Here is a 53,844-nt window from a genome sequence, read left to right on the forward strand (position 1 = left end):
CACCACGTCACCGACTGGACCCAGTGCCGGCGCACCGACATCACCAACCTCACCTTCGCCTGCGGACCCCACCACCGTCTCCTGCGACCCGACGGCTGGACCACCCGCAAAAACACCAAAAGCCAAACCGAATGGATCCCCCCACCCCACCAAGACCGCGGCCAACCCCGAACCAACACCTTCCACCACCCCGAACAACTCCTGCGCGACGGCGACGCCGATGACGACGACGCGGCCTAGGCGTTAGCGTGACTCGCGTGGAAGATCCGCGCACGTTGCTCTTGATGCGTCACGCGAAGTCTGACTACCCGCCCGGGGTCGCCGACCACGACCGGCCGCTGGCGCCCCGCGGTGTCAAGCAAGCGGGACTCGCCGGCGATTGGCTGCGCGCCAACGCTCCAGCCATCGACGCCGTGCTGTGCTCCACCGCGACGCGTGCGCGCCAGACGTTGGCCAACACCCGCATTGACGGCCCGGTGCGGTACCGCGAGCGGCTGTACGGCGCCACGCCCGGCACCATGATCGAAGAGATCAACGCGGTCGGCGACGACGTTCAGACGCTGCTGGTGGTCGGTCACGAGCCGACGATGTCCGGCCTGGCTCTCGGCCTGGCCGGCACTGGCACCGACGCCGCTGCCGCCGAACGGATCTCGGCCAAGTTCCCGACGTCGGCGATCGCGGTGCTGACGGTGCCGTTCACATGGAAAGACCTCGAGCTCGGCCGGGCCGCGCTGATCGCCTTCGAAATCCCGCGCTAGTCCGATTGCCCGGCTCCTCCTCGCCCCGCTTCGCGGGCCGCATCGTCGCCGCGCTGACCTAGGAGTTGGTGGCCAGGGTCAGCTCCATCAGCTTGAGCGCCTGCCCGCAGGCGTCGATGCCGGGCGCCTGGGGGTTGACCCACCACCCGACCACGCCCGCGGCGTCGCTGGCGACTCCGCATGCGCCGTTCGGGTCGTCCGGGCGCATCACGATCGAATCGATCCCGGCGATGTTGCGGGACTCGACCTTGTACTTCAGGAAGTCGGCGACCTTGCGTTCGTTGCTGAGGCTGCCCTGCTCGAACCAGAACCGCGTGATGTCGATCAGCCCGGCAGGGTTGGCCGCCTGCCACCGGCAGATCGCGCCGACGAACGTGCTCTGAATGTCGAGCGGGTCGGCACCCACCGTCTTGGCGAGGATGTCGCTGGTGAGCACCTCACACTCCTTGAGCAGGTTCGGATACTGCTGCTGGGAGTTGTTGTTGCGGGGGACGCCGCCCGACCCGGCCTTCACGGCGTTGCCGGCGATGGACCGCGAACATCCGGTCAACACCAGCGCGGTGATCAAGATCGCTACAACTGCGCGGACGCTTCTTCTGGTCATTTCGAGTTCGCAATCGACTGACGTGCCAGTTCCTTGGCTATGTCGCATGGCGGCGGGAAGGGCTTTTGGCTGAAGCTGATCGACCATTCGAAGAAGTCGTCCTGGAATTGGATGCCCACCTCGCAGAGCGAGTCACCGAGGTTGGGCTCGTTGCCGATGGCGATGAATCCGCCGTGTCCGTCGATGTTGATGTCGTCGACGCTGGCGCGCGACAACTCCTCGGTCTTGCGTTCACGCCCGATCGGGCTGCCGCGATACCAGGAAAAGGAAAAGTGCGGACCGAGGATGCCGCCGCCCGCCAGCCACTGGCAGCCGACGGAGTTCCGGGCGGTGTTGATCAGGCCGGTCACCTTGGTCAGTTCCGCCACGGTCTGGTCGCTGATGCCCCCGCACTGGGGGAACATCGGCCCGTGATGGCCCTCCGAGTTCGCGGGCGCCGACGAGGACGTCGCACCCGGTTTGTTGCCGCCGGAGGCGGAGCACGCGGCAACCGCGGGCACCAGGATCATCAAGGCTGACGCCGCTACGGCGAGCGCCCTCGCGTTACGCCGCACCGCTACCCTGCTCTTGCTCAGCCTGCTCCCGGTCCACACGATGCACTGTAGCGGCAGCTCACCGGGTCAACCACCGACGCGCCTGAGCAGGCGTTTCAGTTACGCCGCCAGACGCGCCGTGTGCGACAGTTACGAAATGCTCCTGGCACTGCTGCGCCAGTACATCCGGCCGTACCGGCGGCTGGTCGCGGTGCTGATGGTGCTCCAGGCAACCAGCACCCTGGCGTCGCTGTACCTGCCGACGGTCAACGCCGCGATCATCGACGAGGGCGTCGCCAAGGGCGACACGTCCACGATCGTCAGGCTCGGCATGGTGATGCTCTCGGTCACCGGACTGCAGGTGTTGTGCGCGGTCGGGGCGATCTACTTCGGGTCGCGAACCGGGATGGGCTTCGGTCGCGACCTGCGCGCGGCGATGTTCGAACACATCACGACCTTCTCCGAGCATGAGACCGCCCGCTTCGGCGCGCCCACGCTGTTGACGCGCAGCACCAACGACGTCCGCCAGATTCAATACCTGGTTCAGATATCGAGCACCGTGCTGGTCACCGCGCCCATCATGTGCGTGGGCGGAATCCTGATGGCGATCCACCAGGAGGCCGCGCTGACCTGGCTCCTGCTGGTCAGCGTTCCCATCATGGCGCTGACCAACTACTGGGTGATGTCGCACATGCTGCCCCTGTTCCGCAGGATGCAGGGCCTGATCGACGGCATCAACCGGGTGATGCGCGACCAACTCTCCGGCGTCCGCGTCGTCCGTGCGTTCGCCCGCGAACGCTATGAGCGCGACCGATTCGCCCGCGCCAACGCCGCGCTGTCGCACACCGCGCTCACCGCCGGCAACTGGCAGGCGGTGATGCTGCCGGTGACCACGCTGACCGTCAACGTGTCCAGCGTCGCGCTGATCTGGTTCGGCGGGCTGCGCATCGATCGCGGCCAGATGCAGGTCGGCTCGCTGACCGCCTTCCTGGCCTACTTCACCCAGATCCTCATGGCGGTGCTGATGGCCACCATGACGTTGGTGGTGCTGCCGCGAGCATCCGTGTGCGCCGAACGGATCACCGAGGTGCTCTCCACCCGGGCCGCGGTGACCGATCCGCAGCGGCCGGCGTTCCCGCCCGGCGGGATCACCGGGGTGGTGCGCCTCGACGGCGCCACCTTCAGCTATCCGGGTGCTGACCGCCCGGTGCTGCAAGACGTTTCGTTGACCGCACGTCCCGGCACCACCACGGCCATCGTCGGCAGCACCGGGTCGGGCAAGTCGACGCTGGTGTCGCTGATCTGCCGGCTCTACGACGTGACCGGCGGCGCCGTGCTGGTCGACGATATCGACGTCCGCGACTACCACACCGAGCGGCTGTGGTCCGCGATCGGGCTGGTTCCCCAACGCGGCTACCTGTTCTCCGGTACCGTGGCCGACAATCTCCGCATCGGCGCGGCCCCGAACCAGGTGGTGACCGACGACGAGATGTGGGAAGCGTTGCGGGTGGCCGACGCCGACGGATTCGTGCGCGCACACGACGACGGGCTCCGGATGCGGGTGGCCCAGGGCGGTATCAACTTCTCCGGCGGTCAGCGGCAACGACTGGCGATCGCCCGGGCGGTCATCCGCCGCCCCGCCATCTACCTTTTCGACGACTCGTTCGGCGCGCTCGACGTGCACACCGACGCGCGGGTCCGCGCGTCGCTGCAACAGGTAGCGGCCGCGGCGACCGTCATCGTTGTCACCCAACGGGTTTCGACCGCCGCCCAGGCCGATCAGGTGATCGTCGTCGACAACGGACGACTGGTGGGCACCGGCACCCACGAATCGTTGCTCACCGACTGCCCCACCTACGCGGAATTCGCCGACTCGCAGTCGGTGAGCGCCGTGGGATCGGGCCACGCGGGGGGCTTGCCATGACCGCGGCGGTGACTCGCGGTGTGGCGCCGGCCCCCGCGGGCCGGTCTCGCGACTTCTGGGGGTCGGCCACCCGGCTGGTGAAAAGGCTTACACCGCAACGCCGGCTGAGCGTCGCCGTGATCGGCCTGGGGGTCACCGGGACGGTGATCGGGGTCATCGTCCCGCGCATCCTCGGCCACGCCACGGATCTGTTGTTCAACGGCGTCATAGGGCGACAGCTGCCCGCGGGCATCACCAAGGCGCAGGCCGTCGCCGCGGCCCGCGCGCGGGGCGAGGGCACCTTCGCCGACCTGCTGTCGGGGATGAGCGTGGTGCCGGGCAAGGGCGTGGACTTCGGCGCGGTGGCGCGAACACTGGCGCTGGCGCTGGGCCTGTATCTGGTTTCGGCGCTGCTGATTTGGGCGCAGGCGCGGCTGCTCAACGTCACCGTGCAGCGCACCATGGTCGCGCTGCGTTCGGACGTCGAGGACAAGATCCACCGGCTGCCGCTGTCCTACTTCGACGGCCGGCAACGCGGTGAGCTGCTGAGCCGGGTGACCAACGACATCGACAACGTGCAGTCGTCGCTGTCGATGACCATCAGCCAGCTGGTGACGTCGATCCTGACGGTGGTCGCCGTGCTGGCGATGATGGTGTCCATCTCGCCGCTGTTGGCCCTGATCACCGTCGCCACGGTGCCGCTGACCCTGCTGGCGACACGCGCGATCGCGCGGCGCGCCCAGCGCCTGTTCGTGGCGCAGTGGACGAGCATCGGTCGCCTCAACGCCCATATCGAGGAGACGTACAGCGGCTTCACGGTGGTCAAGACGTTCGGCCACCAGGCCGCGGCACGCGCGCAGTTTCGTGACTGCAACGACGACGTGTACCGGGCCAGTTTCGGCGCCCAGTTCTTCTCGGGCCTTGTGGCGCCGGCGACGGGGTTCATCGGCAACCTCGGCTACGTGGCCGTCGCCGTGGTGGGCGGCCTGCAGGTCGCCACCGGCCACATCACCCTCGGCGGGATCCAGGCTTTCATCCAATACGTGCGGCAGTTCAACAGCCCGCTCGGCCAGGTGGCCGGTATGTACAACACCCTGCAGTCCGGGGTGGCCAGCGCCGAGCGGGTATTCGATCTGCTCGACGAACCCGAGGAATCACCCGACGCCGCGGCCGCCGTGCCGCGGCCGCACGCGGCCCTCACCGGCCGAGTCGAGTTCCAGCACGTCAGCTTCGGCTACCGCCCGAACACCCCAGTGATCCACGACCTGTCGATGGTGGCCGAACCCGGAACCACGGTGGCGATCGTCGGGCCCACCGGCGCCGGCAAGACCACACTGGTGAACCTGCTGATGCGGTTCTACGACGTCGATTCCGGCCGGATCCTGGTCGACGGCGTCGACATCACGACCGTGAGCAGGCAGTCGCTGCGGTCGCGGATCGGCATGGTCCTGCAAGACACCTGGCTCTTCGACGGGACGATCGCGGAGAACATCGCCTACGGGCGGCCCGGCGCCAGTGCGGACGAGGTGGTGCAAGCCGCGAAGGCGGCCTACGTCGACCGGTTTGTGCACACCCTGCCGGACGGCTACCAGACACGGGTCAGCGGTGGCGGTGGCAACATCAGCGCCGGCGAGAAGCAGCTCATCACCATCGCGCGCGCCTTCCTGGCCCGGCCCCGGCTGTTGATCCTCGACGAGGCGACCAGTTCGGTCGACACCCGCACCGAGGCGCTCATCGCCCGCGCCATGTCGGAGCTGCGCCGAGACCGCACGAGTTTCATCATCGCCCACCGTCTTTCGACGATTCGGGACGCGGACCGCATCGTCGTGGTCGAGGACGGCCGGGTCGCCGAGCAAGGCAGCCATGCCGAGTTGCTGGGCCGCCGGGGCGCCTACTACGCCATGACACGGGCATAGCACCTTGCGGCTGGCACCACGACACCACCCCGGCGGTGACCGCCGGCATGATCGCGTGCGGCACCTACACGAACCACCCGAACGTGATCTGGACCAACGAGGCCAAACTCATGCTCTGCGACGTCTACGGGGATCCGCCCGCGCCCGAGGACCTGCACACCTGGTGGACCAACTACGGCGGGTGAGATATGGTCAAAACCCAACCGGGACAACTCGTTACGATTCAGCGGGTAAGGGCACCGGCCTGGGGCTAAAGGTTCGGCCCCTCGGCGCGTAAGTCGTCGACCGCCGACATGGCGCTACGCAGCTTGGCCAGCCATTCCTCGGCATGTTCACCCACCAGCTTGACCGACCACGCCAGCGCGTCGGCGCGAGACCGGGCGACACCGGCATCCACCAGCGTATCGAGCACCTGCCGTTCGGGTTGCTTCAGCCGCGTCATCACCGGTACCGCGATGTGAGTGAACAGGATTCGTTCCGTGCCGGATTTGGAACCGACCTCGACGCCCCAGGACACCTTGCGCCCGTAGCGATCCTGCGCCTCGTCGGCGATGTGCATTCGCTCCGAACGGGATTCCTCACGGAACCGGGAGGCGCGCCCTTCCGCGCGCGCCTCGGTCTCCTGCTCCGGGCCCTGGGGCTCGGGCAGCCGTCCGATGACGGTGATCTCCTCGCGGTCGACGATGACCGTCGGGTCCCCGTCGAACCAGCTTTCGGGCAGGCGCCCGGCGAACCATTCCGCGGCGTCGCTGGCGTCGGGCTGCTGAGCTTGCTGCCAGCCACCGGGGCGGCCGTAGCGCCGGCCGTGCGTGTGATGCGATTTCATCATTACATGATTACACCGTTACATATGTTAGGGAACAGCGTTCACCGGCGGCGAACGCCGCGAGGCGACGGCAGGCGCGCGGTGGGCGACGAAGCCGCCGACCTCCGTCCGCGAAAGCTGTGTTTAAGTGCGCAAGACCCGTTGATATGGGCTGTTCGGCGTTGTATTTTTGGTAGCGAAGCAGGCCCGGAAACGACCAATTCAAAGCGCCGGAAGTCAGGGTAGAAGACCGGCCGCGTAGGACCCGCGCATGACGGAGCCCACGCCCCCAGAGTCGTCCGGGCCTGCCCATGTCGGCCGACTTTGCGACTCAGTTTCCGCCGTCGCCCCGGCGAATACGGAAGAGCTTGACCTCGTTCTTGATGCCCTTGAGGCGGCGCGCACCTGCGAACGATCCGTTGAACTCGCCGGTGTCCCCCACCGTCTCCCAGACCGAATCCGCCGCGAGCACGGTGCCCGGACGCGCCACGCCGGTGACCCGGCTGGCGACGTTGACCGGACTGCCGAACCAGTCGCCCGCCCGGCTCACGGCCATGCCGGAGGCCACGCCCGCCCGTAGCCGCGGGAAGTCGTTGTCGGTGTCCACCGCGTCCACCAGCTTCACCACCACGTCGAGCATGGGCAGCGGGTCGGGGCAGACGAACATCACCGCGTCGCCGATCGTCTTGATGAATCGCACCGGCGGGACGGTGATGTCTCGGGCCAGGACCGCCAGTCGATTGGCCAGATGTCCCAGTTCCTCCGGCGACACCGCTTCACCGATCCGGGTGAAGCCGACGAGGTCGGCGAAGGCGACGGTGATCTGGCGCGCGCCCGGCAGCGGCTTGCCGGCGGCGCGTTCGGCCGCGTTGACCGCTTCGGTCTCCATCATGTGGCGCAGCTGCATGAACAGCATGTGCTGGATCATCGGACCGAGCTCGGGCGCGATTTCGCCTACCAAAGCCTTTGACGCCTTGGCTATTTCCAGCTCGGTGGCCCCGGGCCGCATGATCGCCGAAAGCGCCGTATAGCGCATGACCTCAGCGGCGCGCGACAGACCTTCGGCGAGTACCCGGACCACCAGCACCACTTGCTCGGGATCCAGGCCGAGCTCGACGAAACGCTGGGCGTAGGCGGCCGCTTCGCCGTCGGCGCGCATGTGCACGACCGCGTCGGGATCCTCCACCCGGGCAAGGCCGATCGCGCGCTGCACCCGTTGCAACAGCTCCAGGTCGATGCCGTGCGTCTCGCTGATCTCGCGGGCGGACACGTAGGTGCCGTCGTCACCGATCAGGTGGCGGGTGGCCAGCAACAGTGGCGGGTTCGTTGCCCTGATCTCGTCGGCGGTGATGCCCTGCTCAAGCAGCCACTCGACCAGCTCCGCCCGTTCAGCGCGTGCGCTGCCCTCGAGTCCGCCGAGCAGGTCCCCGTCCACGTCGCCAACGTACAGGCCCGCGTCGATCGCGAGCGCGGCGAAGCCGGGCGAAGCGGGTCGACGCAAATCGGCCCCGTCGATCGCGAGCGCGGCGAAGCCGGGCGAAGCGGGTCGACGCCGGCGAACCGAGATGCGCGCCATGATGTGCAGTGATGAGCGCACCGCTGCTGCGGGGATTCCCGCCGGTCGTCGACGAGCACGCCCGGGTGCTGATCCTGGGTTCCTTCCCGAGCCCCCAGTCGCTGGGGGCGGGCCAGTACTACGGCAATCCGCGAAACGCGTTCTGGGCGATCACCGCCGAGCTGTTCGGGTTCGATGCGGCGGCGCCGTACGAAAAGCGGCTGGCCGCCCTGCAATCGGCCGGCGTGGCCCTCTGGGACGTGGTGGGCGCGTGCCGCCGGGCCGGCAGCGCGGATTCGGCGATCGAACCCAAGAGCGTGGTGGTCAACGACTTCGGCGAACTGTTCGCGCGGTACCCCGCCATCACGCGCGTCTACTTCAACGGCGCCAAGGCCGCCGAGTTGTACCGCAGGCTGGCCGAGGCCGACAAGCGGATTCACTACCGGCGGCTACCGTCGACGAGCCCGGCCCACGCCGTCCGGCCGGGCGTCAAGCTGGCCGCCTGGCGCGAAATCCTTCCTTCATGACACCGGCGGTCGCCGGTGCGCCCACGGCCGCGCCGACTCGATCTGGGCGGCCAGCGACAACAACGTCGCCTCCGCGAACGGCCGGCCCACCAGCTGGACGCCGATCGGCAGGCCGTCGCCGTCGAAGTCCCATGGCACGGCCGCGGCGGGCTGACCGGTCAGGTTCCACACCTGCTGGTAGGGCACGCGCTGCGCCACCGCCAGCAGCGTCCACACCGCGCCGCGGCGTTGGTAAGCGCCGATGCGGGACGGGCCCGTGGCATTGCCCGGCGTGACGACGACGTCGACGTCGTCGAAGATCGACTGAATCCGGGCGCTCACCGCCGCCTCGGCCTCGCGGAGGGCGACCATCCGGCGATCGGAGAACAGCGAGCCGGCGCGCGCCAGGTTGCGGGTGCGCGCTTCGAGACGTTCGGGATGCCCCAGCGCGTCGGCGTCGTCGCTGATGCCCCGCAGATAGCGGGGAAGGTAATTGGTCATGATGGCCGACGGTGGATAGTCGGGGTCGGCGCGGATCACGTCATGGCCCAGGTCGCGCAGCAACGCGCCGGCCTGCTCGACCGCCGTGAGCTCCTGCTTGCCGATCCTGACGGGCAGCGGCGTGGGGACCTTCGTGCTCAAGGCGATGCGCAGCCGGCCGGGGTCACGCGTCGCCGCGGCCGCGAACTCGCCGCTCGGGCCGGACACTTCGGAAACCGTCGCCGTCGCGTCGAGGAATAGCGCGGCGTCCAGCACCGACCGGGCCAGCGGGCCGTTGGCGCTGAGCCCGTGCCACGCGTCGTCGTGCGGCTCCAACGACACCCGATCCCGTTGCGGTTTGACACCGAACAGGCCGCACCAGATCGCCGGGATGCGGATCGAGCCGCCACCGTCCGAGCCCAGCGCCAGCGGAGCCAGGCCGGCGGCCACCGCGGCCGCGCTGCCGCCACTGCTGCCGCCCGGCGTGCGGGTGAGGTTCCACGGATTGCGGGTCGCCCCGAAGGCCAGCGACTCGGTGTAGGGAAACATCATCAGCTCGGGCACATTGGTTTTGCCGAGGATGACGGCGCCGGCGGCGCGGAGCCGGCGGACCACCTCGGCGTCGGAGGTCGCCGCCGGCCGGTGTCCGCCGCTGCCGTACGTCGTCACCTCGCCTGCGACGTCGACGTCGTCCTTGATCGCGATCGGCACCCCGAGCAGCGGCAGCCGCTCGCCGGCGTCGAGGCGGTCCTGCGCGACGGCGGCCTCATCACGCGCGCTGTCGGACAACACCACGCGATAGCAGCGCAATTGGCTGTCCAGCCGCGCGATCCGATCCAGGTAGATCTCGAGCAGCCCGGGCGCGGTCAGCTCACCGTCGGCCAGCATCCGGGCCTGAGTGGCCGCGCCGGCATAAGCCACATCGCGAGCGTCCACTGCGGCAGCGTATCCCCCGGCCAGTACCGTGGGCGACATGTCCTGCGTGTTCTGTGCGATCATCGCCGGCGAGGCCCCGGCCATCCGGATCTGTGAAGACGACGACTATCTGGCCATCCTCGACATCCGCCCGTTCGCCCGAGGGCACACCCTCGTCATCCCCAAACGCCACACCGTGGACCTCACCGACACCCCGCCCGAGACGCTGGCCGGGATGATCACCATCGGCCAGCGGATCGCCCGTGCCGCCCGCACAACGGAATTGGCCGACGCGACCAACATCGCCATCAACGACGGCAGCGCCGCCTTCCAGACGGTGTTCCACATTCATTTGCACGTGCTGCCCCGACGCAACGGCGACAAGCTGTCGGTCGCCAAGGGGATGCTGCTGAGGCGCGACCCCGACCGGGACGCCACCGCGCACATCCTGCGTTCGGCGCTGGCCCGCATCGACGCCAGCCAGTAATACTGGGCTGATGGCATTTCCGTCCTGGGTCGAACAGCGTCTACTGCCCCCGATGTTGCGCCTGCACGACAGCGTGTATCGCAAGACGAACGGCTGGATCGGTCACCGCTTCCTGCTGATACCCAGCCTGCTACTGCACACCGTGGGCGCCAAGACCGGCCAACCGCGAACCGCGGCGCTCACCTATGCGCGCGACGGCGATGACTATTTGGTCGTCGCTTCCAAGGGCGGCGACCCGCGCGCGCCCGGCTGGTACCACAACCTGCGGAAGAATCCGGACGTGGAAATCAACGTCGGCCCGAAACGTTTTGCGGTCACCGCTCGCCCGGTGCTGCGCGACGACGCCGATTACCCGCGGCTGTGGCAGATCGTCAACAAGAACAACGGCGACCGCTACACCGCCTACCAGCAGAAGACGTCGCGGCCGATTCCCGTCGTCGTGCTCACACGGCGCTGACCCCGAGCCTGGCGCGGGGGTTTATTCTCCACTAGCGTGCGGTGATCTCCTCGATTGGTCATCGCACGGCGCGGATCGGCTGGAGCGGTATGCAACCCTGGGCGGGCAATCCCTGGCGGCGATTCAGGCTGCCCCCGCGAGTCGGTTGGCTCGTCGTCGGCGTGTATGGTCTGGCGGCCACGCTGGTGGTCGCATCCTCGATCGGGGGCTGGCGGGGCGTCTACGCGACCCGGCCGGTCGATGAAATCGCGCTGGCGGTCTGCCTGCTGTGCGGGGCGGGATTCGCCGGCTACGCGGCCCGGTCCGCGGCCGGCCGGCACAGGTACGGATGGCTGGCGATGGTGACGGCCCAGCTGGGCTGGGCGGCGGGCGAGGTCATCTGGGCCGTGTACGACGTGCGTCCGGAACTGGCCCACGCCACCCATCCCGCCGCCGCCGAGATCGTCCTGTTGCTCTGGCCGTTCGGCACCTTCACGTCGCTGGTCCTGTTGTCGCGCTTTTCCCGCCACAGTCCGCGGCGGCTGGTGCTGGACGGCCTCATCGTGGCGACGTCGCTGTTCGTGGTGTCGTGGGTCTTCGTCGTCGACCAGCAGCTGCGCCAGAACAGCGGCTCGCGGGTGACGACCCTCGCCGAGGTCTTCAACGACATCGTCCTGCTGACCACCGCGATCCTGATGTTGTCGCGGGTTCGTCGCGGCGACCCGCCGAGCCGCAATCTGCTGGCCGGCGGCGTGCTGATGATCAGCGTCGCCGACATCGCGATGGTGTTCAAGAGCGGGATCGGCAGCTACCAGGTCAGCGATCTCGTGGACCTGGGCAGAGTGGGTGGGCTGGGCATGATCGCGCTGGCCGCGCTGTCGAGCGTCCACGAGGTCCCGTCGCCGCCCTCGCGCGCCGACGAGATACGGTCGCGTACCCGGCTGTGGCTTCCGTACCTGCCGTTGCTGGTGGCCGCCGCGGTGGGGATGGGCCACGTGGCGGGCTTGATGGCGCACGGCCCGTTGCTGGCCGCGCTGGGCGTTCTCGTCGCCGCGGTGCTCGTGCGTCAGTTCGTCATGTTGACGGAGAACCAGAGCCTGCTGTCCGAGGTGGCGCGGGAGGCGTTTCGCGACAGCCTGACGGGACTGGCCAACCGGGCGTATTTCCTTGACCGGCTGGAACAGGCCGTCGCCCGGCAGGATTGCGGCATCGCGCCCATCGGGGTGTTGTGCCTCGACCTCGACAACTTCAAGTCGGTCAACGACGCCCTGGGCCACCCGGCCGGTGACGAACTGCTGGTCCGGGTCGCCGGGCGACTCACCGCCACCCTGGGTGACAAGTGCGTCATTGCTCGCCTCGGTGGCGACGAATTCGCCGTCCTCCTCGAGGGTCCCATCGAAGAATCACACGGGGCGGCCCATCGGGTCCTCGACGCGTTCAACACCCCGATCGTGGTCGACGGGGTTCCCATAGCGGTCCGGCCGAGTGTCGGTTTCACCGTCGCCACCGCCGCGTCGGACTGCACCGTCGAGCAGCTCCTCCGGCACGCCGACCTGGCCATGTACACGGCCAAACGGGAAGGGGGCCAATGTGTTCGGAGTTTCGTGCCCGATTTGCCCCTGTCCTATTCCTTCCCGGCCATCCCGCCCGCCGAGCCGGCCGCCGCGGCGGTGGAGGCCGCCGTGAGGAGCGCCGAGCCGATGCTCAGGCGGGCCGCCGACGTGGCCGTGTCGAGACCCGCGCGACCGCAGGGCGGGATCGACGGCGTCCGCTGGCCCCCGACGCCAATCCGGATTGCCCTGGCGGCCTTGATCATCGGCGTGGCCTCCTTCACGGTGGCCAGCGTCGTCTCGCCGATTGCCAGTCACAGCGTCTTCTTCACCAAATCCCTGTATTCGGCGTTGAACCTGCTGGCGGCCGGGCTGATCGCCGTTCGCGCATACCGCCTCAAAGCCGACCGGCGGGCGTGGTCTTTGATCGCCGCGGGCATGGCGCTCTCGGCGCTCGGTGACGTCGTGTATGCGTTGTGGGTGCCGAACGCGCAGTCGCCGTCGGTCGCCGATCCCGAGTACCTGGCGTTCTACCCGTTCGTCTATGCCGGGATCTTGCTGCTGATGCGGGCCCGCCTGAAGCGGGTACCGATGCCGGTGCGCCTCGATTCCCTGGTGTGCGCGTTGGCCGTGGCCGCGCTGGCCGCGGCGCTGCGGGCCGGACCCATGCACGCCGCCGCGGACCGCACGCCCGCGACGGTGTTGGTCGGCCTGATTTATCCCTGGGGCGACTTGGTGCTGCTGGCCCTGGCCGTCGGCATGCTGCCGATCCTGGGCTGGCGCAGCGAGTTCCGGTGGGCCCTGCTGGTCGCCGGGCTGGTGGGTTTCGCGGTTGCGGACACGGCATACCTCTTCCAGACGTCGGCGGGCTCATACCGGGTGGGTACCTCGCTCGACGCGCTCTGGCCGGCGTCGTCGCTGTTGGTGGCGATGGCCAGCTGGGCCCGTGGGTCATCGGCGGCACCGGCAACGCGGCGCGGACTCGACTCCTATGCCGTTCCGGTGACGTGCACCGTCGTGGCACTCGGCGTCACCATTCTGGGGCACGATTCGCGGCTCGCATCGACGCTCGCCGCCCTGAGCCTGGTGGCCGTCGCCGCGCGATTCTCGGTGACGTTCCGGGATGTCAGCCTGCTGGCCGAAAGCCACAAACAGGCCATGACGGACCAATTGACCACCCTGCCGAATCGGCGATCGCTGGCAACGGCGCTCACCGCGCTGTCGGCTTCGGACTCGCCCGTGGGAACGTCGTCGCGTCGTGCGCTGCTCCTGCTGGACCTCCACAAGCTGCGGGAGATCAACGCCTCGGTTGGTCGCCACTTCGGCGAAGAGCTGTTGTGGCGCGTCGCAAACCGGCTCGCGCACAACGTGCGTCGCGACGACCTGCTCGCCCGCGTGAGCGATGAAGAATTCGCCATCCTGCTCGGGGTGGGATCCGACCTCACCGCCGCGCGGGCCCAGGCGAGTCGGTTACTCGAGGCCATCAGCATCCCGTTCGAACTGGACGCGATCAGTGTGCAGATCGACGCCTGCGTCGCCATCGCGCTGTACCCCGATCATTGCGACCACCCGCAGGAGCTGTTGAATCGGGCGGAGGCCGCGATCCCGTACGCCAAGTCCGCACTGAGCAAGATCGCGGTGTACGAGTCCGGCTTCGAGGTGGATCGCGACCACGATCCCAACCTCATCCGGGAACTACGCGCCGCGCTCATCGATGGCGACGAGCTGACGCTCCATTACCAGCCCAAGGTCAACGCGAGCGACGGGAGCGTGCACAGCGTCGAGGCGCTGCTGCGCTGGCAACACCCCGCCCGCGGGCTGCTGCTGCCGGAGGAGTTCCTCCCGTCCGCCGAACGCGCCGGTTTGATGCGCACGTTGGCCAATCGGACCATCAACCTCACCCTCGAACAGATCCGGTTGTGGCGCGACCAGGGCATTGCGCTGACCGTCGCGGTGAACCTGTCGACGACGAACCTGCTCGACCTCGACCTCGCGGTCACCATCGAACGGTTGCTGCGGACCCACGGGCTGCCCCCCGACGCACTGATCATCGAGATCACCGAGAGCGCCCTCGTCGACTCGGAGCGCTCCCGCAACACCGTCGCCGCCCTGCAGCTGCTCGGCGTTCGCATCTCGCTGGACGACTACGGCACCGGATGGTCGTCGCTGGCCCGCCTGCAGGATGTCTCGGTCGACGAGCTCAAGCTGGACCGGCGATTCGTGGCGCGGTTGGCGCAGGATCCCCGATCGGTGGCCATCGTGCAGTCCACGGTGGACCTGGCGCAGAACCTGGGTGCCGACCTCGTCGCCGAGGGCGTCGAAGACGACGCCACCCTGAGCGCGCTGCGGCGTTACGGCTGCACCATCACCCAGGGGTTCGTGCACAGCCCGCCGTTGCCGCCGGAGGAACTGCGGCGCTGGATCACCGGCCGGAGCGCGGTCGCGGGCCCCATCGATTCGCAGAAATCCGGTGTGCCGGAGTGAGCGGCTAGAACAATTCCTTGGCGAGCAGTTCCAGCGTCGCCACCCGCGCCGGCGCGGTTGCCGGACCGGTGCCGCGGCGAGCCGAGGCCACCGGGTTGACCATCACCTCGTCGACCTCGAACCGTTGGGCGAGCGCCCGTAACTGCTCGGCGGCCTCGGCGGGCGTACCGAGGACCGCTCGCCGCAGTCCGCTCTCCACGATCCGCTGCTGCTGTTCGGTCAGCTCCGCGCCTTCGGCCTCCTCGACCAGCGGCACGGGCCCCAGGGGCTGTCCGGTGCGCAGCTTCGCCATCATCTGCAGATTGGGCAGCATCAATGCCGTTGCCTCGTCGCGGGTTTCGGCCACCGCGGCGTTCACCGTCAAAAACGTCAGCGGCTCGGGCGTGAGGGCGCTGGGCTTGAACCGGGAACGGTACACCTCGAGCGCCTCCTCGGTTCCCTGGCCCGAGAAGTGGTGCGCGAACACGTAGGGCAGCCCCTTGGCGGCGGCCAGGTGAGCCGAGTACATCGACGAGCCCAGCAGCCACAGGCGCGGCTCACCGGCGGCCGCGGGGGTGGCCTTGAGCCGGTAGTCGCCCGAGCGCAGCGGCACCACGACGCCGCGCGCGCTCATCAGCGCCGCCACGTCGTCGAGGTATTCCGGAAAGTTCTCGATGTCTTCTTCGCCGCGGCCGCCACGCAGCGCATAGGAGGTCACCGGGTCGGACCCGGGCGCTCGGCCGATGCCCAGGTCGATGCGGCCCGGCGCGGCGGCTTCCAGCAGCGCGAACTGCTCGGCCACCGCCAGCGGTGCGTGATTGGGCAGCATCACGCCGCCGGACCCGAGACGAAGCTGCGAGGTTTGCGCGGCCAGATAGGCGATCAGGACCGGCGGGCTGGTGGCGCCGACGGAGGGCATGTTGTGATGCTCGGCGACCCAGTAGCGCGTGAAACCCAGCCGATCCGCGGCCTGCGCCAACTGCACGGTTGCCGCGAGCGCGTCGGCGCTCGTCTGATCCGAGCGCACCGGGACGAGATCGAGGACGGAAAGACGCACGTTCGCGTCAACGCCGTGCGGCCCGCGAACGTTCCCTCGGCTCAGCGGCACGGCAGTGATCGTGCGCTCACGGCTTTGGGTGTGAACGCGGGGCGGGAATCCGGCCGGTCTTGCGCCCACGTTGCACAATCAAAGCCCACGTTTCACAATCACCGCCAGGCGCTTCAGGCTCAGTAGTCCTTGAGCGTGATCGAGCTGACGATGCGGTCGAAGACCTCCTGCGGGATGGGAGCCCCGCCCGGGATGTTGTCGACGACCAGCCATTGGTTGCGCTTGACGTAGTCGCTGAATTCTTTGTGGTAGTTGGCGAAGCCGAGCCCGTAATCAACCGTGCCGTCGTGGGAGGCCGTCGCGAGCTCGCCGGCCAGGATGTAGGCGCCCAGCAGGGCGACACTGGTCCCCTGGCCCGACAACGGCGAGCAGCAATATGCGGCGTCGCCGACCAGCGCGACCCGGCCTACCGACCAACGGTCCATCTTGATCTGCGACATCTCGTCGAAGTAGAAATCCGGTGCGCTGCGCATGTATTCCAGCAACTGCGGACGCACCCACCCGTCGTCGGCCATCCGCCGCTGCAGCTCGGCGAACTGCGCTTCCGTGTCGCGGTAGTCGATCCGCAGATCGGCGTCCATGAAACCGAGCATGGCCCGGGCCTCGGTGTTGTTGCGGGCGCTGTAGACCCCGGCCATGCTGGCGTCCCCGTAATGCCAGGTCTGCCAGTAGTCCAGGTCGAGGAAATTGGGCACGGTGAAGATCGCCGCGTGCGTGCCCAGCCGCTCGATGAATCGCTCCTCGGGGCCGAAGACCAACCGGCGCACGTTCGAGTGCAATCCGTCCGCGCCGATGACCAAGTCGAAGCTGCGCGCGGGGGCACGTTCGAAGGTCACGTGGACGGCCGCACCGTCGTCGTCCAGCCCGGTGATGGTGTCATCGAAGATGTATTCCGCCGTCCATTGGCTTGCGCCGTACAGCAATTCGACCAGGTCGTCACGCAGGAGCTCGATGTCCGGGCTGTCGATGGGCCCGCCCGTGGGCGTCGACTCGGTGTCGCGGGACAGCTCGTTGCCGTCGCGGTCGACGACGGAGGCGCCGCGGATTTGCGTCTTTCGTTTCTGGGCGGCGGCCAGCAGGCCCATGCGCTCCAGCACCCCCAGCGCCGGCCCGCGCACGTCGATCGCCTGACCACCCGGCCGCGGCCCGGGGTGGCGCTCCACCACGGTGACCGAATAGCCATGCCGCCCAAGCCAATAAGCCGTCGTCGCACCGGCGACGCTGGCGCCGGAAATCAGAACGTCGGTCACTTGATCCCTGCCAGCCTTTTCGCGTCGCGAAAAACGTCGTCGAGCATTGCTGGTGTCAACCTACCGGTAAACATGTTTTGCTGGCTGGGGTGGTAGCAGCCGAGTAATCGCACGCCGGGCGCGAATTGCGCCACGACCCCATGGCCGAACCGCGGCTTGCGCATCGCGGACGCGCCCGGCAGCCGCAGCGCGATTTGCCAGGCGAACCCGCCCAACGCCACGATCGTGCGCACGTGCTCGGCGACCAGCCGCCATTCGGCCTCCAGCCAGGGCCAGCAGGTGTCGCGCTCCTTCGGCGTCGGTGCGTTGGCCGGGGGCGCGCACCGCACCGGCGCGGCGATGCGAACCCCGTTGGCCCGCAAGCCATCCGCCGCATCCACGCTGGTCGGCTGGTTCACCAGCCCGGCCCGGTGCAGCGCGGCATAGAGCTGATCGCCGGACCGGTCGCCGGTGAACATGCGGCCCGTCCGGTTGGCGCCGTGCGCGGCGGGCGCCAACCCGACGATCAACAGCCAGGGCCGTTCCGACCCCCAGCCCGGCACCGGGCGGCCCCAATACGGCTGGTCGGCGAAGGCACGTCGTTTCAGCACGGCCACGTCCTCGCGCCAGTCGACCAGGCGCGGGCAGGCGCGGCAGACGCTGATCACGGCGTCGAGTTCGCGGATCGACGCGGCGTCGTGCGCCAGCGCGGCGACCTGTGCGGCGTCGGCGGCCACCTCCGTCTCCGGGGTGGCCGGATCGCCCGGCCAGCCGGTGCCGGGGACCACCGGAGAATCGAACGGCTGGCCGGTACGAGGGTGGACGAGCACATCAACATCCTGCAGCCATCCGGTGGACGACGGTTGAAGTCCCCGAATAATCGGTGGTAGCGCCGCGGATCAGCCGTTAAGTTCGCACCGAATACCCATGAGCCATACGAGCCGCGGCCCGGCGCTTCTGATCCTGTTCGCCACGCTGATGGCGACGGCCGGTACCGGCATCTCGATAGTCGCGTTCCCGTGGCTGGCGTTGCAGCACCATCAGAGCGCGAAGGACGCGTCCATCGTGGCCGCCGCGATGACGCTGCCACTCGTGTTGTCCACCCTGGTCGCCGGGACCGCGGTCGACCTTTTCGGGCGCCGCCGGATCTCGCTCGTCTCCGATGCGCTGTCCGGCGCGGCGGTCAGTGTCATCCCGCTGACCGCGTGGCTGCTCGGAACGGACGCCATCAGCGTCGCCGAACTGGCCGTGCTGGCCTTCTGCGCGGCCGCTTTCGACCCGGCCGGGGCGACGGCGCGCCAGTCCATGCTGCCCGAGGCCGCCGGCCGCGCCGCCTGGTCGCTGGACCGCACCAACAGCGTCTACGAGGCCATTCTCAACCTGGCCTACATCCTGGGCCCCGGCATCGGCGGTTTGATGATCGCCGCGGTCGGCGGCATCAACACGATGTGGGTCACGGCGGGCTGCTTCGGGCTGTCCCTCCTGGCGATCGGCGCGCTGCGCCTCGAGGGCGCCGGCAAGCCGCGCCACGCGAGCCGGCCCGACGGGTTGATGTCCGGCATCGTCGAAGGGCTGCGGTTCGTCTGGAACCTGCGGGTGCTGCGGACGCTCGGCCTGATCGACCTGGCCGTGACCGCCCTCTACCTGCCGATGGAAAGCGTGCTGTTCCCCAAGTACTTCGCCGACCGGCACCAGCCCGCCCAGCTGGGTTGGGCGCTGATGGCGCTCGGGGTCGGGGGCGTCGTGGGCGCGCTGGGCTATGCGGTGCTGTCCAAACGCACCCGCCGGCGCACGGCCGTGCTGACGGCGACCCTCACCTTCGGCGCCGCGACGGCCGGCATCGCCTTCCTGCCGCCGTTGCCGGTGATCCTCGCGCTGTGCGGGGTGACCGGACTGGTCTACGGGCCGATCCAGCCGATCTACAACTACGTGATGCAAACCCGCGCGCCGCACCATCTGCGCGGCCGGGTGGTCGGGGTGATGACGGGCCTGATGTACGCCGCGGGCCCGTTGGGCTTGCTGGTGGCCGGACCCCTGGCCGACGCCGCCGGGCTCAAGGCCACCTTCCTGGCGTTGGCGGTGCCGATCGTGATGATCGGGCTGGTCGCCGTGAGGCTGCCGTCGCTGCGCGAATTGGACCGCGCTCCGGAGTTGGCCGGGGAGTCCGGGTCCTAGGATCAATGGCTGTGAGCCCAGATGTCCTGGCCGGGCTGATTGCCGGCCTGCCCGACGGGATGGTCGTCACCGACCCGGCCGTCACCGAGGGCTACCGCCAGGACCGCGCCTTCGACCCGTCGGCCGGCAAACCGTTGGCGGTGGTCCGGCCGCGGTGCACCGAAGACGTGCAGACGGTGTTGCGCTGGGCCACCGCCCACCGGGTGCCGGTGGTGACGCGGGGAGCCGGTAGCGGCCTGTCCGGCGGGGCGACGGCGCTGGACGACGGCATCGTCTTGTCGACGGAGAAGATGCGCGATATCGCCGTCGATCCGGTGACGCGCACCGCGGTGTGTCAGCCCGGGCTGTTCAACGCCGAGGTCAAGAAGGCCGTCGCCGAGCACGGCCTGTGGTATCCGCCGGACCCCTCGTCGTTCGAGATCTGCAGCATCGGCGGCAACATCGCCACCAATGCCGGCGGGCTGTGTTGCGTGAAATACGGCGTCACCACCGATTACGTGCTGGGCATGCAGGTGGTGTTGGCCGACGGCACCGCGGTCCGGCTCGGCGGCCCGCGTTTGAAGGACGTGGCCGGGCTCTCGCTGACCAAGCTGTTCGTCGGCAGCGAGGGCACGCTGGGTGTCGTCACCGAGGTGACGCTGCGCCTGGTGCCCAAGCAGAACGCGTCCAGCATCGTGGTGGCCTCGTTTGCGTCGGTGGAGGCCGCCGTGGACGCGGTGCTCGGGGTCACCGCCCGGCTCCGCCCGTCGATGCTGGAGTTCATGGATTCGGTCGCCATCAACGCCGTCGAGGACACCCTGCGCATGGACCTGGACCGGGGCGCGGCCGCCATGCTGGTGGCCGGCTCCGACGAAAGGGGACGGGCGAGCTCCGAGGACGCCGGGATCATGGCCGCGGTATTCGCCGAAAACGGTGCGACGGAAGTGTTTTCGACCGACGATGCCGACGAGGGCGAGGCGTTCGTCGCCGCCCGCCGGTTCTGCATCCCCGCGGTCGAAGCGAAGGGATCGCTGTTGCTCGAGGATGTCGGGGTCCCACTCCCGGCGCTGGGCCGGTTGGTCACCGGCATCGCACGCATCGCCGCCGAGCGTGACCTGACGATCTCGGTGATCGCCCACGCCGGTGACGGCAACACCCACCCGTTGATCGTGTACGACCCCGCGGATTCCGCAATGACCGAGCGCGCTCACCTCGCCTTCGGCGAGATCATGGACCTGGCCGTCGGGCTCGGCGGCACGATCACCGGCGAGCACGGCGTGGGCCGGTTGAAGCGCCCGTGGCTGGCCGGCTACCTCGGCCCCGAGGTGATGGATCTCAACCGGCGCATCAAGCAGGCCCTGGATCCGCACGGCATCCTGAACCCGGGCGCGGGCATCTAGCGCCGTCTTCTTCCGGGTCTGCGAATGCGCGCACACCCGAGACCCCCGGCGTTGACATTGATGTCTCATTGTCGTACCAATGAGACATGACTGCGGTTATGTCTCACAATGCGCCGGTCATGTTCGAGCTCGCCACCGCCGACACCTGGCCCGACCCCTGGCCGATGTACCGCGCGCTTCGCGACCACGATCCGGTGCACCACGTCGTCCCGGCCAGACGGCCCGAGCACGACTACTACGTGCTGTCCCGGCACGCCGACGTGTGGGCCGCGGCGCGCGACCACGAGACCTTCTCCTCCGCGCAGGGGCTGACGGTCAATTACGGTGACCTCGAAATGATTGGTCTGCAGGACAATCCACCGATGGTGATGCAGGATCCGCCGGTGCACACCGAATTTCGGAAGCTGGTGTCGCGTGGCTTCACGCCTCGCCAGGTGGAGGCGGTGGAACCCAAGGTGCGCGAGTTCGTCGTCGAACGCATCGAGCGGCTGCGCGCGGCCGGCGGCGGCGACATCGTCACCGAGCTGTTCAAACCGCTGCCGTCGATGGTGGTCGCCCACTACCTGGGCGTTCCCGAAGCGGATCGAGCGCAATTCGACCGGTGGACCGATGTGATCGTCGCGGCCAACACCGTCGAAGGCGGCGTCGCCGGGGCACTGGAGACGGTTGGCGACGCGGTCGGATCGATGATGGCCTACTTCACCGGTTTGATCGAGCGGCGCCGAACGGAGCCCGCCGACGACACCATCTCCCATCTGGTGGCCGCCGGTGTCGGCGCCGACGGCGACCTCACCGGCACCCTGTCGGTGCTGGCGTTCACATTCACCATGGTCACCGGCGGCAACGACACCACCACCGGAATGCTCGGCGGCTCAATGCCTTTGCTGCATCAACGCCCCGACCAGCGGCGGCTTCTCGTCGACGATCCGGGGTTGATCCCCGACGCGGTCGAGGAGCTGCTCAGGTTGACTTCGCCGGTGCAGGGACTCGCCCGCACCACCACCCGCGACGTGACGGTCGGCGACACCACCATCCCCGCCGGGCGCAAAGCGTTGCTGCTGTACGGGTCGGCCAATCGAGACGAACGCCAACACGGGCCGGACGCCGGCGAACTCGACGTCACCCGTCGCCCCCGCAACATCCTGACCTTCGGCCACGGCGCCCACCATTGCCTGGGCGCGGCGGCGGCACGCATGCAATCCCGGGTCGCCCTGACCGAACTGCTTTCCCGCTGCCCGGATTTCGAGGTCGACGAGTCCGCGATCGTCTGGTCGGGTGGCAGTTATGTGCGCCGCCCGGTGTCGGTGCCGATCCGGGTGAAGTCCTGATGCCGAACGACTGGCTGGGCGCGCACCGCACCGAAGCGGCCGCGGACCGCATCCTCGACGCCGCTGAGCGGCTCTACACCGAGCGCGACCACGCCTCGATCGGCATGAACGAAATCGCCAGGGCCGCAGGCTGTTCCCGCGCGACCCTGTACCGGTACTTCGACAACCGCGAAGCGCTGCGGACCGCCTACGTGCATCGCGAGACCCGCAGGCTCGGACGCGCGATCAGGGAGGAGATCGGCGGCACCGACGATGCCCGGGAACGGTTGGTCGCAAGCATCACCGCCGCGCTGCGGATGGTTCGCGGCAGCCGAGCGTTGGCGTCGTGGTTCGCCATCACCCGGCCGCCGATCGGCGCCGAGGTGGCCGGCCGATCCGAGGTCATCACCGCCCTGGCCGCCGCGCTCGTCGGCTCGCTCGGGCCCGAAGACCCCGCCATCGTGGAGCGCCGGGCACGCTGGGTGGTGCGGGTCATCACGTCGCTGCTGCTGTTCCCGGGTCGAGACGACGCCGACGAGCGGGCGATGATCGAAGAGTTCGTCGTCCCGATCGTGACGCCGGCCGCCGTCCGTCGCTAGCTCGCTGTGCCGCAGGGCCGGGCGCGGGTGGACGCACAACGAGACAGCAAACTGAGGTCGCGGTACTTTCGTTCGGCAACTTCTGTGCCCACCGCTTTCAGAGTCGGAGAGCTCGATGAACCTGGCGGCCACGTTCCTCCCCAACACCCAAATCGCCCCACACCAGATTCAGGTGTTCCTGCTGCAGATCGGCCTGCTGCTGTTGCTCGCAACGGTGCTCGGCAGGCTCGCGGTCAAGCTGAACCTGTCGGCGGTCGTCGGTGAGCTGTTGGCCGGCGTGGTCTTGGGCCCGTCCATACTCGGGCACGCCGCACCCGGCATCCAGCATTGGCTCTTCCCAGCGCAGACCGAGCAGGCGCACCTGCTCGACGTCGTCGGCCAGGTCGGCGTGCTGCTGCTGGTCGGAATCACCGGCGCGCACCTCGACCTGAAGAGCCTCCGCCGGCGTGGCGCCACCGCGGTGAAGGTCAGCCTTGCCGGTCTGCTCGTCCCGCTGGCGCTCGGCATCGGCGTCGCATTCCTGCTGCCCGCCACCATGATGGCCGGCTCAACCACGCGGCCGACGTTCGCGATGTTCCTCGGCGTCGCCATGTGCGTCAGCGCCATCCCGGTGATCGCCAAGACGCTGGCCGACCTGAACCTCACCCACCGCGACACCGGCCAGCTCATTCTGACCGCCGGCATGGTGGACGACGCGGTCGGCTGGTTCCTGCTCTCCGTCGTGTCCGCGATGGCCGTGGGCGGCGTGCACGGCTGGAAAGTCACCCTGTCCGTCGGCTTGCTGATCGCCTTCGTCGTGCTCGCCGCGCTCGCGGGCCGCCCGCTGGTGCGCCGGGCGTTCCGGCTCGCGGGACGCAGCAGCGACTCCGGCGCGTCCGTGGTCACCGCCGTCCTGGTGATCATCGCCGGCGCCTCGATCACCCAGTCGCTCGGCCTCGAGGCGGTCTTCGGCGCGTTCGTCGCCGGCGTGCTCGTCGGCGCCCCCGGCGCCGGGGAGCCCGCCCGGCTGGCCTCGTTGCGCACCAGCGTGATGTGGGTGTTCGCGCCGATATTCCTGGCAACCGCGGGCCTGCGGATGGATCTGACCGCACTGGCCAACCCGTCGGTGGCGTCGGCCACCGTGGTCGTATTGGCCATCGCGATCATCGGCAAGTTCGCCGGCGCCTACATCGGCGCCCGCAGCTCCCGGCTGACCCGGCGTGAGGGCCTGGCGCTCGGCGCCGGCATGAACGCCCGTGGTGTGGTCGAGGTCGTCGTCGCACTGGTCGGCCTGCGGCTGGGCGTGATCAGCAGCGCCACCTACACGGCGATCGTGCTGGTCGCGATTATCACCTCGCTGATGGCCCCGCCCCTGCTGCGCCGGGCGATGGCCGGGGTCGACGCCAACGCCGAGGAGCGACTGCGCGAGGCCGCGCAGTCCAAGTGGCTGGAGCCGGCAAAGCAGGCTCAGGGCAAGGACTGAGGGGACCTCAACCCTGTGTGTCGTGGGAGGGGCAGCTAGATCTGCCGCACGCGGGTGAAGCGGTGCAGCAGCCAGGCCAACGGGATCGTCAGCACCATCGTCGCGACAAACAGGTACAGCATCGAGCCGGTGTAGACGTGGGCGCGAACGATGTAGACCATGGCGAACTCCATGGTGATCAGGTGGATCAGAAAGATCTCGTAGGAGATCTCTCCCAGCCAGACCATCGGCCGGGTCGCCAGCAGCCGCCAATACCAGCCCTGATCCCCCAGGGCCAGTGGCGCCACCGTGAGCGCGGCGATCACCGCGTAGAAGCAGGTCTTGAACAGGGCCTCGCTCAGCGTCGCCGGCGAGGTGGTCGGCGCACCGGCGATGGGCGTCGAGACGATGAAATAGCAGACGACGGCCAGCGGTATGGCCACGAAGGCGTAACCGCGGACACCCATCGCCTGCAGGACGGCCAAAATCATCCCGGCGAGGAACCAGGCCAGGTAGGTCGGCAGCCACAGCCGCGCGCCGTCGGGAAACCAGTGGTCGGTGTGCACCAGGACCAGCCAGGCCGGGCTGACCAACGTCAACCCGGCCAGCGCACCCAGCACGAGCCGGGGCTGCCAGCGCCGGCGGCAGAGGACCACCAACAGCAGGTATGCCAGCAGCGGCAGCAGCACGTAGAACGACGCCTCCACCGCGAGGCTCCACATCTGGGTCAGCCCCTGATGCAGGTACTTACCCAGGTACCCGTTGCAGTAGATCTGGGTCAGCGTCAGGTTGCGCACCAGTCCCAGCCACGTGTGCCCGGGGTTGGGTCCCGCCTGCCGGAAGTGGTAAAGCACGTACGCGAACAGCACGGTGATGACGTAGGCCGGCATGATGCGCCGAACCCGGTGCCACGCATAGCGACTCAGCGACGGCGGTGGCGCTCCGGTGGCGGCGGATTTCAGCCACGGACGGAACAGCAGGAAGCCGGACAGCACGAAGAACATCGGCACGCCGATCTCCATGCGGGAGCCGACCAGGCCCCAATAGCCGTGGGTGTACTTGCCGGTGCTGTAGGCCGCGTGCGTGCCGACGACGAGCAGGGCGGCGACGGCGCGTATTCCGGTCAGCGACGCCACCCGGTCGACGTGGGCGGTCTGCTCGAGCCCGCCCTGGGCGTCTTGTTCTTCGGACAGGGTCATCCGGGGTGTTTCCTGCGCGGCTTCCCGCCGTCACGGCCGCGCGGCTTGGTCGCCGACCGATCCGGCTGAAGGTTGATCAGCACCCCGGAGATGCGGGTGCGCTCGAGCTTCTTCAGCGTCGACGGGGACAGTTTGGCCGGCAGCTCCACCAGCGAGAAGTCCGGGCCGATGGCGATGTGCCCGAAATCGCTGCGATGCAGGCCGCCCTCGTTGGCGATCGCGCCCACGATCGCGCCCGGGCCGACCTTGTGCCGTTTACCCACCGCGATCCGGTAGGTAGTGAAAGACCTTGTGTGCCTGGGCCGTTCGGGACGCTCGCGATGTTCGGCGTGCCGCTCGCGCCGCTCGCGCGGCGGCTCGGGCGCCATCAGGAACTCTTCGCCGTCGCGGGAGTGCAGCGCCAGCGCGGCCGCGATGTCGGCCAGCGGGACATCGTGCTCGCGCTCATAGTCCTCGACCAGCTTGCGGAACAGGTCGATCCCCGGACGGCCCAGCGCGGCGGTGATGGAATCGGCGAACTTGGCCACCCGCTGGGCGTTGACGTCCTCGACGGTGGGCAACTCCGCCTCGGTGAGCGTTTGCCGCGTTGCCTTCTCGATCGCCTTGAGCAGGTGGCGCTCCCGCGGCGAAACGAACAGCAGCGCGGTCCCCGAACGCCCGGCCCGGCCGGTGCGGCCGATGCGGTGCACGTAGGACTCGGTGTCGTGCGGGATGTCGTAGTTGAGCACATGCGATATGCGCTCCACGTCGAGCCCGCGCGCGGCCACATCGGTGGCGACCAGGATGTCGATGCCGCCGTCCTTCAGCGCGGCGACGGTCCGTTCCCGCTGACCCTGGGGGATGTCACCGTTGATGGCCGCCGCGGAAAAACCTCGGGCCCTGAGCTTTTCCGCCACTTCCTCGGTGGCCTGCTTGGTCCGGACGAACACGATCATCGCCTCGAACGGCTCCACCTCGAGGACGCGGGTCAGCGCGTCCATTTTGCGGGGCCCGGCGACCTGGATGTAGCGCTGCGAAATGTTCTCCGCGGTGGCGGTTTTGGCCTTGGAGGTGACCTCGAACGGGTCGTGCAGGTACTTGGTGGTCAGCTTGCGGATCGCGGGCGGCATGGTCGCCGAGAAGAGGGCGACCTGCTTGTACTCGGGGGTGTCGGCCAGGATGCGTTCGACGTCCTCGGCGAAGCCCATGGTGAGCATCTCGTCGGCCTCGTCGAGCACCAGGTAGTCCACCCGCGACAGGTCCAGCGTCCCGCGTTCGAGATGGTCGATGACCCGGCCCGGGGTCCCCACCACCACCTGCGCGCCGCGTCTCAGGCCGGCCAGCTGCACGCTGTACGACGAGCCGCCGTAGATCGGCAGCACGTTGACCTTCGGCAGATGGGCCCCGTAGCGGCTGAATGCCTCGGCCACCTGCAGGGCCAGCTCCCGGGTGGGCGCCAGCACCAGCGCCTGGGTCGCGGTGCTGGTGACGTCGATCTTGGACAGGATCGGGATCGCGAACGCCGCCGTCTTGCCGGTGCCGGTCTGCGCCAGCCCGACGACGTCCGAGCCCGCCATCAGCGCCGGGATGGTGGCGGCCTGGATGCCCGTCGGTGACTCGTAACCCACGTCGGCAATCGCCCGCAGGACCGAGGGGTGGATCTGCAGGTCGGCAAACGTCGGAGAGGCAGCCTCGGGCGAGCTGTCCGGAGTGGTCATCGCCAGGGAGTCTAGTGGTGATCGCGAGCGCAGCGGTGGGGGAACCGCCCGCTTGCCAGGGCCTGAGCGCTGCGGGTCCGTGATCATGAGCACAGCCCGGCCCGGCCGTGCCTGTCACACCGGCGCGCGCGATTTCGGTACGGTGCCCGATGTGTGGTCGCTACCCCGCCGTACCGAGCCACTGACCGGCTCCGCCGCCGTCGCGTTGGTCGCCATGACGTTGACCGGCTGTGGGTCGGGGGACTCCACGGTCGCGAAGACGCCGCAGGCTGCGACGACCACCGAGACCCCGTCCATCACCGCACCGGCCCAGCCCTCCGGCGCCGCCGCGCCCGGCAGCAGTGCCGCGCCGGCCGACCCGTGCGCGGTCAACCTCGCCTCGCCCACCATCGCGAAGGTGGTCTCCGAGCTGCCGCGCGATCCGCGCAGCCAGCAAGGCTGGAACCCGGAGCCGCTGGCCGGCAACTACAACCAGTGCGCCCAGCTGTCGGCGGTGATCATCAAGGCCAACACCAACGCCGCCAACCCGACCACCCGGGCGGTGCTGTTCCACCTCGGGCAGTTCATCCCGCAAGGGGTCCCCGACACCTACGGGTTCAACGGCGTCGACGCGGCGCAGACCACCGGCGACACGGTGGCGCTGACCTACCCCAGCGGCATCAACGGGTTGACCACCGATGTGCGGTTCCACTGGAACGGCAGCGGCGTCGAGCTGATCGGTAACGCCCCGGGCCGCTAGCCGGAACCGTCTTTGCGTCGGTCCCCTCCCCTACAGTTGCTGCTGTGTTCGTCACCGGCGACAGCATCGTGTACAGCGCGTCGGATCTGGCCGCGGCCGCCCGGTGCGAGTACGCGCTGCTGCGCGATTTCGACGCGAAGCTGGGCTGGGGCCCCGCCGCCCCGGCCGAGGACGACCTGCTCGAGCGGACCGCGGCCCTCGGAACCGACCACGAGCGACGCGAACTGGACCGGCTGCGCGGCGACTTCGGCAGCGGCGTCGCGGTCATCGGCCGCCCGGCCTACACGCCCGCAGGCTTCGCGGCGGCCAGCGAAGCGACCCGGCGTGCCATCGCGGGCGGCGCGCCCGTGGTGTATCAGGCGGCGATGTTCGACGGCCGCTTCGTCGGCTTCGCCGACTTCCTGGTTCGAGACGGGGAGCGGTACCGGGTCGTCGACACCAAGCTGGCCCGTTCGGCCAACGTCACCGCGCTGTTGCAGCTCGCCGCCTACGCCGACGCGCTGGCCGCCTCGGGGGTCCCGGTGGCGCCCGGGGCCGAACTGCACCTGGGCGACGGGACCGCCGCCCGCTACCGCGTCCGCGAGCTCATCCCGGTCTACCGCTCCCAGCGCGCGCGACTGCAGCGGCTCCTCGATGAGCACCACGCCGGCGGCACCGCGGTCCGCTGGGACGACGAGGGCATCGGCGCCTGTCTCCGTTGTGCGTTGTGCACCGAGCAGCTACGCGCCGCCGACGACCTGCTGCTGGTCGCCGGCATGCGGGTGGGCCAGCGGGACAAGCTGATCGACGCCGGGATCACCACGGTGCCCGCACTGGCGCGGCATGCCGGTCCCGTGCCGGACCTCGCACCCGCCGCAGTCGGCAAACTGACCGCCCAAGCGAAGCTCCAGGTCCGCCAACGTGAAACCGGCACACCGCTTTTCGAGATCGTCGACCCCCAGCCGCTGACGCTGCTGCCCGAACCGGACCCCGGCGACCTGTTCTTCGACTTCGAGGGCGACCCGCTGTGGACGGTCGACGGGAAGGACTGGGGTCTGGAATACCTGTTCGGGGTCCTGGAGGCCGGGCCCGCCGGCGCGTTCCGCCCGCTGTGGGCACACAACCGGGTGGACGAGCGCAAGGCCCTCGGCGATTTCCTGACCATGGTGGCCAAGCGCCGCAAGCGCCGGCCCAACATGCACATCTACCACTACGCGCCGTACGAGAAGACCGCGTTGCTGCGGCTCGCCGGCCGCTACGGCGTCGGCGAGGATCAGGTCGACGAACTGCTGCGCACCGGAACGCTGGTCGACCTCTACCCCTTGGTGCGCAAGAGCATTCGCGTGGGCGCGGAGTCGTTCAGCCTCAAGGCGCTCGAACCGCTCTACATGGGCGCGCAGCTGCGGGCCGGCGACGTCACCACCGCCACCGGTTCGATCACCTCCTACGCCCGCTATTGCGACCTGCAGGCCGACGGCCGCGGCGATGAAGCCGCCTCCGTGCTCAAGGAGATCGAGGACTACAACCACTACGACTGCCGCTCGACCCAGGAGCTGCGCAACTGGTTGATGTTGCGGGCCTACGAATCCGGCGTGGTACCGGTCGGCGCCCAGCCCGTCCGGGACGGCAACACCGTCGAAGACCGTGACCAGCTGGCGGTGGCCTTGTCGACGTTCACCGGCGACGCGGCCGTCGGTCAGCGCACGCCGGAGCAGACGGCCGTGGCGTTGCTGGCCGCCGCACGCGGCTACCACCGGCGCGAGGACAAACCGTTCTGGTGGGCGCACTTCGACCGCCTCAACTTCCCCGTCGAAGAGTGGGCGGACGACACCGACGTCTTCATCGCCGAGCACGCGTCGGTGAGCGTGGACTGGAACGTCCCGCCCCGCGCTCGCAAGCCGCAGCGACGGGTGCGACTGCGGGGCGGGTTGGCGCGCGGCGAGTTGATGGCCGACGTCTTCGCGCTCTATGACCCCCCGGCCCCGCCCGGGATGTCCGACGATCCCGATCGGCGGGCGGCCGGACGCGCCACGGTGGTCGAGACCGACGATCCGGCGCTGCCCACCGAGGTGACCATCGTCGAACGAGTGGGCAACGACGGCAAGCCATTTCATCAGCTGCCGTTCGCCCTCACCCCCGGACCGCCGATCCCCACGACCGCACTGCGGGAGTCGATCGAGGCCTCCGCCGCCGCCGTCGCGACCGGCTTGCCGCAGCTGCCCCGCAGCGCGGTCGTGGACATCCTGCTGCGCCGCGCGCCGCGCACCCGCAGCGGCGACGCGCTGCCCCGTGGCGCCGACGCGGTCTCCGACATCGCCGCCGCCGTGCTGGATCTGGACTCCTCCTACCTGGCGGTGCATGGGCCGCCGGGCACCGGCAAGACGCGCACCGCCGCCCGCGTCATCCAGCGGCTGGTAACCGACCACGGCTGGCGCATCGGCGTGGTGGCGCAATCGCATGCCACGGTGGAGAACCTGCTGGACTGCGTCATCGACGCCGGGCTGGACCCGGCGCGAGTCGCGAAGAAACGTAACGACCACGGCGCGCCGCGCTGGCGGGAGGTCGACGGCAGCGGTTACACCGCGTTCATCGCCGACACCGCGGGTTGCGTGGTGGGCGGGACGGCGTGGGATTTCGCCAACGCCAACCGGATACCGCCGGGCAGCCTCGACCTATTGGTGATCGACGAGGCGGGCCAGTTCTGTCTGGCGAACACCATTGCGGTCGCGCCCGCGGCCGCCAGCCTGGTGCTGCTCGGCGACCCTCAACAGCTGCCGCAGGTCAGCCAGGGAACCCATCCCGACCCGGTCGACACGTCGGCGCTCGACTGGCTGGTGGACGGCCAGCGCACCCTGCCCGACGAACGCGGCTACTTCCTGGACCGCTCGTACCGCATGCACCCGGCGGTCTGCGCCGCGGTCTCGGCGCTGTCCTACGAGGGCAGGCTGCATTCACACGAGTGCGCCGCCGCCCGGCACCTCGCCGGATACCGGCCCGGCGTTCAGACGCTCGTCGTCGGACACCACGGCAACTCGACGGAGAGCCTTCAGGAGGCCGACGCGATCGCCGCGGAGATCGGTCGCATGCTCGGCGCGCCGTGGACCGACGAGCACGGTACCCGGGCGCTGACCGCCTCCGACGTGTTGGTGCTGGCGCCTTACAACGCCCAGGTGGCGCTGCTGCGCCGACGGCTGACCGCGGCCCGGCTCGGCGGGATCCGGGTGGGGACGGTCGACAAGTTCCAGGGCGGGCAGGCGCCGGTCGTGTTCATGTCGATGACGGCATCTTCCGCGGACGTGGTACCGCGCGGGATTTCGTTCCTGCTCAACAGGAACCGCCTCAACGTCGCCATCAGCCGGGCCCAATACGCGGCCGTCATCGTGCGTTCGGGGTCGCTGACCGAGTACCTGCCCACCACCCCCGCGGGCCTGACCGACCTGGGCGCGTTTCTGGCGTTGACCGAGCCGACCTGACGGCCGGCGCCGGCCCGCCCTAGCTGCCGGACGAGTGGCGGCCGCCGCCGATCGGGTCGTCATCGGGATCGCGGCGGTGACGCCGGCCTGCCGCCGCGCCGTTCTGCTGCCGTTCCGCCGGCGGCGCGAGCCGATCCCGCGGCGCGGACCGGTAGGCGCGCTCCGAGTGGTCGGTGACCGGGCGCAAGCGCCGGCCGGTGTCGACATGAGACCCGTTGTGCGCGTATCCGATCGGTCCGGTCCCCACGTCGACGGGCGCCGGCTGGGCGACCCGACCCGGCGGCTCGCGGCTGTCGCGCGCGTAGGCCGCGCGCGGCGCGGACACCGGCTCGGGTTCCGGTTCGCGCACGAGGATGCATTCGACGTACGCGTCGTCGTCATACTCGTCGTCGTCGTCGATCGCGTCGATCGCGTCGATCGCCTCGGCCGGCCCGTCGGCCCTGGCCGACGGCGCGAACCCGACCAAGAACAGGGCGGCCACGATCCCGAACAGCGCGATGAACGCGGGCAGCAGCACCGACTGCGACATGGCGGCCGCGAACGGGTCGCGCAGGAATCCGGGCAATTGCAGGCCCGCGGGCGCCTCGCCGCCGACGCCTTCCGACGGCTGCGGCGGCATCTCGGCGCCGATCCGTGCCGTCATGAACGCGGCCATGCCCGCGCTTCCGAGCACGGCGCCGAGCTGTCGGACGGAGTTGTACACGGCCGAGCCCGCACCCGCCAGGCGTGGCGGCAGGTTGCGCGTCGCGGTGGCGGTCAGCGGCGACCACACGAACGCCATCCCGACGCCCGTCGCGAAGAACGGCAGCACCAGCCGCCAGATGGGCGTCGCCGGGGACATCTCGAAGGTGAGCCAGGTGAGCGCGATCGCCAGCACCGAGAAGCCGAAACCCAGGACCGGCCGGGGATGGTATCTGTCGACCATCCTGCCGACGAACGGCGCGAACACGCCGTTGGCGATCGCCATCGGCGCGATCAGTAGGGCCGAACGCGTCGGCGACAGCCCGCACACGGCCTGCGCATAGAACGTCAGCGGCAGCATCATCCCCGTCGCGGCGAACGAGATGATGGCCACCCCGGCGTTGCACAGGCCGAAATCGCGGTCACGGAATATCGCCAGGGGAACCAGCGGCTCGTCGGTGTTCATCGACTGCCAGAACACGAATACCGTCATGCACCCGATGCCGGCGACGATCATCGCCCAGATCCAGGGTTCCCAGTGCGCGGCCTGGCCCTGCTGCAGCCCGAACACGATCAGGAACATGCCCGCCCCGGACAGCACGACGCCGGCCACGTCGAACCGGTGTGACTGCGTGGGTAACACCGGGACGAGCCAGTACGCCAGCGCCAGCCCGAACACGCCGATCGGGACGTTGACGAAGAAGATCCACTCCCACCCCAGGCCGTCGACCAGCACGCCGCCGGCCAGCGGGCCCACCAGGCTGGCCGCGCCCGCGGTGGCGCCCCACAGGCTCACCGCGACACCGCGCCGCTCCGGCGGGAAGATCCGGGTGATGGTCGACAAGGTCTGCGGGGTGAGGACCCCGGCGCCGACACCCTGGACGACCCGGGCGGCGATCAGCATGGCGGCGCTGCCCGACAGCCCGCACCAGACCGAGGCGACGGTGAACACCACCAGGCCGATCAGGTACAGATTCTTGGGGCCGAACCGGTCACCGAGCCGACCGGCCACCAGCAGCACGACCGCATAGCCCAGCAGGTAGGCGCTGGTCACCCACACCACTGTGTCGTAGCCGATGTGCAGCCTGGTCATGATCGTCGGGTTCGCGATGGCGACGATGGTCGAGTCGACCATGATCATGAAGAAGCCGATCATCATCGCCCAGAGGGCGTTCCAGGGCTTCTGGGAATGCGGCGAATTCTGGGTGAGGAAGTTCCACCGGTTGGTGACCTGCGCCGGGCCCCGCATCCCGCCGGCCGACGGAGGCGTCACCGCGGTCATCTGCCCACCTCGTTTCCGCTCCGACGATGCGCGACCGCACCGCCCCGGTCTGATCGACCGGCCCGGACCGTCACGACATCCAGCCTGCATTATTGCCGCCGCGGAAACCGGGGGCGGGCACGGATCCGATCCCGGGTACACCAGGCGGAAGGCTTCGTGTCCGGTCGGTGTTCGGCAGCGGGCACGTTAGCCTGGTAGCACGCCAGTCGCAGGAGAGGCAAGATGCGGGCCCGACGGAAGCGGTCTTCGAACCGGTTTTTCAGCATGTCGCATGCGGATCAGGAGCCGCCCACCGACGGCCGGCCCAAGGTGTCCGCGCGAGCATTGGCCCAGGTCATCGAGCGAAGCTCGCGGATCCAGGGCCCGGCGGCCGAGGCCTACGTGTCCCGGCTGCGCAACGCCCACCCGAGCAGCACTCCCGCCGACGTCCTCGCCAGGCTGCAGAAGCGGTATGTGGGCATGGTCACGGCCAGCGGCATGGCGGTGGGCGCGGCGGCGACCATCCCCGGCATCGGCACCCTGAGCGCGCTGTCCGCCGCCGCCGCCGAGACGGTGACGTTCCTGGAAGCCACCGCGTTCTTCGTCCTGGCGGTCGCGGTGGTGTACGACGTCCCCGCCGAGCACCGGGAACGGCGCCGGGCCCTGGTGCTGTCCGTGCTGGTCGGCGACAACAGCAAGGACGCGGTCGCCCAGCTGTTCGGCCCCACGCGCACCAACGGCGGCTGGATCTCCGAGAGCGTGGCCGCCGTGCCGCTGTCCTCGATGTCGCGGCTGAACTCGCGGCTGCTCAAGTCGTGGGTCAAGCGGTACACCCTGCGTCGCGGCGCCCTGATGTTCGGCAAGCTGCTGCCCGTGGGCATCGGGATCGTCGTCGGGGCGGTCGGCAACTATTTCGCCGGCAAGAAGATCGTCGGCAACGCCAACCGGGCGTTCGGCACCCCTCCGGCGCGCTGGCCGCGCGCCCTGCACCTGGTGCCGCCGTTCCACGAAGCCGGCTAGCGAACCGCCACCCCGGCTACCCCCGTCTGCCTGGCGAATTGCTGGCAAAAGGTTAGCCTTTATAGGGCGGATAGGTTGAGCATCGACACCGGTGTGACGTGCTCCACAATCCGGGGTCGACAAACGCACAGGCGCCACGCACCAGCTGCTTAAAGCGCTTGCAGGACAGAGGAATTGAGGCGAACGGCGGTCGTGAGCAACATAAGTTCACCATTCGGGCAAAACGAGTGGCTGGTCGAGGAGATGTACCGCAAGTTCCGCGACGACCCCTCGTCGGTCGATCCGAGCTGGCACGAGTTCCTGGTCGACTACAACCCCGAGCCGTCCGGCGAATCGCCCTCGAGCGCCACCGCCACCGCTGACGGCCGGGCCGCCGCGCAGGCAAAGGCGGCGCCGGCCAAAGCCAAGGCCCCGACTCCCTCGCCGGCCGAAGGCGACGAGTTGCAGACGCTGCGCGGCGCCGCGGCCGCGGTCGTCAAGAACATGTCCGCCTCGCTGGACGTGCCGACGGCCACCAGCGTCCGCGCGATTCCGGCCAAACTGCTCATCGACAACCGGATCGTCATCAACAACCAGCTCAAGCGCACCCGCGGCGGCAAGATCTCCTTCACCCACTTGCTGGGTTACGCGCTGGTGCAGGCGGTCAAGCAATTCCCCAACATGAATCGGCACTACGCCGAGATCGACGGCAAGCCGACGGCGGTCACCCCGGCGCACACCAACCTGGGCCTGGCCATCGACCTGCAGGGCAAAGACGGCAAGCGCTCGCTGGTGGTGGCCGGCATCAAGGCCTGCGAAACCATGCGGTTCGCGCAGTTCGTCACCGCCTACGAGGACATCGTCCGCCGCGCCCGCGACGGCAAGCTGACCGCCGAAGACTTTGCGGGCGTGACCATTTCGCTGACCAATCCCGGCACCATCGGCACCGTGCACTCGGTGCCGCGGCTGATGAGCGGCCAGGGCGCCATCATCGGTGTCGGCGCCATGGAATACCCCGCCGAGTTCCAGGGCGCCAGCGAGGAACGCATCGCGGAACTGGGCATCGGCAAGCTGATCACGCTGACCTCCACCTATGACCACCGCATCATCCAGGGCGCGGAATCCGGCGACTTCCTGCGCACCATCCACGAGATGCTGTTGTCGGACGCGTTCTGGGACGACATCTTCCGTGAACTGGGCAACCCGTACCTGCCGGTGCGGTGGAGCACCGACAACCCGGACTCGATCGTCGACAAGAACGCCCGGGTGATGGAGTTGATCGCCGCCTACCGCAACCGCGGCCACCTGATGGCCGACATCGACCCGCTGCGGATGGACGGCAGCCGATTCCGCAGCCACCCCGACCTGGAGATCCTCAACCACGGCCTGACGCTGTGGGACCTCGACCGGGTGTTCAAGGTCAACGGCTTCGCCGGCTGCGAGTACAAGAAGCTGCGCGACGTGCTGGGCCTGCTGCGCGACGCCTATTGCCGCCACATCGGGGTGGAATACACCCACATCCTCGAGCCCACGCAACAAGAGTGGCTGCAGCAGCGCGTCGAGACCAAGCACGTCAAGCCCACGGTGGCCGAGCAGAAGTTCATCCTGAGCAAACTCAACGCCGCCGAGGCCTTCGAGACCTTCCTGCAAACCAAATACGTTGGGCAGAAACGCTTTTCGCTGGAAGGCGCGGAAAGCGTGATCCCGATGATGGACGCGGCGATCGACCAGTGCGCCGAGCACGGCCTCGACGAAGTGGTCATCGGGATGCCGCACCGCGGGCGCCTCAACGTCCTGGCCAACATCGTCGGAAAGCCGTACTCGCAGATCTTCAGCGAGTTCGAGGGCAATCTCAACCCGTCGCAGGCCCACGGCTCCGGGGACGTCAAGTACCACCTCGGCGCCACCGGCGTGTACCTGCAGATGTTCGGCGACAACGACATTCAGGTCTCGTTGACCGCCAACCCCTCGCACCTCGAGGCCGTGGACCCGGTGCTCGAGGGCCTGGTCCGGGCCAAGCAGGACCTGCTGAACCACGGCGCCCACGACGACGGGGGCGAGAAGGCCTTCTCGGTGGTGCCGATGATGATGCACGGTGACGCCGCCTTCGCCGGCCAGGGCATCGTCGCCGAGACGCTGAACATGGCGGACCTGCCCGGTTACCGGGTCGGCGGCACCATCCACATCATCGTCAACAACCAGATCGGCTTCACCACCGCACCGGAGTATTCGCGATCCAGCGAGTACTGCACCGACGTCGCCAAGATGATCGGGGCGCCGATCTTCCACGTCAACGGCGACGACCCCGAGGCCTGCGTGTGGGTGGCGAAGCTGGCCGTCGACTTCCGGCAGAAGTTCAAGAAGGACGTCGTCATCGACATGCTGTGCTACCGCAAGCGCGGCCACAACGAGGGCGACGACCCGTCGATGACCAACCCCGCGATGTACGACGTCGTCGACATCAAGCGCGGGGTCCGCAAGAGCTACACCGAAGCGCTGATCGGCCGCGGCGACATCTCGCTGAAGGAGGCCGAGGACGCGCTGCGCGACTACCAGGGGCAGCTGGAGCGGGTGTTCAACGAGGTCCGGGACCTGGAGAAGCACGGCGTGCAGCCCAGCGCATCGGTCGAAGCCGACCAGATGCTGCCCGCGGGCCTGTCCACGGCGGTGGACAAGGCGTTGCTGTCCCGGATCGGGGACGCGTTCCTCGCCGTGCCCGAGGGTTTCAGCCCGCACCCCCGCGTGCTACCCGTGCTGGAAAAGCGGCGGGAGATGGCCTACGAGGGCAAGATCGACTGGGCGTTCGGCGAGCTGCTGGCGCTCGGTTCGCTGGTGGCCGAGGGCAAGCTGGTCCGGCTGTCGGGCCAGGACACCCGGCGCGGCACCTTCTCCCAGCGGCATTCGGTGATCATCGATCGCCACACCGGCGAAGAGTTCACGCCGTTGCAACTGCTGGCGACCAACCCCGACGGCACGCCCACCGGGGGCAAGTTCCTGGTCTACGACTCCCCGCTGTCCGAGTACGCCGCCGTCGGCTTCGAATACGGCTACACCGTGGGTAACCCGGACGCCCTGGTGCTGTGGGAGGCGCAGTTCGGCGACTTCGTCAACGGCGCGCAGTCGATCATCGACGAGTTCATCAGTTCCGGTGAGGCCAAATGGGGCCAGCTGTCCAACGTGGTGCTGCTGCTGCCGCACGGCCACGAAGGCCAGGGCCCCGACCACACCTCCGGCCGCATCGAACGCTTCCTGCAGCTGTGGGCGGAGGGTTCGATGACGATCGCGGTGCCGTCGACGCCGTCCAACTATTTCCACCTGCTGCGCCGCCACGCCCTCGACGGGGTGCAGCGGCCGCTGATCGTGTTCACGCCGAAGTCGATGCTGCGCAACAAGGCCGCCGTCAGCGACGTCAGGGACTTCACCGAGATCAAGTTCCGCTCGGTGCTCGAGGAGCCGACCTACGAGGACGGCATCGGGGACCGGAGCAAGGTCAGGCGGATCCTGCTGACCAGCGGGAAGATCTACTACGAGCTGGTGGCGCGCAAGGCCAAGGACAACCGCGACGACGTCGCGATCGTGCGCATCGAGCAGCTCGCCCCGCTGCCCAAGCGCCGGCTCAACGAGACGCTGGACCGCTACCCCAGCGCCGAGGAGTTCTTCTGGGTGCAGGAGGAGCCGGCCAACCAGGGCGCGTGGCCGCGGTTCGGCCTCGAGCTCCCGGAGCTGCTGCCCGACAAGCTGACCGGACTCAAGCGCATCTCGCGGCGGGCCATGTCGGCCCCGTCGTCGGGTTCGTCGAAGGTGCACGCGGTCGAGCAGCAGGAGATCCTCGACACGGCGTTCCGCTGATCGCATCGCCCCACCCGCCGATACGGGGGACCGCCGGTACCGGCTAGCCTCGACGCAACGGGGGCCGACAGGGAAGGGTGCTCATGCAAGGGTTCGCCGGCAAGGTCGCCGTGGTGACGGGCGCGGGTTCGGGTATCGGGCAGGCGCTGGCCATCGAATTGGGGCGCTCGGGCGCCAAGGTGGCGATCAGCGACGTCGACGTCGAGGGCCTGGCGGAAACCGAGGCCAAGCTGAAGGCGATCGGAGCCGAGGTCAAAGCGGACCGGCTCGACGTGACCGAGCGCGAGGCGTTTCTCGCCTACGCCGACGCCGTCCGCGACCACTTCGGCAAGGTGAACCAGATCTACAACAACGCGGGCATCGCGTTCACCGGCGACGTCGAAGTCAGCCAGTTCAAGGACATCGAACGGGTGATGGACGTCGACTTCTGGGGCGTGGTCAACGGCACCAAGGCGTTCCTGCCCCACCTGATCGCCTCCGGCGACGGGCATGTGATCAACGTCTCCAGCGTCTTCGGGCTCTTCTCGGTGCCCGGTCAGGCGGCCTACAACTCCGCCAAGTTCGCGGTCCGCGGCTTCACCGAGGCGCTGCGGCAGGAGATGGTGGCGGCGGGCCACCCGGTGGCGGTGACCACGGTGCACCCGGGCGGCATCAAGACCGCGATCGCCCGCAACGCCACGGCCGCCGAGGGGCTCGACCAGGCCGCACTGGCCAGCCTGTTCGACAAACGGCTGGCCAGGACCAGCCCGCAACGGGCCGCCCAGATCATCCTCGAGGCGGTGCGCAAGAAGAAGGCCAGGGTGCTGGTCGGTACGGACGCCAAGGTGTTGGACGCCCTGGTGCGGCTGACGGGCCCGGGATATCAGCAGCTGTTCGGGCCCGTGATGGGCCGCCTGATGCCCAAGCCGTGACACGCCGTAGCGGTAATCGCGCGTAACGGATAGCCTCAACGCGGTCATGCTGCCACAAGGGAGTACCAATGCATGAGTTCGCCGGCAAGGTCGCCGTCGTCACCGGCGCGGGTTCGGGGATCGGCCAGGCATTGGCCCTGGAACTGGGCCGCGAAGGCGCCAAGGTCGCGATCAGCGACGTCGACATCGAGGGACTGGCCGAGACCGAGGCACAGTTGACGGCAATCGGCGCCGAGGTCAAAGCCGACCGGCTCGACGTGACCGAGCGCGAGGCGTTCCTGGCCTACGCCAACGCCGTCCACGAGCACTTCGGCCGGGTCAACCAGATCTACAACAACGCGGGCATCACGTTCGTCGGCTCCATCGAGGACAGCCGGTTCAAGGACCTCGAGCGGGTGATGGACGTCGACTATTGGGGCGTCGTAAATGGCACCAAGGCGTTCCTGCCCCACCTGATCGCCTCCGGCGACGGCCACGTCATCAACATCTCCAGCGCGCTCGGCCTGTTCTCGGCCCCCGGGCAGGCGGCATACGTTTCGGCCAAGTTCGCCGTTCGCGGTTTCACCGAGGCGCTGCGACAGGAGATGGTGCTGGCCGGCCACCCGGTGCGGGTGACGACGGTGCACCCCGGTGGGGTCAAGACCGGCTTCGCCCGCAACGCCGTCTTCGCCGACGGCCTCGACCAGGACGGCCTGGCGGAACTGTTCGAGGAGCAACAGGCCAAGACCACCCCGCAGCGGGCGGCCCAGGTCATCCTGCGCGCCGTTGCCAAGGACAAGGCCCGCGTGCTCGTCGGCCCCGACGTCAAGGCCATGGACCTGGTGGTGCGGCTGACGGGTTCGAGACACGAGCGGCTGCTGGGCGGGCCCATCATGAGCAGGGCGCAGCGGCTGGTGCACAAGCTCATGCCCAAACGCTGACGCCGGTCGATGAGCGCGCGAACCGCGCGAAAAGAGCCGGGGTCCATTGGCCCTGAGCGTTCACCGCCCCAGCGGATGCTCCGCCAGCCACCCGCCGGCCACCGCCTGCGGGTCCGCCCCACCGCCCACCTGGCGGCGCATGCCGGCCAGAGCGGCCGTGTCCAGCACGCCGGCGACTTCGTTGATGGCCAGCAGCTGGCGATCGCTCAGCGCGTTGCGCCGATACAGCGGCACCACGTTCTCGGCCCGGATCAGTGCCGGCTTGCCGTCGGCGAGCGCGACCAGGTCGGCGGGCAGGCCGGGGTCGGCGGTGGTCGTCCAGGCCGCCGTCAGCTGCCCGCCCCGCACCGCGGCGAACATGGTTGTCTCAGCGGGGAATTCGCGCGGCGTCGGAAGCCGGCACGTGCCCACCGTCGAGGGGCCCGGACGCCCGGTGACGGCGCCGACGACCAGGCCGGCGCAGTGTTTGGGCAGCGTGCTCAGGTCCGCGCTGACGTCACTGCCACCCCACGCCCCGGCGGTGGACCCGGTCACCAGCAGCACGGGTTTGTCTTCTGCCGCCGTCGTGTAGTCGCCCGCGGCGACGCCCTCGGGCAGCGCGGCCACCATCGCGCGGTAGACCTCCGCGTCGGACAACGCCACCGCGCCGGGCTGCAGGCTCTGCAGCTCGCGCCCGGTCAGGGTCGGGACGACGGTGAACGCGCCCGAGTCCAGGCGCGCCATCGGATCGTCGGCCGTCTCGGCGTGCGCCGGGAAACCGTAGGACCGCAAGGCGGCCACGTACACGCCGGCCAGCAACGCCGACTCGGGATCCGCCGCCGAACCGACCACCAGTTCCGGACGCGGGCGGTGGTCGCCGGTGCCGCAGCCGGCCGCCGCGAGTATGGCGGCGAGCAGCGACGCCGCCAGCCGGCCGGTTCTCACCCCGCGATGTCTGCGGGGTCTGCGGCCAGGGCGACCGCCGTGGCGACGGCATCCGCGACGCGCAGGTCCAGCGGGCTGGGGACGATCCGGTCGAAAGCCAGGTCGTCGCTGACGACCGAGAAGATCGCCTCGGCGGCGGCAACCATCATCTTCTCGGTGATCCGGCGCGCCCCGGCATCGAGCGCCCCACGGAACACACCCGGGAAGGCCAGCACGTTGTTGATCTGATTGGGGAAGTCGCTGCGGCCGGTGGCCACCACCGCGGCGTACCGGGCCGCGACCTGCGGGTGGATCTCGGGGTCGGGGTTGGACAGCGCGAACACGATGGCGTCGGGCGCCATGGTGGCGATCATCTCCTCGGGCACCACCCCGCCCGACACCCCGAGGAACAGATCGGCGCCGCGCAGCGCTTCCGCCATGCTGCCCGTCAGACCGTCGGGGTTGGTGCGCTGGGCCAGCAGGCTCTTCACGCTGTTCATGTCGTCGCGCCCGGTGTGCAGAATCCCGCGCGAGTCCAGCACGGTGATGTCGGAAACACCCATCGCCAGCAGGAGGTTCGTGCACGCGACACCCGCCGCGCCGGCACCGGAGACCACCACCCGCAACGAGGTCATGTCGCGGCCGAGCAACTTGGTGGCACCCATCAGCGCGGCCAGCGCGACGATCGCCGTCCCGTGCTGGTCGTCGTGCATCACGGGGCAGTCCAGCGCTTCGATGACGCGCCGTTCGATCTCGAAGCAGCGCGGCGCGGAAATGTCCTCGAGGTTGACGGCGCCGAACGTCGGGCGCAGCCGCACCAGGGTCTCGACGATCTCGTCGGGATCCTTGGTGTCCAGCACGATCGGGATCGCGTTGAGGCCGCCGAACGCCTGGAACAGGGCGCACTTGCCCTCCATCACCGGCAGCGAGGCCGCCGGGCCGATGTCACCCAGGCCCAGCACGGCGCTGCCGTCGCTGACCACGGCGACCAGGCGGTTCGCCCAGGTGTACCGGGCGGCCTGGCCGCGGTCGGCGGCGATCGCGCGACTGACCTGCGCCACACCCGGCGTGTAGGCGATGGACAGGGCGCGCTGGGTGTCCAGCGGGGCCGTCAGGCCTACCGAAAGCTTGCCGCCTACGTGTGCCTCGAAGATTTCCGCGTCGGTGATCGCACCGGCTTCGGCGCGCGTCTGTATCGATTCAACCAAGTCGGACACGCGCTTCAGGGTACTGACTACCGATTAGTAGGCCTAATGGTGATGTGCGTCTCGCCGGTCACGCCCGCTGGGTCTCAGATGAGACCCAGCTCGGTGACCGCCTTGCGCTCGTCGGCCAGTTCGGCGGTGGTCTTGTCGATCCGGGCCCGGGAGAACTCGTTGATCTCCAGGCCGGTGACGATCTTCCAGTTGCCGTCCTTGGTGGTCACCGGGAACGACGAGATCAAGCCCTCGGGCACGCCGTAGGACCCATCGGAGATCACCGACATCGAGACCCAATCGCCGTCGGGCGAGCCCAGCAGCCAGTCCCTGGCGGCGTCGACGGTGGCCGACGCGGCCGAGGCGGCCGAGGAGGCGCCGCGGGCGTCGATGACGGCGGCGCCGCGCTTGGCGACGGTCGGGATGAAGTCGTTCTCGATCCACGCCTGGTCGTTGACGACCTCGGCCGCGTTCTTGCCGTTGATCTCGGCGTGGAACAGGTCGGGGTACTGGGTGGCCGAGTGGTTGCCCCAGATGGTCATCTTCTTGATGTCGGTGACCGCGACGCCGGTCTTCTTGGCCAGCTGCGAGATGGCCCGGTTGTGGTCCAGGCGGGTCAACGCCGAGAACCGCTCCTTCGGGATGTCGGGCGCGTTGCTCATCGCGATCAGGCCGTTGGTGTTGGCCGGGTTACCGGTGGTCAGGACGCGGATGTCGTCGGCCGCCACCGAGTTGAGGGCCTTGCCCTGCGCGGTGAAGATCGCGCCGTTGGCCTCGAGCAGGTCGCTGCGCTCCATGCCCGGCCCGCGCGGCCGGGCGCCGACCAGCAGGGCGAGGTTGGCACCGTCGAAGATCTTGTTCGGATCCGAACCGGTCTCGATGCCGGCCAGCATCGGGAACGCGCAGTCGTCGAGCTCCATCACGACGCCCTCGAGCGCCTTGAGCGCCGGCTCGATCTCGAGCAGGCGCAGCTCGATCGGGCGATCGGGGCCCAGCAGCGAACCGCTCGCCAGGCGGAACAACAGGCTGTAGCCGATCTGGCCGGCGGCGCCGGTGACGGCAACCTTGAGAGGGCTTGCGCTCACGTCGAAATACTCCTTATGGAGATAGTCATGCAGGATCGGGTCTCGGCTCGAAACTAGCGCACCGGTCCTGGCCGCCTACCTCCGGTCCGACACCCGGCCTTCGCCCTGTCATCGGATCGTCGCGCTTCGGGAAACCGGGGCGCGTAGCATGGAGCACCGCCGGTCAGACCTGCGCTGCGATCGGAGGTGGATGTGTTCCAGGGTTTCGACGCCTTGCCCGAGGCTCTTCGGCCGCTCGCGCACGAGCCGCATCCCGTGCAACCCGATACCCGGCCGCGCTCCCCCGAAGAGACCTTGGTCGACTGCGCCGTCTACGTCGAAGGCCACCGCCTGCCCGGGACATACAGCTACGCCACGGCCCTGGAAAAAGTGCGCCAGATCGAGATGCTCGGACACGAGGCTTTCGTCTGGATCGGCCTGCGCGAACCCGACCAGACCGAGATGCAGGAAGTCGCGGGCGTTTTCGGGATACATCCGCTGGCCGTCGAGGACGCCGTGTGCGCCCACCAGCGACCCAAGCTGGAACGCTTCGACGAGACGCTGTTCCTGGTGCTGAAGACGGTCGCGTATGTGCCGCACGAGTCGGTGGTGGCCGCCCGCCAGATCGTCGAGACCGGCGAGGTGATGGTTTTCGTCCGCAAGGACTTCGTGATCACCGTCCGCCACGGCGAGCACGGCGGGCTGTCCGATCTGCGCAAGCGGATGGAGGCCGACCCCGAGCAGCTGCGCCTGGGTCCGTACGCGGTGATGCACGCCATCGCCCACGAGGTGGTGACCCACTACCTCAAGGTGAGCCACCTGATCGAATCCGACATCGACAGCATCGAGGGTCTGGCGTTCGCCCCGGGCCACAAGCTCGACGTCGAACCGATCTACCTGCTCAAGCGTGAGGTCGTCGAACTGCGCCGGTGCGTCAACCCACTGTCCGGCGCGTTTCTGCGAATCCAGCAGGAGAACAAGGACCTGATCTCCAAAGAGGTGCGTCGCTACCTGCGCGACCTCGGCGACCACCATTCCGAGGTCGCCGAGCACATCGCCAGCTACGACGACATGCTCAACTCGCTGATCCAGGCCGCGCTGGCCCGCGTCGGAATGCAGCAGAACTCCGACATGCGCAAGATATCGGCCTGGGCCGGCATCATCGCGGTGCCGACCATGTTCGCGGGCATCTACGGCATGAACTTCGAGTTCATGCCCGAGCTGAAGTGGCACTGGGGGTACCCGGTGGTGGTCGCCATCATGATCACCGCCTGCCTGAGCCTGTACTTCAGCTTCCGACGACTCAACTGGCTCTGACGCGAGCCGGCCGTCAGTTCGGTTGTGCCGCAGGGCGATCGGGGTTCAGCACGTCGACTCCATCGTTCTGCCACGCCTGTCGCATGGCTTCGGCGCCCTTCAACCGCACCCAGGCCGCCTCGGTCGCGGTGATGGGCGTCGCCGCCAGGAACTGCACCGGGTCACGCGGCGGCTCCAATGGCAGATCCTCGATGTCGCTGGGGCCCAACAACACCGCCGTGAACGGCACGCGCCCCGCCGGCCGCGCCCACAGCGGCGATCCCAGGTCGACCAACGCGTCGGCGGTCAACACCAAACCCTCGACGGCCGGTGTCGCCGCCAGCACCGCCAGACTGCGGGCGATGCCGGTGACGGGCCCCGGATCCCGCAGGCGCAGCACCACTTCGGCGCGCGGGCCCCGAGTCTGGTCATCGATGACCTGCGCCGGGTCGGTCATCGGATACCGCGAACAACCCAGTGACACGTAGTGCACGAACCCGTCGCCGCCGCGGAAACGCAACACCTCGATGGGTTCGGTGCCCAGAAAGGTCACGCTCGCCGAATCGGGCTCGACGTCGGCGAAGTGACGGCGCAGGTGCGCGCGCACCTGGTCCAGGAGCAGGCTCACTGATCCGCTGACGCGACGGTCAGGTTCGCCCCGGAGCCGGCGTCGAAAACGGCGAGCTTGGTGGTATCGAACGCCAGCTCGATGGACTGCCCGATCGCCGCCTTGGACTCCGCGGGAACCCTTGCCACGAACTGGTTCTCGTGCGCGTCGGCCTCGGCGGCCAGCGCCTCCAGCTGCACGGACCGCGCCGCCGAGCCCCCGGTGGAGAAGTACACGAACTTGTCGGCGCCCAGTGACTCGACGAGGTCGACCTTCGCCTCGAAGGTCAGCGCCCTGATGCGCTGGTACCCGTCGATCAACGCGGCGTCCTGCAGGTGCTCGGGGCGCACCCCCACGATGACGTTCTCGGGCGCCGGATGCTGCGCGATCGCCTGTTGGACTTGCGGTGACAGCATCACTTCACCGAAGGGCAGCGTCACACCGATGGGTGTCAACGTGGCGGGGAAGAAGTTCATGGCCGGCGAACCGATGAACCCCGCGACGAACAGGTTCGCCGGGTGCTCGTAGAGCTCGTCCGGGGTGCCGATCTGCTGCGCGACCCCGGCGTGCATCACCACCACCCGATCTCCCAGCGTCATCGCCTCGGTCTGGTCGTGGGTGACGTACACGGTGGTGGTGCCCAGCCGCTTCTGCAGCCGGGCGATCTCACCGCGCATCTGCACGCGCAGCTTGGCGTCGAGGTTGGACAGCGGCTCGTCCATCAGGAAGGCCTTGGGGTGGCGCACGATCGCGCGGCCCATCGCGACCCGCTGCCGTTGCCCGCCCGACAGTTGGGCGGGTTTGCGGTCGAGCAGTTCAGTCAGGTCAAGGGTTTTGGCGGTCTCCTCGACCTTCCGGGCGATCTCCGCCTTCTTCATCTTCGCCAGCGTCAGCGGGAACGCGATGTTCTGCCGCACGGTCATGTGCGGGTACAGCGCGTACGACTGGAACACCATCGCGATGTCGCGGTCCTTGGGCGCCTTCTCGTTCACGCGTTCGCCGCCGATGCGCAGCTCCCCCGACGTGATGTCCTCGAGACCGGCGATCATGTTCAGTGTCGTGGTCTTACCGCAGCCCGAAGGCCCGACCAGGATCAGGAATTCGCCGTCGGCGATGGTGATGCTGAGGTCTTGCACGGCGGTGGCGCCGTCGGGGTAGCTCTTGCTGACATGGTCCAGCACAATCTCGGCCATCGCGCTATCCCTTCACAGCGCCGGAGGTCAACCCGGCGATGATTCGTCGTTGGAAGACTAAAACAAAGACGATGATCGGCACCGTGATCACGACGGCGCCGGCCGCGATCGACCCGGTGGGCTCCTCGAATTGGGAACTGCCGCCGAAGTTCGCGATGGCCACCGGTGCGGTGATCGCCGCCTTGGTGGCGGTGAGCGACAGCGCCAGCAGCAGGTCGTTCCAGGCGAAGATGAACACCAGGATCGCCGCCGTCACCACGCCGGGCGCCGCCAGTGGGACGATCACCTTGCGGAAGGCCTGCGCCGGCGTGGCGCCGTCCATCTTCGCCGCACGCTCGAGATCCCAGGGGATCTCCCGGAAGAACGCCGACAGCGTGTAGATGGCAAGCGGCAGAGCGAAGGTGATGTAGGGCAGGATCAGGCCGGGCCAGGTGTCGAACAGGCCGACGAAGCGTTCGATGTTGAACAGCGGGGTGACCAGTGAGATCGCGGGGAACATGGTGACCAGCAGGGTGGCGCCGATCAGGACTCGCTTGCCGGGAAAGCTCAGCCGGGCGATCGCGTAGGCCGCCATCGCGCCCAGCACCACCGCGATCGCGGTGGTGATCAGCCCGATGCCGATCGAGTTGACCAGCGCCGCGCCGAACAGGTCACCGCGAAAGATGCCGCGGTAGTTCTCGAAGGACACCGACGACGGAATCAGCTTGCCGTCCTTGACCGTTGACGTCGGCTTGAGCGAGAGGCTGAGGATCCACAACACCGGGAGAAGCGCGTACACCACCACCACGGTGTCGAGAACGGCCCACGCCGCGGCCCGCCGGGCGCCCGCCCCGGCCCGTCGCCCATCAACCGCCATCTGCGTCACCACCGGGCGCCGCGACGCCGAACACCTTGATGTAGACGAGCGCGATGATGCCCACACAGCCGAAGATGAGCACGCTGATCGCCGAGCCCAACCCGACGTTGAAGCCCTTGAACAGGTTGTCGTAACCCAGGATTGACGCCGAGTCGGTGTTGTTGGCGCCGTCGGTCAGCACGTAGATGTTGTCGAAGATGCGGAAGGCGTCCAGGGTCCGGAACAACAACGCGACCATGACCGCCGGCTTGATGATCGGCAACGTCACGCGCATCAGCCGCCGCCACGGCCCCGCGCCGTCGACCTGGGCGGCCTTCAGCAGATCCTCGGGCACCAGCGCCAGCCCGGCCAGCAGCAGCAGCGACATGAAGGGCGTCGTCTTCCAGACCTCGGCGAGGACGACGATGCCCAGCGACGGCAGTTGCTGGGTCAGCGGAGCACTGCCCTGCGGCAGGAGGTTGGCCAGATAGCCGGTGCCCGGTGTCCACGCGTAATACCAGCTGTAGGACGCCACCACGGTGACGATGCCGTACGGGATGAGCACCGCGGTGCGCACCAGCCCCCTGCCGACCAGTGTGCGGTGCATCACCAGCGCCAGCGCCAGGCCCAGCACGAACTCGACCGACACGGAAACCACTGTGATTCCCAGGGTTACGGCCAGCGCCGTCCACCAATACCGGTCGGTCAGGATCGTTTGGTAGTTGCTCAGGCCGACGAACGCGGTGTCGTGGGGAGTGGCGAGGCTGTTGCGCTGCAGGCTCAGCCACACCGCATAGCCGATCGGGTAGGCAGTCACCGCCAGCATCAGCAGCGCCGCCGGCGCGACGAGGATGAAGGCAAGGCGCCGTTCCGACAGCCGGTTTCGCGTGCGGGCGTGCTGCGCGCCGGCGGAGGGATCCGACGCGACGCCGGCGCGGATCACGGCAGCAGCCCCTTGCCGTCGATGGCCTTCTGCGCCTGCGCGGTGAGTTCGTCGGCGGTCCGCTCCGGGTCGATCCGGGTGATGGGGCTCAGGGCCGCGGACAGCCGCAGCGACAACGCCTGATACACCGGCGTCGCGGGCCGCACGGCGGCCTCGGTGAGCTGCCGGCGAATGACGGTGTACATCGGGTACTTGGTCTGGAATTGCGGGTCGGAGTACAACGACGTCCGCACCGCGGGCAGTCCACCTTGCATCGAAACGTACTTCTGGCTCTGCAGGCTGCGCAGGCAGCGCACGGCTTCGAACGCCTCCGCGCGATGGCGGGTGGTGCTGGCCACGGCCAGGTTCAGCCCGCCGATGGTGACCTTGGCCGGCCGGCCCGGCGCCACACCGGGATACGGCGCGAACGCGAACACCTTCTGGCTGGCCTCGTAGGCCAGGCGGAATTGCTCGTCGGTAGGCGCGAACGTCCCGACGTCGTTGATGCTGCCGGCCAACGCCGGGTCCCGGTTCAGCGGCAGGAAGGGCACACCGCCCTTCACCGCGTTCTCCAGCATGGAGGCCAGCACGTACGGCCAGTTGACTTCGAGCGCGGCCTTGCCCTGTTCGACCGCCAGGCGCGCCGTGCTCTCGTCGGTCCGGGTGATCGATGGGTCGGCGCCCGGAGCGGTGCCCACGGACTTGAGGATGCGCAGCGCGTCGACGGTCGCGGCCCGGTGCGCGGGGGTGTCGGTCAGGGTGACACGGCGACCGTCCTCGGAGAGCACCTGCCCCCCACCGCTCACCAACAGCGTGTTGAACCACACCACCAGGCCCTCACCCTCGTTCGCCTGCACGGCGATCCAGGCGGGCTGACCCGCGGCGTGCAACCGGGCGGCCTCGGCCACCATCGCGCCCCAATCCAGCGGCGGCTGCCTCACCAAATCCGGCCGATACCAAAGCAATTCGGTATTCGTGGTGACGGGTGCGGCATACAACTCGTGCTTCCATCGTGCCGTCGCCAGCGGGCCGGGCAGGGTGTCGGCTCGGGCGTCGGCGTCGGCCAGCCCTTCCGGGTCGTCGGATAGCGGCAGCGCCCAGCCTGCCTCGGCGAACTCCGCGGTCCACACCACGTCCAGCGCCATCACGTCCAGGCCGCGGTCGTGAGCGCTCAGCCGCCGCGCCAGCTGCACACGCTGCTCCCCGGGGCCCCGCGGCAGGCTCACATGCCGGATCGCGAACCGGCCTTCCATTCGCTTGGTGCACTCTTGAGCGACGGCGTTGAACGCGGCCGAATCGGTGGCCGGGGTGAAGAACGTGATCACCAGCCCGCCGCCGACCGCCCCGCAGGCCGATACCGCCGCGGCGATGATCACCGCCGACGCGGTGACGCCCAGCCGGCGCGGGCGCACGCGACTGAACACCGGGTTCACACCCCTTGTGCGTGTCCTCAAATCGACAGGCGGGCCAACAGATCCCGTGCCTTCTCCGCGTTCTGCGGATCGCAGAGCACGTCGTAGCGGCCGGCCACCAGCTGCATGGTCGAGCTGAAATCCCTTGTGCCCCGCGCCATCGCGTAGGGGACGGCGGAGGTGATCAGGCCGAAGAAGACGCCGGCGACCAGGCCGGTGGCCAGCGCCGCCCAGGGATTCGGGCTGAAGAAGCCGAGCACCAACCCGATGAACAGACCCAGCCAGGCGCCGCTGAGCACCCCGCCGCCGAGCACCTTGGCCCACGTCAGCCGGCCGGTGACCCGTTCGACCTGCATCAAGTCGACGCCGACGATGGTCATCTGCTGAACCGGGAACTGCTGCTCGGAGAGGTAGTCGACGGCGCGCTGCGCCTCGGCGTAGGTGGGATAGGACCCGACCGGCCAGCCTTTGGGCGGTGTCGGCAACCCGGGTGCGCGCCGGCCGCCCGCCGCGCCCGAAGGCGTCGCGCCGGGTACTTGACCGGGCTGGAATGGACTAGTCATTGGCGCTCATTCTCCTCCGCCGAGGCCGTCGTCACATCTCGGGCCCTTCCAGCCTATCGAGCGGCCGCAAGCCAACCTGCGAAAACAGGGCGCGGGCACCCGGTGCGGCCGGGCGGCCCGCGGCGATTCACCACCGATCCGCGGCTTGGCCATCGGCTAGGTTGAACACCATGACAGCGCCCGGCGACGGCTTCGGCGAACCCGCCCACGATGACCAGGCCGAACCGGCCCCCACCGGCAGCGGGTCTCCGGAGCAGCCGGAGGCGCCGTGGGAACCGCCGGCATCGACCGCGCCACCCGAATATCCGCCCCAGGCCTATCCCCCGCCCGGCTATCCCGCCGAGTACCAATCCGGCTACGGTGCCCAATACCCGCCGCCCCCAACCGGATACGCGCCGCCGCCCGGGTACGAGCAGCCGCCGGGTTATGGCGCTTCGCAGTACCAGCCCGGGCCGCCGCAAGTCGGCGGGCCGCCCGCCGGCTACGGGCCGCCGCCCTATTCGGGGGGCTACTACCCGGCACCGGACTACCGAAGCGGCTACGGGCCGCCGAGCCGGGTGAAACCCGGCACGAACAAGCTCGCCATCGCGTCGCTCATCTCGTCGTTCACCGGGGCGTTCTGCTGCTGCCTCGGCTCGATCGTGGCCATCGTGCTCGGCGCGGTCGCGATCAATCAGATCAAGCGCACCCAGCAAGACGGCTACGGCCTCGCGGTCGCCGGCATCGTCATCGGCATCGCCACCCTGGTGGTGACGACGATCGTCGTCCTGTTCGCGATGCACTCGCACTAGCAGCCTCGGCGGGCCGGGGGCGGCACCGGCGCCATCCGCCGCGCCACCACCGGCTGCCTAGGCTTTGCCCATGGCATCGGTCAACAGGGTGTACATCGCCCGGCTCTCGCGGATGCTGGTGCTGGGTCCCCTCGGTGAGTCCTTCGGCCGGATCCGCGATGTCGTGGTCAGCATCAGCATCGTGCGTCGGCAACCGCGCGTGTTGGGACTGGTCGTTGATCTGGCGACGCGGCGCAGCATCTTCATCCCGATGCTGCGGGTGGCCGCGATCGAGCCGGAGGCGGTCACCCTCAACACCGGCAGTGTGTCCCTGCGCCACTTCGAACAGCGCCCGGGCGAGGTGCTGGCGATCGGGCAGGTACTCGACACCCGGGTCGGGGTGAACGATCCCGCGCTGCCCGAGCTGGCCGGTCTCGACGTCGTCGTCACCGACCTGGGGATCGAACAGACCCGCACCCGCGACTGGATGGTGAGCCGGGTCGCGGTGCGCTCCCAGCGGCGGCTGGGCCGGCGCGGCCCGGTGCACGTTGTGGACTGGCAGAACGTGCAGGGCCTGACCCCGTCGGCGCTGGCGATGCCGGGCCAGGGGGTGGCGCAGTTGCTGGACCGGTTCGAGGGCTGGAAGGCGGTCGATGTGGCCGACGCCATCCGCGGTCTGCCCCCCAAGCGGCGCTACGAGGTGCTCAAAGCCCTCGACGACGACCGGCTGGCCGACGTCTTGCAGGAACTGCCCGAGCTCGACCAGGCCGACGTGCTGTCCGAGCTGGGCACCGAACGCTCGGCCGACGTGCTCGAGGAGATGGACCCCGACGATGCCGCCGACCTGCTCGGCGTGCTCAATCCGACGGACGCGGAGATGCTGCTGACACGGATGGACCCCGACGAGTCGGCCCCGGTGCGTCGGCTGCTGGCCCATTCCCCCGACACCGCGGGCGGCCTGATGACCTCGGACCCGGTGGTGTTGACACCCGACACGTCGGTCGCCGAGGCGCTGGCCCGGGTCCGCGACCCGGATCTCACCCCCGCGCTGTCGTCCATGGTGTTCGTGGTGCGCCCGCCCACGGCCACACCCACCGGCCGGTACCTGGGCTGTGTGCAACTGCAGCGGCTGCTTCGCGAGCCCCCGGCGGAACTGGTCGGCGGGATCGTCGACACCGACCTGCTCACCCTGACGCCGGAAACGCCGCTGGCGGCGGTGACCCGCTACCTGGCCGCGTACAACCTGGTGTGCGGCCCGGTGCTCGACGGCCAGAACCACCTGTTGGGCGCGGTGACCGTCGACGATCTTCTCGATCACCTGTTGCCGCACGACTGGCGAGCGGATGCACAGGCCCTCGACGCCACCGGCCGGCTGGAGGGACTGGGAGGTTGGCGTTGAGCAAGTCCTCGTCACCGCGTCGCCTCTACACTCCGCGGACGTCGCGCCGGTACTCGCCGCGGCTGGACCCCGAGGCCGTCGGCCAGATCACCGAGTCCATCGCGCGGTTCTTCGGCACCGGCCGCTACCTGCTGGTGCAGACGCTCATCGTGGTGGCGTGGATCGCGGTGAACCTGTTCGCGGTGGGCCTGCGCTGGGACCCCTATCCCTTCATCCTGCTCAACCTGGCTTTCTCCACGCAGGCCGCCTACGCGGCCCCGCTGATCCTGCTCGCCCAGAATCGTCAGGAGAACCGGGACCGGGTCGCGCTGGAACAGGATCGGCATCGCGCGACGCAGACCAAGGCCGACACCGAGTTTCTGGCCCGCGAACTCGCCGCGGTGCGGCTGGCGGTCGGTGAGGTGGTGACCCGCGAGTATCTGCGCCACGAGCTCGAGGATCTGCGCTCGCTGCTGGCCAAACTGGACGCCGATTCCGAGGGCTCCACCGCGGCGCGGGGCGACGACGGGGCGGACCGAAAGGCTAAGAAATCGGGCTGAGAACCAGTTCCGACCATTGCGCCACTCTGGTCACAAGAGTTATGTATGGTGATCTAGTTCACGGCTACGGGAGCAGTTGACCAGCTCACATACCTAGGACGGTCGAGTGCGCATTGGGGGACGCCGGGGTGCACGCCCGGCCGCCGCGGTGGAGCGGCTGCGAGCACTTCAGGTCAGCCGTTCGCGCGTGTTCGGCGTAGCCACCATCACCCCGTTGGTCTTCGCGGGAGCGGTCAGCGGGGCGGCGCCGTCGCTGCCCCTGAAGCTGCCCCCGGTGCACGCGAACGTCGCCCCGGTGGCGGCCGTCTCCCCTTCGATGCCCGACCTCTCGGGACCGGCCGTCGTTTCCATCGACCGTTCCCCGACCGCCTTCCACGTCGCCGAACCCGCCCTGTCGGCACCCCCGCCGGCGATGATCGTGAATGCGCCTGGGGCACTTGGCATTCCGAGCATCGCACTGGCGGCCTATCGCAGTGCCGAGCAGAAGATGGCCGTGGCCGCCCCGAACTGCGGCGTGAGCTGGAACCTGCTGGCCGGGATCGGGCGCATCGAATCGGGTCATGCCGGCGGCGGCGCGGTCGACGCGCGCGGCACGGCGGTGGTCCCGATCTACGGCCCCGCGCTGGACGGCACGCTGCCGGGCAACGAGATCATCCTGCAGAGCAGCGCGGGCAATCGCCCCACCTACGCGCGCGCGATGGGGCCGATGCAGTTCCTGCCGGGCACCTGGGCGCGATACGCCTCCGACGGCAAAGGCGACGGCGTCGCCGACCCGCAGAACCTGTTCGACGCCACCTTGGCCGCGGCCCGCTACCTGTGCAGCGGCGGCCTCAACCTCCGCGACCCCTCGCAGGTGATGGCGGCGATCCTGCGCTACAACAACTCGATGGCTTACGCGCAGAACGTGCTGGGCTGGGCCTCGGCGTACGCCACCGGCGTCGTTCCGGTCGACCTGCCGCCGATGACGGGCCCGCCGCCCCCGCTGGCCGACGCACACCTCGAGCATGCCGAGGGACTCGGCCCCAACCTGCCGATGAACGTCAACGGGCTGCCGCTGGACGATCCGCTGGCCCGCATGCCGCTGATCGACCTCACCGCACCGCAGAGCGCCGGTCCACCACCGATGTTCCCGTGGCTGACCCCCACGCCGCAGCAGGCCCCGGCGCGCCAGCCCGGCTGCACGGTGATCTGCGTGGGGCCCCAGAACCCGCCGCCGAACGCCCCGCCGTGGGCGCCGCCAATGGCCCCACCGCCGCCGGCTCCGCCGATGGCCCCACCCCCGACGACC

Annotated in this window: 44 protein-coding genes and 1 pseudogene; 25 read left to right on the forward strand and 20 right to left on the reverse strand. The window is 69.1% G+C overall.

Going from position 1 to position 53,844, the window contains the following annotated elements:
* Together AWC03_RS15155 and AWC03_RS15160 are read left to right on the forward strand one after the other, a co-directional pair.
* A pseudogene (locus AWC03_RS15155) lies at nucleotides 1-240 on the forward strand (HNH endonuclease signature motif containing protein); the annotation flags it as partial.
* Between the two features lie 17 nt (nucleotides 241-257).
* The gene (locus AWC03_RS15160; protein WP_142278401.1) at nucleotides 258-758 is read left to right on the forward strand and encodes a SixA phosphatase family protein; all 501 of its coding nucleotides are present in this window, start codon (nucleotides 258-260) and stop codon (nucleotides 756-758) included.
* A 58-nt stretch (nucleotides 759-816) separates the two neighbouring features.
* Here the strand turns inward: AWC03_RS15160 and AWC03_RS15165 are convergent, their stop codons facing one another.
* Both AWC03_RS15165 and AWC03_RS15170 read right to left on the reverse strand, forming a co-directional pair.
* A complete protein-coding gene (locus AWC03_RS15165) occupies nucleotides 817-1,362 on the reverse strand; it encodes a DUF3558 domain-containing protein (RefSeq protein ID WP_085241553.1) in 546 nt (181 codons plus the stop codon).
* The gene (locus AWC03_RS15170) at nucleotides 1,359-1,871 is read right to left on the reverse strand and encodes a DUF3558 domain-containing protein (protein WP_420845673.1); all 513 of its coding nucleotides are present in this window, start codon (nucleotides 1,869-1,871) and stop codon (nucleotides 1,359-1,361) included. The genes AWC03_RS15165 and AWC03_RS15170 overlap by 4 nt, the downstream gene beginning before the upstream one ends.
* A gap of 181 nt (nucleotides 1,872-2,052) precedes the next feature.
* Here AWC03_RS15170 and AWC03_RS15175 point away from each other — a divergent pair, with 181 nt between their 5' ends.
* Genes AWC03_RS15175 through AWC03_RS27285 form a run of 3 tightly spaced genes read left to right on the forward strand, consistent with a single transcriptional unit; the run spans nucleotide 2,053 to nucleotide 5,899 of the window.
* The gene (locus tag AWC03_RS15175) at nucleotides 2,053-3,819 is read left to right on the forward strand and encodes an ABC transporter ATP-binding protein (protein ID WP_085241554.1); all 1,767 of its coding nucleotides are present in this window, start codon (nucleotides 2,053-2,055) and stop codon (nucleotides 3,817-3,819) included.
* On the forward strand, nucleotides 3,816-5,714 hold the full coding sequence (locus AWC03_RS15180; protein ID WP_085241555.1) for an ABC transporter ATP-binding protein: 1,899 nt from the start codon (nucleotides 3,816-3,818) through the stop codon (nucleotides 5,712-5,714). The genes AWC03_RS15175 and AWC03_RS15180 overlap by 4 nt, the downstream gene beginning before the upstream one ends.
* A 35-nt stretch (nucleotides 5,715-5,749) precedes the next feature.
* Nucleotides 5,750-5,899: a hypothetical protein gene (locus AWC03_RS27285; RefSeq protein WP_158089972.1), complete on the forward strand. Its 150-nt coding sequence runs from the start codon at nucleotides 5,750-5,752 to the stop codon at nucleotides 5,897-5,899.
* A gap of 65 nt (nucleotides 5,900-5,964) precedes the next feature.
* Here AWC03_RS27285 and AWC03_RS15185 read toward each other — a convergent pair whose 3' ends face one another.
* Both AWC03_RS15185 and AWC03_RS15190 read right to left on the reverse strand, forming a co-directional pair.
* Nucleotides 5,965-6,540: a hypothetical protein gene (locus AWC03_RS15185; protein ID WP_085241585.1), complete on the reverse strand. Its 576-nt coding sequence runs from the start codon at nucleotides 6,538-6,540 to the stop codon at nucleotides 5,965-5,967.
* A 310-nt stretch (nucleotides 6,541-6,850) separates the two neighbouring features.
* On the reverse strand, nucleotides 6,851-7,969 hold the full coding sequence (locus AWC03_RS15190) for an adenylate cyclase regulatory domain-containing protein (RefSeq protein WP_085241586.1): 1,119 nt from the start codon (nucleotides 7,967-7,969) through the stop codon (nucleotides 6,851-6,853).
* Nucleotides 7,970-8,106: 137 nt separating this feature from the next.
* Between AWC03_RS15190 and AWC03_RS15195 the strand changes: the two genes are divergently transcribed.
* Complete coding sequence (locus AWC03_RS15195; protein WP_085241587.1) at nucleotides 8,107-8,601, forward strand: DNA-deoxyinosine glycosylase; 495 nt, start codon at nucleotides 8,107-8,109, stop codon at nucleotides 8,599-8,601.
* On the opposite strand, the gene AWC03_RS15200 is transcribed toward AWC03_RS15195, so the two are convergent.
* On the reverse strand, nucleotides 8,596-9,996 hold the full coding sequence (locus AWC03_RS15200) for an amidase (protein ID WP_142278402.1): 1,401 nt from the start codon (nucleotides 9,994-9,996) through the stop codon (nucleotides 8,596-8,598). The two genes, AWC03_RS15195 and AWC03_RS15200, sit on opposite strands and share 6 nt — an antisense overlap.
* Nucleotides 9,997-10,033: 37 nt before the next feature.
* Between AWC03_RS15200 and AWC03_RS15205 the strand changes: the two genes are divergently transcribed.
* The 3 genes from AWC03_RS15205 to AWC03_RS15215 all read left to right on the forward strand — a co-directional run bounded on the left by AWC03_RS15205 (nucleotide 10,034) and on the right by AWC03_RS15215 (nucleotide 14,932).
* Entirely contained in the window at nucleotides 10,034-10,462 is a 429-nt protein-coding gene (locus AWC03_RS15205) for an HIT family protein (RefSeq protein WP_085241557.1), read from the forward strand.
* Nucleotides 10,463-10,472: 10 nt separating this feature from the next.
* Nucleotides 10,473-10,919, forward strand: coding sequence for a nitroreductase family deazaflavin-dependent oxidoreductase (locus AWC03_RS15210; RefSeq protein ID WP_085241558.1), 447 nt, complete (start codon nucleotides 10,473-10,475; stop codon nucleotides 10,917-10,919).
* Nucleotides 10,920-11,080: 161 nt separating this feature from the next.
* On the forward strand, nucleotides 11,081-14,932 hold the full coding sequence (locus tag AWC03_RS15215; RefSeq protein WP_085241588.1) for a bifunctional diguanylate cyclase/phosphodiesterase: 3,852 nt from the start codon (nucleotides 11,081-11,083) through the stop codon (nucleotides 14,930-14,932).
* 4 nt (nucleotides 14,933-14,936) lie between these two features.
* Here the strand turns inward: AWC03_RS15215 and AWC03_RS15220 are convergent, their stop codons facing one another.
* The 3 genes from AWC03_RS15220 to AWC03_RS15230 all read right to left on the reverse strand — a co-directional run bounded on the left by AWC03_RS15220 (nucleotide 14,937) and on the right by AWC03_RS15230 (nucleotide 18,093).
* A complete protein-coding gene (locus AWC03_RS15220) occupies nucleotides 14,937-15,968 on the reverse strand; it encodes an LLM class flavin-dependent oxidoreductase (protein WP_085241559.1) in 1,032 nt (343 codons plus the stop codon).
* Nucleotides 15,969-16,138: 170 nt separating this feature from the next.
* Nucleotides 16,139-17,269 carry an FAD-binding protein gene (locus tag AWC03_RS15225; protein WP_085241560.1) on the reverse strand — a complete coding sequence of 377 codons (1,131 nt, stop codon included), beginning with the start codon at nucleotides 17,267-17,269 and terminating at the stop codon, nucleotides 16,139-16,141.
* Nucleotides 17,266-18,093: a uracil-DNA glycosylase gene (locus AWC03_RS15230; protein ID WP_085241561.1), complete on the reverse strand. Its 828-nt coding sequence runs from the start codon at nucleotides 18,091-18,093 to the stop codon at nucleotides 17,266-17,268. The genes AWC03_RS15225 and AWC03_RS15230 overlap by 4 nt, the downstream gene beginning before the upstream one ends.
* Before the next feature lie 82 nt (nucleotides 18,094-18,175).
* Here AWC03_RS15230 and tap point away from each other — a divergent pair, with 82 nt between their 5' ends.
* From tap to AWC03_RS15255, 5 genes are all read left to right on the forward strand, one after another.
* A complete protein-coding gene (tap, locus tag AWC03_RS15235; RefSeq protein WP_085241562.1) occupies nucleotides 18,176-19,423 on the forward strand; it encodes a multidrug efflux MFS transporter Tap in 1,248 nt (415 codons plus the stop codon).
* A gap of 11 nt (nucleotides 19,424-19,434) precedes the next feature.
* A complete protein-coding gene (locus AWC03_RS15240; protein ID WP_085241563.1) occupies nucleotides 19,435-20,802 on the forward strand; it encodes an FAD-binding oxidoreductase in 1,368 nt (455 codons plus the stop codon).
* Nucleotides 20,803-20,888: 86 nt separating this feature from the next.
* Nucleotides 20,889-22,130, forward strand: a complete 1,242-nt coding sequence (locus AWC03_RS15245) for a cytochrome P450 (RefSeq protein ID WP_167542675.1) — start codon at nucleotides 20,889-20,891, stop codon at nucleotides 22,128-22,130.
* Nucleotides 22,127-22,708, forward strand: coding sequence for a TetR/AcrR family transcriptional regulator (locus tag AWC03_RS15250; RefSeq protein ID WP_142278404.1), 582 nt, complete (start codon nucleotides 22,127-22,129; stop codon nucleotides 22,706-22,708). The genes AWC03_RS15245 and AWC03_RS15250 overlap by 4 nt, the downstream gene beginning before the upstream one ends.
* 115 nt (nucleotides 22,709-22,823) lie before the next feature.
* Nucleotides 22,824-24,170 (forward strand): cation:proton antiporter, encoded by a 1,347-nt coding sequence (locus AWC03_RS15255; protein WP_085241566.1) that lies wholly within the window; start codon nucleotides 22,824-22,826, stop codon nucleotides 24,168-24,170.
* Nucleotides 24,171-24,205: 35 nt separating this feature from the next.
* Here the strand turns inward: AWC03_RS15255 and AWC03_RS15260 are convergent, their stop codons facing one another.
* The gene (locus tag AWC03_RS15260; protein ID WP_085241567.1) at nucleotides 24,206-25,348 is read right to left on the reverse strand and encodes an acyltransferase family protein; all 1,143 of its coding nucleotides are present in this window, start codon (nucleotides 25,346-25,348) and stop codon (nucleotides 24,206-24,208) included.
* Nucleotides 25,345-27,045 (reverse strand): DEAD/DEAH box helicase, encoded by a 1,701-nt coding sequence (locus AWC03_RS15265; protein ID WP_085241568.1) that lies wholly within the window; start codon nucleotides 27,043-27,045, stop codon nucleotides 25,345-25,347. Before AWC03_RS15265 ends, AWC03_RS15260 begins: the two co-directional genes overlap by 4 nt.
* A gap of 142 nt (nucleotides 27,046-27,187) precedes the next feature.
* Between AWC03_RS15265 and AWC03_RS15270 the strand changes: the two genes are divergently transcribed.
* Together AWC03_RS15270 and AWC03_RS15275 are read left to right on the forward strand one after the other, a co-directional pair.
* The gene (locus tag AWC03_RS15270; RefSeq protein ID WP_085241589.1) at nucleotides 27,188-27,784 is read left to right on the forward strand and encodes an LppP/LprE family lipoprotein; all 597 of its coding nucleotides are present in this window, start codon (nucleotides 27,188-27,190) and stop codon (nucleotides 27,782-27,784) included.
* A 44-nt stretch (nucleotides 27,785-27,828) separates the two neighbouring features.
* The gene (locus tag AWC03_RS15275; RefSeq protein ID WP_085241569.1) at nucleotides 27,829-31,236 is read left to right on the forward strand and encodes a TM0106 family RecB-like putative nuclease; all 3,408 of its coding nucleotides are present in this window, start codon (nucleotides 27,829-27,831) and stop codon (nucleotides 31,234-31,236) included.
* 19 nt (nucleotides 31,237-31,255) lie between these two features.
* Here AWC03_RS15275 and AWC03_RS15280 read toward each other — a convergent pair whose 3' ends face one another.
* On the reverse strand, nucleotides 31,256-33,199 hold the full coding sequence (locus AWC03_RS15280; RefSeq protein ID WP_085241570.1) for an MFS transporter: 1,944 nt from the start codon (nucleotides 33,197-33,199) through the stop codon (nucleotides 31,256-31,258).
* Nucleotides 33,200-33,421: 222 nt separating this feature from the next.
* Here AWC03_RS15280 and AWC03_RS15285 point away from each other — a divergent pair, with 222 nt between their 5' ends.
* The 4 genes from AWC03_RS15285 (at nucleotide 33,422) to AWC03_RS15300 (ending at nucleotide 39,857) form a co-directional block, all read left to right on the forward strand.
* Nucleotides 33,422-34,198 carry a hypothetical protein gene (locus AWC03_RS15285; RefSeq protein ID WP_208859353.1) on the forward strand — a complete coding sequence of 259 codons (777 nt, stop codon included), beginning with the start codon at nucleotides 33,422-33,424 and terminating at the stop codon, nucleotides 34,196-34,198.
* 192 nt (nucleotides 34,199-34,390) lie between these two features.
* Nucleotides 34,391-38,026 (forward strand): multifunctional oxoglutarate decarboxylase/oxoglutarate dehydrogenase thiamine pyrophosphate-binding subunit/dihydrolipoyllysine-residue succinyltransferase subunit, encoded by a 3,636-nt coding sequence (locus AWC03_RS15290; RefSeq protein WP_085241572.1) that lies wholly within the window; start codon nucleotides 34,391-34,393, stop codon nucleotides 38,024-38,026.
* Between the two features lie 83 nt (nucleotides 38,027-38,109).
* The gene (locus AWC03_RS15295) at nucleotides 38,110-38,937 is read left to right on the forward strand and encodes an SDR family NAD(P)-dependent oxidoreductase (RefSeq protein WP_085241573.1); all 828 of its coding nucleotides are present in this window, start codon (nucleotides 38,110-38,112) and stop codon (nucleotides 38,935-38,937) included.
* A gap of 68 nt (nucleotides 38,938-39,005) precedes the next feature.
* A complete protein-coding gene (locus tag AWC03_RS15300; protein ID WP_085241574.1) occupies nucleotides 39,006-39,857 on the forward strand; it encodes an SDR family NAD(P)-dependent oxidoreductase in 852 nt (283 codons plus the stop codon).
* 60 nt (nucleotides 39,858-39,917) lie between these two features.
* Here AWC03_RS15300 and AWC03_RS15305 read toward each other — a convergent pair whose 3' ends face one another.
* The 3 genes from AWC03_RS15305 to AWC03_RS15315 form a co-directional block, all read right to left on the reverse strand.
* Nucleotides 39,918-40,781 (reverse strand): glycine betaine ABC transporter substrate-binding protein, encoded by an 864-nt coding sequence (locus AWC03_RS15305; protein ID WP_085241575.1) that lies wholly within the window; start codon nucleotides 40,779-40,781, stop codon nucleotides 39,918-39,920.
* Complete coding sequence (locus AWC03_RS15310) at nucleotides 40,778-41,977, reverse strand: NAD(P)-dependent malic enzyme (RefSeq protein ID WP_085241576.1); 1,200 nt, start codon at nucleotides 41,975-41,977, stop codon at nucleotides 40,778-40,780. The genes AWC03_RS15305 and AWC03_RS15310 overlap by 4 nt, the downstream gene beginning before the upstream one ends.
* 74 nt (nucleotides 41,978-42,051) lie before the next feature.
* Complete coding sequence (locus AWC03_RS15315; protein WP_085241577.1) at nucleotides 42,052-43,041, reverse strand: malate dehydrogenase; 990 nt, start codon at nucleotides 43,039-43,041, stop codon at nucleotides 42,052-42,054.
* Between the two features lie 192 nt (nucleotides 43,042-43,233).
* On the opposite strand from AWC03_RS15315, the gene corA reads away from it, so the two are divergent.
* Nucleotides 43,234-44,337, forward strand: a complete 1,104-nt coding sequence (corA, locus tag AWC03_RS15320) for a magnesium/cobalt transporter CorA (protein WP_085241590.1) — start codon at nucleotides 43,234-43,236, stop codon at nucleotides 44,335-44,337.
* Between the two features lie 13 nt (nucleotides 44,338-44,350).
* Here the strand turns inward: corA and AWC03_RS15325 are convergent, their stop codons facing one another.
* From AWC03_RS15325 to AWC03_RS15350, 6 genes are read right to left on the reverse strand one after another with little or no spacing between them, the layout of a single operon-like run.
* Nucleotides 44,351-44,944, reverse strand: a complete 594-nt coding sequence (locus tag AWC03_RS15325; RefSeq protein ID WP_085241578.1) for a suppressor of fused domain protein — start codon at nucleotides 44,942-44,944, stop codon at nucleotides 44,351-44,353.
* A complete protein-coding gene (locus AWC03_RS15330; RefSeq protein ID WP_085241579.1) occupies nucleotides 44,941-46,116 on the reverse strand; it encodes an ABC transporter ATP-binding protein in 1,176 nt (391 codons plus the stop codon). The genes AWC03_RS15325 and AWC03_RS15330 overlap by 4 nt, the downstream gene beginning before the upstream one ends.
* Nucleotides 46,117-46,120: 4 nt before the next feature.
* Complete coding sequence (locus AWC03_RS15335; RefSeq protein ID WP_085241593.1) at nucleotides 46,121-46,972, reverse strand: carbohydrate ABC transporter permease; 852 nt, start codon at nucleotides 46,970-46,972, stop codon at nucleotides 46,121-46,123.
* Nucleotides 46,962-47,891: a carbohydrate ABC transporter permease gene (locus tag AWC03_RS15340; protein ID WP_085241592.1), complete on the reverse strand. Its 930-nt coding sequence runs from the start codon at nucleotides 47,889-47,891 to the stop codon at nucleotides 46,962-46,964. Before AWC03_RS15340 ends, AWC03_RS15335 begins: the two co-directional genes overlap by 11 nt.
* The gene (locus tag AWC03_RS15345; RefSeq protein WP_085241591.1) at nucleotides 47,891-49,297 is read right to left on the reverse strand and encodes an extracellular solute-binding protein; all 1,407 of its coding nucleotides are present in this window, start codon (nucleotides 49,295-49,297) and stop codon (nucleotides 47,891-47,893) included. Before AWC03_RS15345 ends, AWC03_RS15340 begins: the two co-directional genes overlap by 1 nt.
* 26 nt (nucleotides 49,298-49,323) lie before the next feature.
* Nucleotides 49,324-49,848, reverse strand: a complete 525-nt coding sequence (locus AWC03_RS15350) for a general stress protein (protein WP_085241580.1) — start codon at nucleotides 49,846-49,848, stop codon at nucleotides 49,324-49,326.
* Between the two features lie 170 nt (nucleotides 49,849-50,018).
* Between AWC03_RS15350 and AWC03_RS15355 the strand changes: the two genes are divergently transcribed.
* The 4 genes from AWC03_RS15355 to AWC03_RS15370 all read left to right on the forward strand — a co-directional run.
* The gene (locus AWC03_RS15355) at nucleotides 50,019-50,639 is read left to right on the forward strand and encodes a DUF4190 domain-containing protein (protein ID WP_208859354.1); all 621 of its coding nucleotides are present in this window, start codon (nucleotides 50,019-50,021) and stop codon (nucleotides 50,637-50,639) included.
* Between the two features lie 70 nt (nucleotides 50,640-50,709).
* Nucleotides 50,710-52,017, forward strand: coding sequence for a magnesium transporter MgtE N-terminal domain-containing protein (locus tag AWC03_RS15360; RefSeq protein ID WP_085241582.1), 1,308 nt, complete (start codon nucleotides 50,710-50,712; stop codon nucleotides 52,015-52,017).
* Nucleotides 52,014-52,556: a DUF1003 domain-containing protein gene (locus tag AWC03_RS15365; protein ID WP_085241594.1), complete on the forward strand. Its 543-nt coding sequence runs from the start codon at nucleotides 52,014-52,016 to the stop codon at nucleotides 52,554-52,556. Before AWC03_RS15360 ends, AWC03_RS15365 begins: the two co-directional genes overlap by 4 nt.
* A 106-nt stretch (nucleotides 52,557-52,662) precedes the next feature.
* Nucleotides 52,663-53,844: lytic transglycosylase domain-containing protein (locus AWC03_RS15370; RefSeq protein WP_169716529.1), on the forward strand; the 1,182-nt coding region annotated here is incomplete at its 3' end.

The organism is Mycobacterium europaeum, from assembly GCF_002102155.1.
GTDB lineage: Bacteria > Actinomycetota > Actinomycetes > Mycobacteriales > Mycobacteriaceae > Mycobacterium > Mycobacterium europaeum.

Bases quoted from the DNA above. Each gene is read 5' to 3' on its own strand.
- AWC03_RS15175 (WP_085241554.1), top strand. From the start codon at position 2,053: ATGCTCCTGGCACTGCTGCGCCAGTACATCCGGCCGTACCGGCGGCTG.
- AWC03_RS15360 (WP_085241582.1), top strand. From the start codon at position 50,710: ATGGCATCGGTCAACAGGGTGTACATCGCCCGGCTCTCGCGGATGCTG.
- AWC03_RS15300 (WP_085241574.1), top strand. From the start codon at position 39,006: ATGCATGAGTTCGCCGGCAAGGTCGCCGTCGTCACCGGCGCGGGTTCG.
- AWC03_RS15260 (WP_085241567.1), bottom strand. From the start codon at position 25,348: ATGACCCTGTCCGAAGAACAAGACGCCCAGGGCGGGCTCGAGCAGACC.
- AWC03_RS15255 (WP_085241566.1), top strand. From the start codon at position 22,824: ATGAACCTGGCGGCCACGTTCCTCCCCAACACCCAAATCGCCCCACAC.
- AWC03_RS15285 (WP_208859353.1), top strand. From the start codon at position 33,422: ATGCGGGCCCGACGGAAGCGGTCTTCGAACCGGTTTTTCAGCATGTCG.
- AWC03_RS15330 (WP_085241579.1), bottom strand. From the start codon at position 46,116: ATGGCCGAGATTGTGCTGGACCATGTCAGCAAGAGCTACCCCGACGGC.
- AWC03_RS15165 (WP_085241553.1), bottom strand. From the start codon at position 1,362: ATGACCAGAAGAAGCGTCCGCGCAGTTGTAGCGATCTTGATCACCGCG.
- AWC03_RS15195 (WP_085241587.1), top strand. From the start codon at position 8,107: ATGAGCGCACCGCTGCTGCGGGGATTCCCGCCGGTCGTCGACGAGCAC.
- AWC03_RS15265 (WP_085241568.1), bottom strand. From the start codon at position 27,045: ATGACCACTCCGGACAGCTCGCCCGAGGCTGCCTCTCCGACGTTTGCC.
- AWC03_RS15280 (WP_085241570.1), bottom strand. From the start codon at position 33,199: ATGACCGCGGTGACGCCTCCGTCGGCCGGCGGGATGCGGGGCCCGGCG.
- AWC03_RS15245 (WP_167542675.1), top strand. From the start codon at position 20,889: ATGACTGCGGTTATGTCTCACAATGCGCCGGTCATGTTCGAGCTCGCC.
- tap (WP_085241562.1), top strand. From the start codon at position 18,176: ATGAGCCATACGAGCCGCGGCCCGGCGCTTCTGATCCTGTTCGCCACG.
- AWC03_RS15185 (WP_085241585.1), bottom strand. From the start codon at position 6,540: ATGAAATCGCATCACACGCACGGCCGGCGCTACGGCCGCCCCGGTGGC.
- AWC03_RS15205 (WP_085241557.1), top strand. From the start codon at position 10,034: ATGTCCTGCGTGTTCTGTGCGATCATCGCCGGCGAGGCCCCGGCCATC.
- AWC03_RS15210 (WP_085241558.1), top strand. From the start codon at position 10,473: ATGGCATTTCCGTCCTGGGTCGAACAGCGTCTACTGCCCCCGATGTTG.
- AWC03_RS15335 (WP_085241593.1), bottom strand. From the start codon at position 46,972: ATGGCGGTTGATGGGCGACGGGCCGGGGCGGGCGCCCGGCGGGCCGCG.
- AWC03_RS15170 (WP_420845673.1), bottom strand. From the start codon at position 1,871: ATGATCCTGGTGCCCGCGGTTGCCGCGTGCTCCGCCTCCGGCGGCAAC.
- AWC03_RS15355 (WP_208859354.1), top strand. From the start codon at position 50,019: ATGACAGCGCCCGGCGACGGCTTCGGCGAACCCGCCCACGATGACCAG.
- AWC03_RS15180 (WP_085241555.1), top strand. From the start codon at position 3,816: ATGACCGCGGCGGTGACTCGCGGTGTGGCGCCGGCCCCCGCGGGCCGG.
- AWC03_RS15295 (WP_085241573.1), top strand. From the start codon at position 38,110: ATGCAAGGGTTCGCCGGCAAGGTCGCCGTGGTGACGGGCGCGGGTTCG.
- AWC03_RS15350 (WP_085241580.1), bottom strand. From the start codon at position 49,848: ATGACTAGTCCATTCCAGCCCGGTCAAGTACCCGGCGCGACGCCTTCG.